At 38.4% G+C, this 57,671-nt stretch carries 52 protein-coding genes, 5 pseudogenes, 1 riboswitch and 1 other annotated feature (1 of these 59 cut by a window edge); of the genes and pseudogenes, 19 read left to right on the top strand and 38 right to left on the bottom strand.

What is annotated here, in order from left to right:
• Both NE257_RS08835 and NE257_RS08830 read left to right on the top strand, forming a co-directional pair.
• Positions 1-192: the 3' portion of a hypothetical protein gene (locus tag NE257_RS08835; protein WP_040366104.1), read on the top strand. The gene continues 78 nt to the left of window position 1, outside the view; the window shows 192 of its 270 coding nt (coding positions 79-270); its start codon lies beyond the left edge, outside the window; its stop codon occupies positions 190-192.
• Positions 193-229: 37 nt separating this feature from the next.
• Complete coding sequence (locus NE257_RS08830; RefSeq protein ID WP_251886240.1) at positions 230-1,054, top strand: NUDIX domain-containing protein; 825 nt, start codon at positions 230-232, stop codon at positions 1,052-1,054.
• 137 nt (positions 1,055-1,191) lie between these two features.
• Here NE257_RS08830 and NE257_RS08825 read toward each other — a convergent pair whose 3' ends face one another.
• Genes NE257_RS08825 through opp3b form a run of 5 tightly spaced genes read right to left on the bottom strand, consistent with a single transcriptional unit; the run spans position 1,192 to position 6,213 of the window.
• Positions 1,192-2,199, bottom strand: coding sequence for a transposase (locus tag NE257_RS08825; protein WP_251852099.1), 1,008 nt, complete (start codon positions 2,197-2,199; stop codon positions 1,192-1,194).
• Positions 2,200-2,211: 12 nt separating this feature from the next.
• Positions 2,212-3,168 carry an ABC transporter ATP-binding protein gene (locus NE257_RS08820; protein ID WP_251869306.1) on the bottom strand — a complete coding sequence of 319 codons (957 nt, stop codon included), beginning with the start codon at positions 3,166-3,168 and terminating at the stop codon, positions 2,212-2,214.
• Between the two features lie 12 nt (positions 3,169-3,180).
• Positions 3,181-4,221 (bottom strand): ABC transporter ATP-binding protein, encoded by a 1,041-nt coding sequence (locus tag NE257_RS08815; protein ID WP_251886239.1) that lies wholly within the window; start codon positions 4,219-4,221, stop codon positions 3,181-3,183.
• A 4-nt stretch (positions 4,222-4,225) separates the two neighbouring features.
• On the bottom strand, positions 4,226-5,272 hold the full coding sequence (opp3C, locus tag NE257_RS08810) for an oligopeptide ABC transporter permease (protein ID WP_251869305.1): 1,047 nt from the start codon (positions 5,270-5,272) through the stop codon (positions 4,226-4,228).
• The gene (opp3b, locus tag NE257_RS08805) at positions 5,272-6,213 is read right to left on the bottom strand and encodes an oligopeptide ABC transporter permease (RefSeq protein WP_007207482.1); all 942 of its coding nucleotides are present in this window, start codon (positions 6,211-6,213) and stop codon (positions 5,272-5,274) included. The genes opp3C and opp3b overlap by 1 nt, the downstream gene beginning before the upstream one ends.
• Positions 6,214-6,299: 86 nt before the next feature.
• On the opposite strand from opp3b, the gene NE257_RS08800 reads away from it, so the two are divergent.
• Entirely contained in the window at positions 6,300-6,635 is a 336-nt protein-coding gene (locus NE257_RS08800; protein WP_251886238.1) for a DUF3899 domain-containing protein, read from the top strand.
• Positions 6,636-6,699: 64 nt separating this feature from the next.
• On the opposite strand, the gene NE257_RS08795 is transcribed toward NE257_RS08800, so the two are convergent.
• From NE257_RS08795 to NE257_RS08770, 6 genes and pseudogenes are all read right to left on the bottom strand, one after another.
• Positions 6,700-8,349: a peptide ABC transporter substrate-binding protein gene (locus NE257_RS08795; RefSeq protein ID WP_251886237.1), complete on the bottom strand. Its 1,650-nt coding sequence runs from the start codon at positions 8,347-8,349 to the stop codon at positions 6,700-6,702.
• Between the two features lie 91 nt (positions 8,350-8,440).
• Positions 8,441-10,106 (bottom strand): annotated as a pseudogene (locus NE257_RS08790) (peptide ABC transporter substrate-binding protein).
• A 451-nt stretch (positions 10,107-10,557) separates the two neighbouring features.
• Positions 10,558-11,637: a dual-specificity RNA methyltransferase RlmN gene (gene rlmN / locus NE257_RS08785; protein WP_251869302.1), complete on the bottom strand. Its 1,080-nt coding sequence runs from the start codon at positions 11,635-11,637 to the stop codon at positions 10,558-10,560.
• Positions 11,638-11,702: 65 nt separating this feature from the next.
• Complete coding sequence (locus NE257_RS08780) at positions 11,703-13,514, bottom strand: FtsX-like permease family protein (RefSeq protein ID WP_251886236.1); 1,812 nt, start codon at positions 13,512-13,514, stop codon at positions 11,703-11,705.
• Positions 13,504-14,253 carry an ABC transporter ATP-binding protein gene (locus NE257_RS08775; protein ID WP_251886235.1) on the bottom strand — a complete coding sequence of 250 codons (750 nt, stop codon included), beginning with the start codon at positions 14,251-14,253 and terminating at the stop codon, positions 13,504-13,506. The genes NE257_RS08780 and NE257_RS08775 overlap by 11 nt, the downstream gene beginning before the upstream one ends.
• A 106-nt stretch (positions 14,254-14,359) precedes the next feature.
• Positions 14,360-16,795, bottom strand: coding sequence for a DNA translocase FtsK (locus NE257_RS08770; RefSeq protein WP_251869299.1), 2,436 nt, complete (start codon positions 16,793-16,795; stop codon positions 14,360-14,362).
• A 158-nt stretch (positions 16,796-16,953) separates the two neighbouring features.
• On the opposite strand from NE257_RS08770, the gene NE257_RS08765 reads away from it, so the two are divergent.
• Both NE257_RS08765 and NE257_RS08760 read left to right on the top strand, forming a co-directional pair.
• Positions 16,954-17,898, top strand: coding sequence for an L-lactate dehydrogenase (locus NE257_RS08765; RefSeq protein ID WP_251869298.1), 945 nt, complete (start codon positions 16,954-16,956; stop codon positions 17,896-17,898).
• A 23-nt stretch (positions 17,899-17,921) separates the two neighbouring features.
• Positions 17,922-18,398, top strand: a complete 477-nt coding sequence (locus tag NE257_RS08760; RefSeq protein WP_251886234.1) for an NUDIX hydrolase — start codon at positions 17,922-17,924, stop codon at positions 18,396-18,398.
• Between the two features lie 262 nt (positions 18,399-18,660).
• Here NE257_RS08760 and NE257_RS08755 read toward each other — a convergent pair whose 3' ends face one another.
• Genes NE257_RS08755 through NE257_RS08745 form a run of 3 tightly spaced genes read right to left on the bottom strand, consistent with a single transcriptional unit; the run spans position 18,661 to position 20,766 of the window.
• Positions 18,661-19,464, bottom strand: a complete 804-nt coding sequence (locus tag NE257_RS08755) for an amino acid ABC transporter substrate-binding protein (protein WP_251886233.1) — start codon at positions 19,462-19,464, stop codon at positions 18,661-18,663.
• Between the two features lie 15 nt (positions 19,465-19,479).
• Positions 19,480-20,112: an amino acid ABC transporter ATP-binding protein gene (locus NE257_RS08750; RefSeq protein WP_251869296.1), complete on the bottom strand. Its 633-nt coding sequence runs from the start codon at positions 20,110-20,112 to the stop codon at positions 19,480-19,482.
• Positions 20,113-20,124: 12 nt separating this feature from the next.
• A complete protein-coding gene (locus tag NE257_RS08745) occupies positions 20,125-20,766 on the bottom strand; it encodes an amino acid ABC transporter permease (protein ID WP_007207494.1) in 642 nt (213 codons plus the stop codon).
• Between the two features lie 195 nt (positions 20,767-20,961).
• Positions 20,962-21,194, bottom strand: a binding site (T-box leader).
• Positions 21,195-21,333: 139 nt separating this feature from the next.
• Here NE257_RS08745 and NE257_RS08740 point away from each other — a divergent pair.
• Both NE257_RS08740 and NE257_RS08735 read left to right on the top strand, forming a co-directional pair.
• A complete protein-coding gene (locus NE257_RS08740; protein ID WP_251886232.1) occupies positions 21,334-22,215 on the top strand; it encodes a helix-turn-helix domain-containing protein in 882 nt (293 codons plus the stop codon).
• Between the two features lie 109 nt (positions 22,216-22,324).
• A complete protein-coding gene (locus NE257_RS08735) occupies positions 22,325-23,434 on the top strand; it encodes an ABC transporter ATP-binding protein (RefSeq protein WP_251886231.1) in 1,110 nt (369 codons plus the stop codon).
• A 682-nt stretch (positions 23,435-24,116) separates the two neighbouring features.
• On the opposite strand, the gene NE257_RS08730 is transcribed toward NE257_RS08735, so the two are convergent.
• From NE257_RS08730 to nrdI, 12 genes are all read right to left on the bottom strand, one after another.
• Positions 24,117-24,197 carry a CAT RNA binding domain-containing protein gene (locus NE257_RS08730; RefSeq protein ID WP_081457055.1) on the bottom strand — a complete coding sequence of 27 codons (81 nt, stop codon included), beginning with the start codon at positions 24,195-24,197 and terminating at the stop codon, positions 24,117-24,119.
• Between the two features lie 318 nt (positions 24,198-24,515).
• Entirely contained in the window at positions 24,516-25,331 is an 816-nt protein-coding gene (locus NE257_RS08725; protein ID WP_251886230.1) for a transporter substrate-binding domain-containing protein, read from the bottom strand.
• An 11-nt stretch (positions 25,332-25,342) separates the two neighbouring features.
• Complete coding sequence (locus tag NE257_RS08720; protein WP_251886229.1) at positions 25,343-26,368, bottom strand: succinylglutamate desuccinylase/aspartoacylase domain-containing protein; 1,026 nt, start codon at positions 26,366-26,368, stop codon at positions 25,343-25,345.
• Positions 26,369-26,764: 396 nt separating this feature from the next.
• Positions 26,765-28,846 carry a DNA topoisomerase 3 gene (locus NE257_RS08715; protein ID WP_251886228.1) on the bottom strand — a complete coding sequence of 694 codons (2,082 nt, stop codon included), beginning with the start codon at positions 28,844-28,846 and terminating at the stop codon, positions 26,765-26,767.
• The gene (locus NE257_RS08710) at positions 28,794-29,156 is read right to left on the bottom strand and encodes a DUF1033 family protein (RefSeq protein WP_251886227.1); all 363 of its coding nucleotides are present in this window, start codon (positions 29,154-29,156) and stop codon (positions 28,794-28,796) included. Before NE257_RS08710 ends, NE257_RS08715 begins: the two co-directional genes overlap by 53 nt.
• A gap of 239 nt (positions 29,157-29,395) precedes the next feature.
• Positions 29,396-30,517, bottom strand: coding sequence for a tRNA 2-thiouridine(34) synthase MnmA (mnmA, locus tag NE257_RS08705; RefSeq protein WP_040366125.1), 1,122 nt, complete (start codon positions 30,515-30,517; stop codon positions 29,396-29,398).
• Positions 30,518-30,843: 326 nt separating this feature from the next.
• Positions 30,844-31,194, bottom strand: a complete 351-nt coding sequence (locus NE257_RS08700) for an acyl-CoA dehydrogenase family protein (RefSeq protein WP_251886226.1) — start codon at positions 31,192-31,194, stop codon at positions 30,844-30,846.
• A 15-nt stretch (positions 31,195-31,209) separates the two neighbouring features.
• Positions 31,210-31,422: an acyl-CoA dehydrogenase family protein gene (locus tag NE257_RS08695; RefSeq protein WP_251886225.1), complete on the bottom strand. Its 213-nt coding sequence runs from the start codon at positions 31,420-31,422 to the stop codon at positions 31,210-31,212.
• 29 nt (positions 31,423-31,451) lie between these two features.
• Positions 31,452-32,402, bottom strand: a complete 951-nt coding sequence (gene nrdF / locus NE257_RS08690; RefSeq protein ID WP_251886224.1) for a class 1b ribonucleoside-diphosphate reductase subunit beta — start codon at positions 32,400-32,402, stop codon at positions 31,452-31,454.
• Between the two features lie 79 nt (positions 32,403-32,481).
• Positions 32,482-33,435, bottom strand: a complete 954-nt coding sequence (locus NE257_RS08685) for a ribonucleotide-diphosphate reductase subunit beta (protein WP_251886223.1) — start codon at positions 33,433-33,435, stop codon at positions 32,482-32,484.
• A gap of 9 nt (positions 33,436-33,444) precedes the next feature.
• Positions 33,445-35,601 (bottom strand): class 1b ribonucleoside-diphosphate reductase subunit alpha, encoded by a 2,157-nt coding sequence (nrdE, locus tag NE257_RS08680; RefSeq protein WP_251886222.1) that lies wholly within the window; start codon positions 35,599-35,601, stop codon positions 33,445-33,447.
• Between the two features lie 149 nt (positions 35,602-35,750).
• Positions 35,751-36,218, bottom strand: coding sequence for a class Ib ribonucleoside-diphosphate reductase assembly flavoprotein NrdI (gene nrdI, locus NE257_RS08675; protein ID WP_251886221.1), 468 nt, complete (start codon positions 36,216-36,218; stop codon positions 35,751-35,753).
• A gap of 138 nt (positions 36,219-36,356) precedes the next feature.
• Here nrdI and NE257_RS08670 point away from each other — a divergent pair, with 138 nt between their 5' ends.
• Positions 36,357-37,028 (top strand): Crp/Fnr family transcriptional regulator, encoded by a 672-nt coding sequence (locus tag NE257_RS08670; RefSeq protein WP_251886220.1) that lies wholly within the window; start codon positions 36,357-36,359, stop codon positions 37,026-37,028.
• Positions 37,029-37,061: 33 nt separating this feature from the next.
• Positions 37,062-37,328 (top strand): annotated as a pseudogene (locus NE257_RS08665) (hypothetical protein); the annotation flags it as partial.
• A 138-nt stretch (positions 37,329-37,466) separates the two neighbouring features.
• On the opposite strand, the gene NE257_RS08660 reads toward NE257_RS08665, so the two are convergent.
• Both NE257_RS08660 and NE257_RS08655 read right to left on the bottom strand, forming a co-directional pair.
• Positions 37,467-38,093 (bottom strand): HI_0552 family protein, encoded by a 627-nt coding sequence (locus tag NE257_RS08660; protein ID WP_251886219.1) that lies wholly within the window; start codon positions 38,091-38,093, stop codon positions 37,467-37,469.
• A gap of 167 nt (positions 38,094-38,260) precedes the next feature.
• Positions 38,261-38,545 (bottom strand): hypothetical protein, encoded by a 285-nt coding sequence (locus NE257_RS08655; protein ID WP_251886218.1) that lies wholly within the window; start codon positions 38,543-38,545, stop codon positions 38,261-38,263.
• A 279-nt stretch (positions 38,546-38,824) separates the two neighbouring features.
• Here NE257_RS08655 and NE257_RS08650 point away from each other — a divergent pair, with 279 nt between their 5' ends.
• Positions 38,825-39,145 carry a type II toxin-antitoxin system PemK/MazF family toxin gene (locus tag NE257_RS08650; RefSeq protein ID WP_251886460.1) on the top strand — a complete coding sequence of 107 codons (321 nt, stop codon included), beginning with the start codon at positions 38,825-38,827 and terminating at the stop codon, positions 39,143-39,145.
• A gap of 149 nt (positions 39,146-39,294) precedes the next feature.
• Here NE257_RS08650 and NE257_RS08645 read toward each other — a convergent pair whose 3' ends face one another.
• The 3 genes from NE257_RS08645 to NE257_RS08635 are packed head-to-tail and all read right to left on the bottom strand — an operon-like array spanning position 39,295 to position 42,289.
• Complete coding sequence (locus NE257_RS08645) at positions 39,295-40,065, bottom strand: DUF1295 domain-containing protein (RefSeq protein WP_251886217.1); 771 nt, start codon at positions 40,063-40,065, stop codon at positions 39,295-39,297.
• Positions 40,065-41,879, bottom strand: a complete 1,815-nt coding sequence (locus tag NE257_RS08640; protein WP_251886216.1) for a DegV family protein — start codon at positions 41,877-41,879, stop codon at positions 40,065-40,067. The genes NE257_RS08645 and NE257_RS08640 overlap by 1 nt, the downstream gene beginning before the upstream one ends.
• Positions 41,880-41,884: 5 nt before the next feature.
• Complete coding sequence (locus NE257_RS08635; protein WP_251886215.1) at positions 41,885-42,289, bottom strand: DUF2177 family protein; 405 nt, start codon at positions 42,287-42,289, stop codon at positions 41,885-41,887.
• Positions 42,290-42,499: 210 nt separating this feature from the next.
• Between NE257_RS08635 and NE257_RS08630 the strand changes: the two are divergent.
• Positions 42,500-43,625 (top strand): annotated as a pseudogene (locus tag NE257_RS08630) (IS3 family transposase).
• Between the two features lie 168 nt (positions 43,626-43,793).
• On the opposite strand, the gene NE257_RS08625 reads toward NE257_RS08630, so the two are convergent.
• The 4 genes from NE257_RS08625 to NE257_RS08610 form a co-directional block, all read right to left on the bottom strand.
• A complete protein-coding gene (locus NE257_RS08625; protein ID WP_251852081.1) occupies positions 43,794-44,141 on the bottom strand; it encodes a DUF1831 domain-containing protein in 348 nt (115 codons plus the stop codon).
• Positions 44,142-44,216: 75 nt separating this feature from the next.
• A complete protein-coding gene (locus tag NE257_RS08620) occupies positions 44,217-45,359 on the bottom strand; it encodes a cysteine desulfurase family protein (RefSeq protein WP_420871128.1) in 1,143 nt (380 codons plus the stop codon).
• Positions 45,360-45,444: 85 nt separating this feature from the next.
• A complete protein-coding gene (locus tag NE257_RS08615; RefSeq protein WP_251852079.1) occupies positions 45,445-46,404 on the bottom strand; it encodes a ribose-phosphate diphosphokinase in 960 nt (319 codons plus the stop codon).
• Between the two features lie 47 nt (positions 46,405-46,451).
• Entirely contained in the window at positions 46,452-47,024 is a 573-nt protein-coding gene (locus NE257_RS08610; protein ID WP_052607470.1) for a hypothetical protein, read from the bottom strand.
• 83 nt (positions 47,025-47,107) lie between these two features.
• On the opposite strand from NE257_RS08610, the gene NE257_RS08605 reads away from it, so the two are divergent.
• On the top strand, positions 47,108-49,012 hold the full coding sequence (locus tag NE257_RS08605; RefSeq protein ID WP_251886213.1) for a M13 family metallopeptidase: 1,905 nt from the start codon (positions 47,108-47,110) through the stop codon (positions 49,010-49,012).
• A 263-nt stretch (positions 49,013-49,275) separates the two neighbouring features.
• Here the strand turns inward: NE257_RS08605 and NE257_RS08600 are convergent, their stop codons facing one another.
• The 3 genes from NE257_RS08600 to NE257_RS08590 are packed head-to-tail and all read right to left on the bottom strand — an operon-like array spanning position 49,276 to position 50,858.
• Complete coding sequence (locus NE257_RS08600; RefSeq protein ID WP_251886212.1) at positions 49,276-49,974, bottom strand: 5'-methylthioadenosine/adenosylhomocysteine nucleosidase; 699 nt, start codon at positions 49,972-49,974, stop codon at positions 49,276-49,278.
• 19 nt (positions 49,975-49,993) lie between these two features.
• Positions 49,994-50,290, bottom strand: coding sequence for a cell wall synthase accessory phosphoprotein MacP (gene macP, locus NE257_RS08595; RefSeq protein ID WP_251886211.1), 297 nt, complete (start codon positions 50,288-50,290; stop codon positions 49,994-49,996).
• A gap of 4 nt (positions 50,291-50,294) precedes the next feature.
• Complete coding sequence (locus tag NE257_RS08590; RefSeq protein WP_251886210.1) at positions 50,295-50,858, bottom strand: NUDIX hydrolase; 564 nt, start codon at positions 50,856-50,858, stop codon at positions 50,295-50,297.
• 197 nt (positions 50,859-51,055) lie between these two features.
• On the opposite strand from NE257_RS08590, the gene NE257_RS08585 reads away from it, so the two are divergent.
• From NE257_RS08585 to hemH, 7 genes and pseudogenes are all read left to right on the top strand, one after another.
• Positions 51,056-51,694 carry a 5-bromo-4-chloroindolyl phosphate hydrolysis family protein gene (locus NE257_RS08585; RefSeq protein ID WP_251886209.1) on the top strand — a complete coding sequence of 213 codons (639 nt, stop codon included), beginning with the start codon at positions 51,056-51,058 and terminating at the stop codon, positions 51,692-51,694.
• A gap of 88 nt (positions 51,695-51,782) precedes the next feature.
• On the top strand, positions 51,783-52,982 hold the full coding sequence (locus tag NE257_RS08580) for a toxic anion resistance protein (RefSeq protein WP_251869986.1): 1,200 nt from the start codon (positions 51,783-51,785) through the stop codon (positions 52,980-52,982).
• 157 nt (positions 52,983-53,139) lie between these two features.
• A pseudogene (locus NE257_RS08575) lies at positions 53,140-53,808 on the top strand (IS30 family transposase); the annotation flags it as partial.
• A gap of 36 nt (positions 53,809-53,844) precedes the next feature.
• A pseudogene (locus NE257_RS08570) lies at positions 53,845-54,087 on the top strand (transposase); the annotation flags it as partial.
• A gap of 249 nt (positions 54,088-54,336) precedes the next feature.
• Positions 54,337-55,086, top strand: coding sequence for a hydrogen peroxide-dependent heme synthase (hemQ, locus tag NE257_RS08565; RefSeq protein ID WP_251886208.1), 750 nt, complete (start codon positions 54,337-54,339; stop codon positions 55,084-55,086).
• A gap of 19 nt (positions 55,087-55,105) precedes the next feature.
• Positions 55,106-56,443 (top strand): MFS transporter, encoded by a 1,338-nt coding sequence (locus NE257_RS08560; RefSeq protein ID WP_251886207.1) that lies wholly within the window; start codon positions 55,106-55,108, stop codon positions 56,441-56,443.
• A 5-nt stretch (positions 56,444-56,448) separates the two neighbouring features.
• Entirely contained in the window at positions 56,449-57,354 is a 906-nt protein-coding gene (hemH, locus tag NE257_RS08555; RefSeq protein WP_021214662.1) for a ferrochelatase, read from the top strand.
• A 61-nt stretch (positions 57,355-57,415) separates the two neighbouring features.
• Positions 57,416-57,551, top strand: a riboswitch (FMN riboswitch).
• The last annotated feature ends 120 nt before the right edge of the window (positions 57,552-57,671 follow it).

The raw sequence follows: 57,671 nt of genomic DNA, 5'->3' as shown, positions 1-57,671 counted from the left end.
CAACGCATTTATGCCTACATGAATACCGCCAATCACTTAAATACTTTTTTAGTCTCCTCCATCTTGATTCGAGGACTCTTGCTGATTGCGATTGTACTAGCGGGCTTCACATGCATCCGTTACTTTAAAAACTATCTTCCTATTTACCTAGGATTATTTCTTATTAACTTTTTACTCTTTTTCTTTCTTTAAACAACATACTCATTATGACAAGAAGGTAGGGATCGTTATGGCCACGTTTTCCAATCAAGAAGACGAAAAAGAATATTATGAACACCGAGCCAGTGAAGCAGAATTTCTTGACTGGTATCGTAGACAAGAAAAACCCAACTATGAAAAACCCTCGTTGACCGTCGACATGGTCTTGATGTGCTATAGCAAAGTACAAGACAAGCTGAAAATTCTATTAATCAAACGCAAAGGCCACCCTTTCAAAAATTCATGGGCTCTACCGGGTGGGTTTGTCCAGCCAGATGAGTCGACAGGGGAAAGTGTGCTACGCGAGACCGAAGAAGAAACGGGTGTCAAAATCTCAAAACAAAATATTGAACAACTTCATACATTTAGTACGCCGCATCGCGATCCTCGTGGTTGGGTCGTGACCGTGAGTTACTTGGCCTTTATTGGTGAAGAGCCTCTCATTGCTGGCGATGATGCAGAAGATGTACGCTGGTTTTCTTTGGAGAGAAAGGCCAATCATATTCATTTGGAATGTGATCAGACGGCCATTGTGTTAGACTTATCGACTGGTCAATCATTAGGAAAAGATCAACTGGCATTCGACCATAGTGCCATCATTTTAAAAGCTTTCAATCGTATTGCCAATAAAATGGAACATGAACCGCAAGTTCTACAAGTATTAGGCGATTCGTTTACTATCAAGGAAGCGCGCCAAGTATTCGCCAAATTTTTGGGTATTGATTTTCGCTTAATCGATCATTCCAATTTTAAAAAATCATTGCTCCACTTTTTTGATGAGATTGGCGAACGTCCCACTGGAATCGGACGACCATCCAAAGTCTATCGCCTGAAAGAAGACTTCTTCCATGAATAACAAGCAAAGAGAGAGGACCAAGATCCTCTCTCTTTTTTTGGTTTTTCATAATTAGTGAGCGATTGTTCCTAGAAACAAAAAGTTGCCTTTTTTCTATACCCTAGGCGATCCCTGGAGCCCCTTCCAGTTCTTTGACATTAAAGGCCGAGTCGTTGCTTTCCTAGTTCTTCAATCATCTGTCCCGAATTTTCTGTATTCGCTGGCTTTTCTATCGCCAGATATTTTTTGCCATACCATTGTGTTTTATACGTTAGTTTTTGCATGAACAGATACCAATCACTAGAGGTAAATAGACTCGTCTCCTCACTATCGGCGGTACTTGGTTGCTTTTCGACAAAAATATAATCGAACTCTTTGACTAATGAAAATGTCAGCTGGTCAATAAAGTCCTTTTTTCTACAGGCTTTTTCCTGAATTAACTTGTGCACTTTTTGCTTTTGCTTTTGATAATTTTTGGCGTCTTTTAGCTTCACTTTATGCTTCTTCGCAATTTTAGCGCGTAAAAAGAGTTTTCTTTTTGCTTTTATCAACCTGTCTTCCTGCATTTGTTCTTCGATCGTTTCTAAGTGATCGAGCGGCTTAGATACATGGAGCAAATGTTTCGGACAATAAGAAATACCGATAGCTTTTTTGGTTTTCGGTAAAGAAGTGACTTCTTCTAAACACAGCAAAGACACATAAAATTCTTCATTGTTTTTTGCTGAAATCGTGGCTGAACGAATCAACCCCTTAATCTCACGATGCTGATGCACTTGAATCAAACTTTTCAACTTAGGAAGTTTTAGTTTTTCATCAACAAAATAAATCGTATGTTTTTGATTATTTGTTGTATAGGATTGCCACGTGCTTTTCTTGTTTTTTAATTTAGGATAGCTCGCTCTTCCTTGAAAAAAATTTGCGTACGCTCGCTCTAAGTTGCGCTGTGCATTAGCCAAAGCCAGACTATCTGTCTTCTTTAAAAAAGGATAGTCTTTTTTTAATGCTGCGGGGGTTAATTTCATACTTTCTTCCGAATTCGCTGTGTTTTTTCTCGCCATTAATAGTTGATTATATGTAAATCTAACACAGCCAAAGGTTTGCCTAAAAAATGTCAATTGTTCTTCGTCTGGATAAATCCGAAAACGATAACCTTTTAACACTTTCATGAATCAACCCCCTTACCCTATTGCGATGCTTCTTTCTTCTTTCTTTTTTCTCAATTTTTCTTGATACATTGGCACTTCATCTGGTGTTGCGTAAATAAAGTGTCCCGGTGCGATTTCTTGCATACTTCTCGCCACATCTGTCTGAGCAACTTCCACATACTTAATGCGTTTGCGCGTACGTTCACTCTCCGGATCTGGTAATGGAATAGCCGATAATAAGCTTTCCGTGTAAGGATGCACTCCATAATGATAAATTTCATCACTTGTACCAACTTCAAGCAATTTCCCTAAATGCATCACACCGATACGATCACTAATATGTTTGACCATCGATAAATCATGTGCGATAAAGAAATAGGTCAGATTGTGCTTTTCTTGTAAGTCTTGTAAAAGATTGACCACTTGCGCTTGAATGGACACATCCAAGGCAGAAATCGGTTCATCACAAATAATAAACTTAGGATCCACAGCTAACGCTCGTGCAATGCCGATCCGTTGACGCTGTCCACCGGAAAACTCATGAGGATAACGCGTCCCATGCGACGGATTCAAGCCAACTGTCTTTAACAGCTCATCGACACGTGCATTGCGCTCTTTGTCATTTTTTGCTAAATGATTAATATCAATTCCTTCAGCGATGATGTCGCGGACCTTCATGCGTGGGTTTAAAGAAGCGTATGGATCTTGGAAGATCATTTGAACTTCTCTACGAAAATCTTTTAATTCTTTTTTACCTTTTAATTTCATGACATCTTTGCCATCAAAGGTGATTGTGCCATCAGTCGGTGTATTCAGACGAATAATCGAGCGACCTGTCGTGGATTTTCCACTTCCTGATTCGCCAACCAATCCAAATGTTTCCCCTTCATATATATGAAACGTCATATCATCGACAGCTTTCACTTCATCTTTACGCCCAACGTTAAAATATTGCTTTAAGTTCTTCACATCTAATAAGACTTTGCTCACGATATCCCCTCCTTACTCGCCAAAAGCATTTTCTTTAAATTTTTTCCAGCGAATTTGAATTTCTTCTGGTGGTATCACTTCTGGTGCTTGAGGTGCCAGCAGCCACGTAGCTGCCTTGTGCGTAGGAGACACATTGAAATATGGTGGTTCCTTTTCCGTATCGATTTTCATCGCGTATTCATTACGTGGATAAAACGCATCGCCAGTTGGTGGTTTTAATAAATCTGGCGGAGAACCTGGAATCGCATATAATCGTTTGCCAGTACTTTCTAATGTCGGCATTGATCCGAGTAAGCCCCATGTATACGGATGTTGCGGATTATAAAAAATTTCTCTAGCCGTACCAATTTCAACGATTTTCCCACCGTACATGACAGCGACACGGTCTGCCACATTAGCTACCACGCCTAAGTCATGAGTGATGAAAATAATCGATGAGTTCATTTTTTGTTGGATATCTTTTAACAATTCAATAATTTGCGCTTGGATGGTTACATCGAGTGCTGTGGTCGGCTCATCAGCGATTAATACTTGTGGGTAACAAATCAATGCAATCGCAATAACAATCCGCTGTCTTTGCCCACCTGAAAATTGGTGAGGATAATTTTTCAAACGTTTTTCAGCATTGGGAATCCCTACTAAATTCAGTAATTCTAACGCTTGCTTTAAGGCTTCTTTTTTGGAAATTTTCGTATGTTTCACTAACGACTCAGCCACTTGTCTACCGATAGGCATCGTTGGATCCAACGATGTCATTGGATCTTGGAAAATCATCGAGATATCTTTGCCTCGAATTTTTTGCATTTCTTTTTCACTTTTCTTTACGATATCCGAACCGTTAAAAAGAATTTCGCCATTTTCGATATTCGCATTACTCGCTAACAAACCCATAATACTTCTCGTCGTTACCGATTTGCCACTTCCAGATTCACCCACAATTGCTAATGTTTCACCTTGATACAAATCAAAACTCACATTTCGAATAGCTTGAACTTTTCCGGCGAAAGTATCGAAAGAAATTTCTAAATTTTTCACTTCAATTATCTTATTCATTCAATCACTCTTTCATCTTCGGATCAAACGCATCGCGTAATCCATCTGCTAGTAAGTTAAATCCAATCATTATGACTGATAGCGTCACTGCTGGTACCCATAGTTGGTAAGGTAAAAATAGGAATGTCTTGTATCCATCACTTAATAATGTCCCTAACGAAGCAACTGGCGGACGAAGACCTAGCCCGATAAAACTTAGGAAAGCTTCGAAGAAAATAGCAGACGGAATACTAAACATCATTTGAATAATAATGACACTCGAAATATTTGGCAAAATGTGCTTGAATGCAATTTTTGATCTCGTTTCACCTAATGTTGTCGCAGCCAACACAAACTCTTGATCTTTGAGCTTCATCGTCTGCGCCCTGACAATTCTGGCCATTGGTATCCAGTTTGTAATCGCCATAGCGGCCACGATTGACGGAATACCTGGTTCGAATACCACTAACATCAAAATCATCACGACCAAATTGGGAATCCCAGAGATGATTTCTAAGAAACGTTGCATAATATTATCGACACGGCCACCTAAAAGACCTGAAATCAAGCCATAAGTCACCCCGAAAATAATATCTAATAATGCAGCTATAAAGGCAATTAATAATGATACTCGCGTACCCATAAATAAACGACTTAATAAGTCACGGCCTAAACTATCTGTTCCTAAAAAGAAATATGTTCCATCAGGTACTTTGGCTTGCGCATACTTATCAACTAAATTCCCACCAACTTCAGCGTAACCATTTAAGCCAGCAATATTGATCCCTGGAATTTTAGGTGGTAAGTTGGTGTATTTCACATTTTGTGCAGTCGGATTATGCGGCGAAACAAAAATCGTCACGATTGAAATCGCAATAATAATTGCCAACAATATAATCGAAAGTACAGCAGCTTTATTTTTCTTTAGACGTCGCCATGAATCCTGCATAAACGTCAATGACGGCATAGCGATTTCTTCACGTTTTTCCGTCGTACTTTTTTCTAATGGTTCAAAAGAAGAGATTGGAATCGCTGCTACTTCTTTTTCATTCGATTGTGCTGAATTAGTCATTAACCACGACTCCCTTCTGATACACGAATTCTAGGATCGACAATCCCATATAAAATATCGACAATTAAAATAACGACAACCAACATAGCCGAATACAACATCGTTACTGCCATAATTGTTGGGTAGTCATTGGTCATAATTGATTTTACAAATTGTTCCCCAATCCCAGGAATAGCGAAAATATTTTCAACAACCAATGAACCTGTCATCAGACCAACAGCAAGAGGTCCTAATAATGTTAATAATGGAATAAGACTATTGCGAAGACCATGATGGAAGACAATCCCCCATCGGCTTAAGCCCTTCGCACGAGCAAGCTCTACATAATCACTATGCAGCACTTCGACCATTTCCGTCCGAATAAAGCGGGCAGCATCAGCTAATGGCGACATAGCTAGGGCAATTGTAGGTAAAATCGTATAAGCGAATGTTTCCCATTTAGCGATTGGTAAAATGTGTAGCTTCATGGCAAAGACATATTGAAGCAATACGGCGAAGACGAAGTTCGGGATTGAGCGGCCAAGAATGGCTACTAATGTCGCAGTGGTATCAATCCACGTATTTTGCTTCATCGCTGAAATTGCACCTAAAATAATTCCGCCTAAAGTACCGACAATAATCGCTTGAATCCCTAACTGTAAGGATGGTCCAATCCGAGCACTAAGTAAGTTCGCTACAGGTTGATTTTTAAACTGGAATGAAATACCTAAATCAAAATGCAGCAAGTTGTTTAGATACAAACCATATTGCACCAGCATCGGCTTATCTAAGCCCATTTGTTTGTTTAATAAAGCAATTTGTTCTGCACTTAATTTTTCAGCATTAGTATAAGGTGTTCCTGGTAATAATTTCATTAAGAAAAAAGTAATGGTCGCAATGATCCACAAGGTCACCAGCATAAAAAAGATTCTTTTTAAGATATATTTAACAAAACTATTCACTTAATTTCCTCCTAAGTGTTTTGACTTATAAACAATAATTTTGTAAAGTTATTTTATTATTTATGTATGATTGAAAGGAGTTCCGTATGCACCTTCGTAAAAGTACACTCTTCATTAGTATTGGCAGTTTGGTAATTAGTTTTTTGTGGTCTATTTTCTTTTCCACGTTAACTTTGGTTCGCGTGTCCGATATACTATTTCTCTTTACTCTCTTCTTTTTGGTAATTGGTTGTTTTTTATGGGTTTGTTCTTCTGGATTATTTGATTTCTTTCAGTACTCATGGAAAAAGACCTTTCGTAAAACAAAAGAAGATTATCCTATCCTATCAGATATTGGCCGTACAAGCTATCGTTTTTGGCTAGAGCCGGCATTCATTCTTTTCTGCTTAAGCCTCATCTTTTTGGGATTGTCTTACTTATAAAAAACTGCGGTACGCCCAATTGGCATGCGACACGAAACGCCAATTGGACGTCCGCATTTTTTACTTATTCTTCAATATAAGCCCATTTGTAATCGTATTGAGCTCCTGCACTGTGTACAACAACATCTTTTACTTTGGTTGCTCGTAAATGTGCTTCAGCTTTTTGGAAGACCGGCGTTACACCTTGATCCGCCATAATTATTTTTTCTGCATCAAGTAAGTCAGCCCAACGTTTTTCAGGATTTGCTACATTGGTTGTTCCTGCCGCTTTATTTACCTTATCATATTCGGCATTGCTCCATTGTCCGCGGTTGTAAGAATTGCCAGTGACAAAGAGATCTGTAAAACTACTTGCATCAGCATAGTCAGCTCCCCAACCACCCATGACAACTTCAAAATCACCTGATGTTGAACGATCTAGACGAACTGAGAATGGTACAGGCGTCACGGTTACCTTAGTCCCCTCTAAGTTTTCTTGAATGGCATTTTGAATGTACTCAACTACTTTTTTCGTTGAATCATCATCTGAAGCGATGATATCAAATGTCAATGAGCTGATTCCTAGTTCACTTTTAGCCTCTGCCCAAAGTTTTTTCGCCTTGTCAGCATCATAACTTACCTGTTTTCCAGATGCTTTGGTAAATTCAGTGCCATCAGGTCCAAATGTCAAGTTCTTTGGAATCAAACCTGTTGAAGCAATTGAACCATCACCTAAGACATTTTTCACTAGTGCATCTCGGTCAATTGAGTAGGAAATAGCTTGACGTAATTTGGTATTTCTAAATGGAGAATCTGCTTTTCGTTGGTTGTATTCTAAATAAGAAGTACGACCATCTTCTTGTGAGACAAAAGCCTTATCATTAGCCATTTGTTGTGCTAGTTCACCTGAAAGAATCACATCATCCGCTTGACCATCTTTGAATAGATTGAGAGAAGTTGATGATTCCTTTACAACACTGACATTGATTGTTTCCAGTTTTACATTCTTTTTATCCCAATATTCTTTGTTTTTCTTATAACTCCATTCAGTATCCGTACCTGGTCCATCAAACCCTTCAAGTGTAAATGGCCCATTGTAGATAGCATTCGCACTTGTCTTGGCATAATTATCGCCCTCTTTTTCCACTTCTTTTTGATTTTGTGGGAAGAATGAAGGGAAAGCCAATAGGTATTGGAAATACGGTGTTGGTTTTGTTAATTTAATTTCTAACTCATAGTCACCTTTTGCTTTGATTCCCAATTGATCAACTGGTTTTTCTCCGTTAGTGATTTCCGTTGCATTTTCAACAGATTCATATAAATAAGCGTATTCTGAAGCTGTTTTTGGATTGACTGTGCGTTGCCAACCATAAACATAATCTGCCGCCGTTACAGGATCGCCATTTGACCATTTGGCGTCTTCTCTTAGTTTTAGTGTGTAGGTTAGTCCATCGTCACTAACAGTAGCCAATTCTGCAGCACCGGCTGCCTGCGGTTTATTTTCACTGTCTAAACGATACAAGCCTTCGTACACATTGTTTAATGCACTGAAACTAATCGTATCTGTCGCCACTGATAAATCTGCTGTTGGCATTTCTTGTTGCACAACAACATTAAATTCTTGTTTTGTGGTTGAACTTGAAGATCCACTTTCTTTGGTAGACCCTCCCGTTGTACAACCCGCTAAAACAATTCCACATAAAGCCAACCAACCAATAATCTGTTTCTTTTTCATACTGTTCCTCCTTATTTTTGGCATAATATCATAATCAGATTCAACCTCATTCAGTAACCAACTGAATGAGATTGGTGTCAAACTACCTTAATTATTTAGCGATGTACGTCCATTTATAGTCGTATTGTGCACCCGCACCATGGGCAACCACGCCCTTCACTTTCGTATTACGTAAGTGTGCTTCGGCTTTTTGATACAATGGAACAATGCCTTGTGTCTCCATTAAAACTTTTTCAGCTTTAACCAAATCATCCCAACGTTTTTCTGGGTCATTAACATCGGTTGTACTAGCTGCTTTGATTGTTGTATCATACTCTGAGTTGCTCCATTGCCCACGGTTATAAGAATTGCCTGTCACAAATAAATCTAAGAAGCTACTTGCATCGGCATAGTCGGCACCCCAACCACCCATTACAACATCAAAGTCACCAGAGTTTGAACGATCCAAGCGGACAGAAAACGGTACGGGACTCAATGTTACTGTCACGCCATCTAAGGCTTCTTGAATAGCACTTTGTAAGTACTCAGTAATTTTTTTCGATGAATCAGTATCTGAAGACAATATGTCAAAGCTTAAAGAAGTAATTTCCAATTCTTTCTTCGCTTTTTCCCAATATTCTTTTGCTTGTTTTTTACTGTATGAAAGTTCTGTTCCGGCTGCTTTTGTAAAGTCTTCCTTATCAGAAGGACTAAATGTCAAGTTAGAAGGTACTAGACCAGTCGAAGCAATTGAACCATCACCTAGAATTGAATTTACTAATGCGTCACGATCAATTGCATAAGAGATTGCTTTTCTTAAGTTCTCATTCTTGAATGGTGAGTCCGCATCTCGTTGGTTCATTTCTAGGTAAGAAGTAGTCGCTTCTGGTTGTGACACAAATGATTTGTCATTAGCCATTTGTTGTGCTAATTCTCCTGAAAGAATGACATCATCTGCTTCGCCATCTTGGAATAGATTCAATGAAGTAGAAGATTCTTTCACGACACTAACATCGATTTTAGACAATTTCACATTGTCTTTATCCCAATACGTATCGTTCTTAGTGTAGCTCCATTCAGTATCTGTACCTGGTCCGTCAAAATCAGTCAATGTAAATGGACCATTGTAGACAGCATTGTCACTTGTTTGTGCATAATTTGAACCATTTTCTTCTATCACTTTTTGATTTTGTGGGAAGAATGAAGGGAATGCTAATAAGTAGTCAAAATATGGTGTTGCTTTTGTTAATGTGATTTCTAATTCATAATCACTAACTGCTTTAATCCCTAATTGATCTACTGCTGTTTTTCCAGCTGTAATGTCATCTGCATTTTTCACTGTTGAAAATAGATAGGCATACTCTGAAGCTGTCTTAGGATCCACTGTACGTTGCCAACCATAAACATAATTAGCCGCCGTTACTGCATCTCCATTAGACCATTTTGCGTCTTCTCTTAATTTAATAGTATACGTTAAGCCATCATCGCTAACCGTAGCCTTCTCAGCAGCTCCTGCTGGCTCAGGGTTGTTGTCTTTATCTAAACGATAGAGTCCTTCATACACATTATTTAAGGCACTAAAACTAATCGTATCTGTCGCCAAAGATAAATCGGCACTTGGCATTTCTTGTTGCACAACGACTTTAAATGTCTGATCTTTTGCTTCTCCTCCTGAACTACTTGATGTTGCTGTTGATGAAGAACCACCTGTTGTAGAACAACCTGCTAGAGCAAGCCCAAAAGATTGTTACCAAACCATATGCCCATTTCATTTTCATGCACAAATCTCTCCCTTATTCATTTTTCAGAAATTGAGTATTGTCTGAATTAAATTAAATTTTAATTAGTAATTATTAAAAAAGCAAGAAAAATTTAATAATTTCTTCATTTTTTCTTCATATACTTAAAAAATGTGCAAAAATGCCGTAATTTTTTTATTTTTTTTGTATTCACGGTTAAAAAACTCTGATTATTTGTTTTGTATATTATTCAACAATCTGTATGTATGCTATAGATACACAAAAAGAGCAAAAATCCAGAAGTTGCTTCTCAAACTCTTGGATTTTTTGCTCTTTTTGCTCGGATCTGAACGCTTTTGTTCTAACCTCTATCAACGGTATACCAAATGCAGATCCTCGGCATTGCAACATAAATTCTCAAAAATTTGTGGTACAATTTTTGGAATTTCAGATCTCATTGCTCGGGTCTGAACGCTTTTGTTCTAACCTCTTATTTTGCTACTTGTTTCATTTGCTTGCTTCGTAATTGACCACATGCTGCATCGATATCGGTTCCATACTCTTTCCGAATGACACAATTGATACCATTTTTCTTTAAGACATCATAAAATTTCATGACATCATTTCTTGAGCTACGTGCGTATTGATCATGTTCACTTACTGGGTTATAAGGAATTAGATTAACGTAAGTGAGCTTTTTCTTATCTTTTAACAAGTCAGCCAGTTGCTGAGCGTGCTCCACTCGGTCATTTACATGACTTAACATAATGTACTCGAAAGTAATTCGTCGATTGGTCTTCTCTAAGTAATAATCGACCGCATCCATCAGCTTTTCGATTGGGAATGTCCGATTGATCCGCATAATGGACGTACGTACATCATTATTTGGTGCGTGCAACGAAATAGCTAGATTGACCTGTAAGCCATTTTCAGCGAACTCTCTGATTTTAGGAACGAGGCCACTGGTCGATACCGTGATATGGCGTGCACCAATCGCAAGACCTTTCGCATCATTCACGATTGTTAAAAAGTTCATGACATTTTGATAATTGTCAAATGGTTCACCAATGCCCATCACGACAATGTGGGACACCCGATTTCCTTCATTCTTATCATCTAAATAATGTTGGACTAACATTATTTGCGCCACGATTTCTCCTGCTGTTAAATCACGTTGCTTTTTCAAAATACCACTGGCACAAAATGTGCAGCCAATGTTACAGCCTACTTGAGTTGTCACGCAGACGGATAGACCATATTCTTGGGTCATCATCACCGTTTCAATCATATGATTATCTGGCAACTGAAATAAATACTTCACAGTCCCATCTTGTGCTTCTTGTACAACGACTTGATGCAAAGGATTAATAATAAAAGTTTCGTCTAGCTTTTCAATAAACCCTTTTGACAAGTTGGTCATCTGTGTAAAGGACTGCACACGTTTTTGATAGAGCCATTCCCATAGTTGCGTCGCCCGAAACTTTTTTTCTCCTTGTTCTAAGACCCAGTCAGTCAATTCATTCAATGGTAATTCATAAATAGAAGCTTTCACTTTTTTTCCTCTTTTCACTTTTGTCGTTGCTTACTATACGTGAAAAGTTTTTTAAGTGCAAGTTTTCACGAGAATTTTTTCTCTTATTTATCCGCCATGCCAATCGCGTTTGCAATCGAACGGAAATACAATCGACTAGCGAGTATATAGTAAAAGACATGTACGCAGACAAAAACAGCTAGAACCTCAATGGCCGCTGCTTGCATCGTCAATGAGAACAAATGATACATTGCAAGTAAGGCCACAATACTATGTGCAAGTGCCACGACTAATGGAATAAAGAACAAAATTCCTACTTGTCGATACACCATTTTCTTTAATTCTTTGCGTGAAAGACCTAAGCGATAGATCATGCGGTATTTTTGTGTATCATTGGCTAGATCACTATACAGGCGGAAATATAAAAAGCTTCCCGTTGAAACAATGAATACTAGACTAACAAAAATTCCTACGAACAAAGTAGGGGCATAGCCTTTGAGAGTTGCATCTTTATTGTATGCAATAGCAGAAATAATCGGTGTGTCCGCTAGCTGTTTTCCGGCAGCTATTTTTTGACTTTCCGTGGCATCTTTGGTCAGCCAAATTGTCGAGCTATTTGCCGTACCAGTCAACTGAACCTCATCGCTTACGACAAACGTCCCTTGATATACAGGAACAATCGCAGTACTTTTTTCCGATGTGACGCTCAGCGTTTGCTGTCCTATAGTCACTTGTTTCACAGAAGCCACAGTCGATTTTGAGCCAGCTGCTTGTAATTGAATTGCCTCATTGGTTTTAGGTGAAAGGGTCTCTTTCCCTAATAATTTCGCCACTTTGTTGTAATCAGAAGCGTGGATGGTCGTTTGTTGTTCATCAGCATAATCCGTATAGGAAATCTTCTCAGCCGTGATGTGTAGGCTAGACAATGTTTGATCGACCTTTTGAATATAGGGCTGCTCAGTAGGCGCTTGAAAGTCATATGGAATATAATTCATGACCCCCAAGAATATCGCTTGCACGCCATACAATGTCCCTACTGCGACAAATGCTACAGTCGATACAATCGTGATTAAGAAAAACGAACGTGCATTGTCCTTCATGCGAAAAGCTAAGTCAGAGAAAACAACCAAATTGCGTTTTTTCCAAAAGAACGATAAATGTTTTTTCAATCCTTCGATAATTTGGACACTTAATTGTGAAAATAGCATAAACGTGCCAATAACTACCACAACTAAGACTGGTAGAAAGGCCATAATGACGGTCATTCCTTGAGACAGTAACGCAATCGTATAGCCGATTGCAAGTAAGAGAAAGGCGATGACACTTTTGACTTTAGAAAAAGTAATGGTTCCTTTGCCTTGTTCATCGGCCTTTAATAATTGTTGAATCGTTTGTTTTGGTAATTGAAATTGAGCCACACCTGAACTTACTAAAAACAGTAGGCTAAACGAAACAATTGTAAGAACAATCGCTTCTACAGGAAAATACGCGGCAAAATTCACACCAATTAGTTGTTTGGCTGCGAACAATATTAGCTGCGAAAAGCCCACACCTAATAAACTACCAAAAATAATTGACCAAAAGCCAATGACCAATGTCTCTAGACTAATCATCCGGCGCAACTGCTTCATACTCATTCCTTGAATCAACAACAGTCCAAATTCTTTTTTACGAGATTGTAAAAAGATACTTAGCGAATAAATGACAAAGAAAAATGAAAAACCAAAGATTAAAACAGCTGAACCGAGCATGCCTACTTTCAGATTTTGGCTCACACCCGATTGCAAAATTGGATGGAAGGCCATCGTACTGAATGTAAAGAAGACCATCACACTGACCAATGTACTTAGAAAATAAGCCAAGTATAGCGGCTTATTACGCATCGTATTGCGATAAACAAATTGTCTAAAATTCATTGTTTACGCCCTCCAATTTGGCAAGTTGCTGCATGATTTCTTGATAAAATGCTTCTTGTGTCGAAGTTTGATGAATATCATTAATTAACTTGCCATCTTTGATGAAAAGAATACGGCGACAATAGCTAGCCGAAAGCGGATCATGGGTTACCATTAGTAACGTCGCTTTTTCTTCTTGGTTTAATTGATGAAACAGACGCATCACATCTTTTGATGCTTTGGTATCCAGATTCCCTGTCGGCTCGTCTGCCAAAATCAATTGTGGATGATGAATCATCGCACGTGCTACCGCTACCCGCTGTGCTTGCCCACCTGAAATTTCAGATGTCCGTTTTTTTAAGAGTTGTTCTATGCCTAACTTCGGTGCGATTTCACGGACTTTTTGTTTCATGACACGGACGGATTCGCCCGACAATGTCAACGGTAGGACCATATTTTCTTCAACGGTCAAAGTCGGTAACAGATTAAATGCTTGAAACACAAAGCCTAGTTTTTCCCTTCGGAACTGAGCCACTTGTTCTGAATTTAGAGCATGGGGGTCTTCATCATTCAACAATACCTTTCCGGTCGTTGGATTGTCGATTGTTGCCAAAATATTTAATAACGTAGATTTTCCGCTACCAGAAGGGCCCATGATACCTACGAATTCACCGTCTTCAATCGTAAAATTAATCTCTTTTAATGCTTCATATTTCATTGCTTCGCCATACGTTTTACTGATATTTTTGACTGTTAACATAATAGACTCCTTTGTTTTTTCTTGTCCTCAGTATATAAAAAAGTTGGCTTACACCCCATTGAATAAGGTGAAAGCCAACGAACAAATTTGTCATTTCTTAGTAAAGTTATTCATCGTTCTCTTGAGGTGAGTAGCAATCGCCGTCTTGTTCCGTCTGCTCTAGTGATTCTAGATAGACTTTACGCGGTTTGCTTCCCTCTGATGGGCCAATGATACCATTGGCTTCTAATTCATCAATTAAGCGCGCAGCCCGGTTATATCCTATGCGAAATCTTCTTTGCAACAGTGAGACACTGGCTGTCTGCATCTCAACAACCAATTCCTTGGCCTGATCATACAGCTCATCTTGGGACTCTTCTGCTTGAGTCGTGGTGGCTTCCTCATCAGAAACCATCATTTTCTCTTCGTAGTTCGCGCCTTGCTGATTTGTGACAAAGGTGACGACTGCCTCTACATCATGGTCTGAAATAAATGCCCCTTGCACACGAATTGGCTTATTCTCTCCCATTGGTAAAAAGAGCATGTCTCCTCGACCCAATAATTTTTCCGCTCCGTTCGTATCAATAATTGTCCGTGAGTCGGTCCCACTAGAGACGGCAAAGGCCATCCGTGAAGGTACGTTTGCTTTGATAATCCCTGTGATAACATCCACACTTGGTCGTTGTGTCGCTAAAATCATGTGAATTCCCGCCGCACGAGCCATTTGCGCTAAACGAATGATGGCATCTTCTACTTCATTACTGGCCACCATCATCAAGTCAGCTAACTCATCGACAATGACAACAATAAATGGCAAAATTGGATGCTTCTCACCAGTTTGTTGATTGCGTTCTTCAATCATTTCATTGTAGCCAGTAATATTTCGGACACCTGTCGCTGCAAACTTCTCATACCGCTCTTCCATCTCTTTGACCACTTTTTGTAATGCTTGAGCTGCTTTTCGTGGATTGGTCACAACTGGCGTTAACAGATGGGGAATGCCATTATAGACATTTAATTCTACCATCTTAGGATCGACCATCATTAATTTTACTTGATGGGGCTTGGCTTGCATCAAAATACTGGTAATCATGCCGTTAATTGCGACTGATTTCCCACTCCCTGTCGAACCCGCGACCAATAAATGAGGCATCTTACTCAAGTCGGCCGTTTGGACTCTACCTGAAATATCGCGTCCTAAAGGAACTTCTAATAGATGATCCGGATGTGGCGTCTGAGCCTCGACGACTTCTCTAAATGACACAGTGCTAATTGCATCGTTTGGTACTTCAATCCCAATTAACGACTTACCTGGGATAGGGGCTTCCATCCGTACGTCTTTGGCTGCTAGTGCAAGTGCAATATCATCGGTTAAGCCGACAATTTTGCTCACTTTCACCCCAATGGCTGGCTGAATTTCAAATTTAGTGACAGAGGGACCTAAGCTGGCTTTGACCACTTTGGCATCGACACCAAAGCTTTCAAATGTTTTCTCTAGCACAGCAATATTTTTTTCGATTTTTTTGTACTCGCCACTTTGATCAGTCGGCTTACCTGGATCTAACAATGTGGATGGTGGCAACTCATAAGCTTCGTCTTCCAGATCTTGCGGGATATCAAATTCCAGTAGTTCTCCTTCATTTTCGTCTGTTTCAATTGTTTTTTTCTTCGGAGGCTGTGCATCTGCGACCCTTGGCTGCTCAAAATCGCGATCTTTGCTCTCTTGAAAACTATTTATCGGTACAAAGCTGAGTTGTTCAGTCTCCATAGGTACTTCGACTTTGGTTTGTTCTGCTAATTTTTCGCCTGGCGTTTTTGGACGTACGGCATTCTTTTGGCTTTCCTCTGCCTGAATTTCAGCTAAAATCGCCGCTTTCTTCATTGCTTGGTTTTCTTCTTTTTGGCGTTTTTTTGCTTGACGTTGCTCTTCCCTTGCCGTGCGTTTATCTGCATTCGCATCATAGCGTTGTTGCGCCAACTCTTTGATACGGCCAAAACGGTCCAGAAGATCTTGCAACGTATACGGACTAATGATTAATGCGCCGCCAATCATTAGCAATACACTAACAAAGTAACTGCCCGCCTGTGCTAGTAAAAAATACGTTCCAGCATACAAAACGGCACCAATCATTCCACCACCGACATTTTGTGCGACCCGCCCCGCCTTTAGATCGATCAACAAACTACTCCAAGTATTCGCGATAATCGCTGGATCATTTGACTCAAGGCGACCAAACAATAGCGCATGAAGGAAAATCAATACTCCTAAATAAAGCAATAAGCCCCCATAAAAGAAATGATTTGGGCGCCACTTCGCTGCTTGATTTTTAATCATCAACCACAAACCGACACCAATCATCCCCACACAAAGAAATAAATAGGTATTTCCCCCGACTAGGCGAAAGATATTTGCGACCAGTGTTCCTAAAAATCCTAATTTAAGAATGCCAAATAGACCAAATAAGCTCAAAAAGGCGCCTATTCCAATCCAAATCATTTTTTCTTGTTGTTGCTGTTGCTTTTTTGTCTTACGTTTTTTTGTTGCCCTCTTGTTTGCTGCCATGCTTCATTCTCCCTCATTTCATTCCTTTCTATTATACATAAAAAATAGCTGCAAAAAAAGTTCAGCCCCCGACAACATTTTTCCATCCATGATTGAAAAATGAAGAGGAGAGGTCTAGAATAAATGAAACAAACCAATAAAAAGGAGTGCTTTAGGTTATGACGAGAAAAATTGGGATTATCGGTATGGGCAACGTGGGCGCAGCTGCTGCACATTACATTGTTGCCGCTGGATTGACAGATGATTTGGTATTAATTGATTCAAATGAAAAGAAAGTTGCTGCAGATGCATTAGACTTTCAAGATGCGATGGCGAATTTACCGGTCCATACAACTATCGTCTTCAATGATTATGACGCATTAGCAGATGCCGATGTCATCATCTCTGCAATTGGCAACATCAAATTACAAGATAATCCAAACAACGATCGCTTTGCTGAATTGCCATTTACGAGTGTCGAAGCGACCAAAGTAGCGCAAAAATTAAAAGAAGTCGGCTTTGATGGCGTCTTGGTTGTCATTACCAATCCAGTAGACGTTATTACATCCATCTATCAGTCCGTGACCGGCTTACCAAAAGAACGCGTCATCGGCACGGGTACGTTGTTGGATTCCGCTCGCATGAAGCGTGCAGTCGGCAGACAACTAGCATTAGATCCACGCTCAGTCCAAGGGTACAACTTAGGTGAACACGGCAACTCTCAATTCACGGCTTGGTCTACTGTACGCGTGCTAGGTACTTCATTAACAAACTACTTAAAAGAAAATCAATTGACCTTAGACTTAGAGGAATTGGACCACGAGGCCAAGGTGGGCGGCCATACCGTTTTTGCAGGCAAAAAATACACGAACTATGGTGTAGCGACTGCCGGCGTGTCATTAGCTGTCGCTATCTTGAGTGACTCTCATGCCGAGCTGCCTGTCTCTAATTACAGAAAAGAGTATGGAACCTATCTCTCTTATCCTGCAGTGGTCGGACGTCAAGGCATTATCCAACAAGTCCAATTGGATTTAACAGAAGAAGAATTAACTAAACTTCAAACTTCTGCAACTTATATTAAAGAGAAATACCAAGAAGCATTGGATGCTCATTCTGCAAACTAATCTATTGTGAAAAGAGGGTGCACGTGAAATTCAAAAAGCACTTTGGTGTCTATGGTACTTGTATCAAAGATCGTAAGTTATTATGTATTCAAAAAAATGCCGGTCCTTATCGCGGACGATACAATCTTCCGGGAGGTAGCCAAGAAATTGGTGAAGGCTTGACTGAAACGCTCGTACGGGAAGTACTTGAGGAAACTGGCTACCGTGTCATATCTTATGCTAATCCACGTGTGTATGATGTCTTTGTAAAAGAAGAGACGGAGTTATTTACCGTTCATCACCTCATGGCCCTCTATACGATTGAACTTGATAGTAACCAAAAACAGCTACCAACTGTCGTAAGTGATGGCCTCAATGACTCTGATGCAGCCGTCTGGGTCGATTTTTCACGACTCACTTTAAAAAACGCATCGCCTCTTGTTTTGAAAGTCAAAGAAGAGTTTCTAGGCCAGGCGACGATGGATAAAACAACGTATCCGAACTGGCACGTCATTCATTAGCTGAACTATAAGATTATGGGCTGCCATTTTCCAAATGACGAGACAAAAGTACCTACACGTAAAAAGACCAAGAAATCCATTTGAGAAACAACTTCTGGATTTCCTGGTCTTTTGTGGATCTATTCGCTTTTTTCTCAGCCTCTTTAAACGGTGGTCAAAAAGCAGATCTCTCGACAATAACTCGTAAATTTCTAAAAATTTAAAAGCATTTTTTAAATTCCCGAATTATTGCTCGGATCTATTCGCTTTTTTCTCAGCCTCTTTATTTTGAGGTAGCCTCATCGCCAAACCATTTTTCGACGATTTCATCATACTTACCATTTTCTTTTAATGTTTTTAAACCTTCGTTAATTTTTTCAGCTAATTTGTCGTCCCCTTTTCGGACACCAACTGCAAAGCTTTCTTGTGTGTATGGTGTTTCAATAATATTGTAATCAGACAATGTCCCTGCTTGCTTCAAGTAATAGCCCGCATATACATTATCCACTAACAAGCCATCAATCCGTCCGTGCTCTAAATCAATAAACGCTTCATTAAAACTAGCATATAGTGTTGCATCTTCATCTTGAACAATATCTTTTAAGACATCAGCTTGCTTTGTAAAGACATTGTAGCCTGAAGACCCTTCTTGTGCCCCTAGAATTTTCCCTTTCATACCGTCAACAGTAGTGATTCCACTTGATTTTTTCGTTACTAGTACTTGGGTATTTTTCATGTAAGAGTCAGAGAAGGTCACTTTTTTCTTTCGTTCATCATTCATTGTGTACCCGTTCCAAATCATATCAATCGTACCATTGGCTAGCTCCGTTTCTTTCATTGACCAATCGATTGGTTGAAACTTCACTTTAGTATCTGTTAGTGCGAAGACAGCCTTAGCTAAATCCACATCAAAGCCGACGATAGTACCATCATCATCTTTAAAGCCCATTGGTACAAACGTGTCATCTAATCCGACCACGACTGTTTTTTTATCCGCTGCACTCTCCGTTGTTTTCTCTGAACTACCACATGCTGCTAAGCCAACCACGCTCGCAACTAACATAACCAAACTTGCCCATTTTTTCATTATAATATCCTCCTTTTATTTTGGTTCTACTTTTAATAGTTGATCTGCAATTGTTTCCGCGAAGGTCAAATCATGGGTGACTACGATTTGTGTTACACCCTGCGCTTTTAAATTTAAAATCAATTGTTCTACTTGTTGGCGTAAAGCTGGATCTAGTGCACTCGTTGGTTCATCATATGCTAAGACTTTGGGATCCATAGCCATGGCTCGTGCAATTGCTAGTCGTTGTTTTTGCCCACCAGATAGCTGATAAGGATACTGATTCAGTAAACTCTCAATATCAAGCTGACCGGCTAGTCTTTTCGCTTTCTCTTCAGCGACTTGGACCGATTCTTTTAATACCATTTTTGGTGCTAACGTAATATTTTCCAGCACACTCAAATGAGGAAAAAGCTGAAAATCTTGGAACACGACACCGACAACTTGTTCTTGCTCTTTTGTATTGGTCGGGTCAAATGCTTTGCCATCCAGTAAAAACGTGCCACTATCGACTGTCTCTAATCCTGCTAACGTCCGTAATAGCGTCGTCTTTCCTCCGCCAGAAGGACCGACGATTGCTAGGATGGTACCATCAGGGATGGTTAAATCTAAATTTTGGATGACTTTTTTTTCTCCAAATGCCTTGTTGATATTTTTTAATTCTAACATTCCCTATTCCTCCTACCGATAATAATCCAGACGATTTTCTAATTGACGTAAGACCACTGTACAAATCCCAGTCATCGCTAAGTAGACAATCGCGACGCCTAATAGCGGTACTAGTGTGGTGTCACGTTCCATCGCTATCTTCCCTAAACGCATCACATCTGATAATCCTAAAATATAAATCAAAGACGTATCTTTGACTAAGTTAATAACTTCATTTCCGACTGAAGGCAAGGTAATTTTCGTCACTTGCGGAATAATGATTTTACGTATTGTTTGAATGGGGTTTAAACGCAACACTTGTGCTGCTTCGTATTGCCCTTGAGGAATCGATTGAATCCCACCACGGAAAATTTCTGCAAAATACGCTGCATAGTTCAGTACAAAAGCAAAAAGCGCTGCATCAAATCGCTCGAAAACAATATTGATTAATGGCAAGCCATAAAAGACAAAAATTAATTGCAATAGTAATGGTGTTCCGCGCATCAACCAAATATAGACTTGCATCACCCATCGCAATGGTGCAAATTTACTTGATAAGAAAAAGGCAAAAATAATTCCTAAAGGGACCGATCCGATAATTGTTAGTAGAAATAATTTCAATGTGACGCCAATTCCACTCATTAGTTGTGGAAACAAAGATAAAAAGTAAGCCATTGTTCTCTCCTCCAAAAAAATATCATTAAAGACAATCGATAGTTGATCGATTCATAAAAAAAACCTCTGGCCAAAAGCCAGAGGACGTATCTACGTGGTGCCACCTCAGTTTTGCTACTTTTTTGCAAAAGTAACCTCATGAATCATCTGAATGACACAAAACCGTAGCAATAAAAAAAGCCCTTAGTCAAACGACTAAAGGGCGTAATTACGCGGTTCCACCTTTTTTTGTTTTTGTCTTGCAACAAAAACCTCAATGAGTCATATTCATTCAAATGACTGCAGCTGTAACGGGCCTCCCGAATTCTCTTACTTCATTCAGAGAATCAACTCCAAGATGTGTTTCAACTTGTGTCACTATCTCTTCTCACCAACCAGAGACTCTCTAAAGTAGCAACAAATTTACTTGTTCTTGTCATTGTCTTTCTTTTATTGTCCTTACTTTACATGGTAGCAATAAAATTGTCAACCTTTTTTTCTTATCATTTTCTCATTTTTAATGTTCGACTTAGGCTTGCCATTCGATTGATTTCAATTACAATGGTAATAGAATGAGGAGGTATCTGGATGGACTTTAACGAACTACTTTCAATTTACCCAAACGCATCCTTGCATGCTCTACCGGCAAGTGAACCAATGCTGTTTTCTTTTCCTGCTAAGACGGGCTATATATGGATTCCTAAAGCGCAACTTTCAGTAACGGAAATGCATCTTCTACAGCACCTTGCAGAAGAAAGATCGCTGATCCATGAAGGTGATACGCATCCTTGGTATCGTCTGTTATTGTTACAAAAACCAATTGCCATAACTGAAGGAAACTATCGCATCATTCAAATTGCTTGGAATCAAACGCAACAACTTGATTCCACATCTTGGCTAGAAGAAATTCGTATAATGATGCCTCAATTGGTCGACGCATTCTTTGTAACAGATCAATATGCTATCTTAATCGAAAAGCAAGACGCTCATTCTTTTTCAACGAATGAATTAGCTGGCCTGTTTTTAGCTCTAGATGGAGACTTTGATAGCTATAGTCGCATCTATGTCGGGTATTTTCATCCTTCAACCGTTACCTTCTACAAAATTTTTGCCGAAGAAGAAGCAATCTTTTCGTTCTTTCAATCTACGCGTAGACAAGAAGCTGCCAGTGATTTAGCGATGCTCCTTGTTTCGTACTGTACCAAACAAGCCCTCGCCTCAAGCTACTTATTGCATGCTTTAGCGGCGCATTGGTTTTCTGATAGTGACTTGCCTCTTATCTTAACGACGTTGTGGGACAATCAAGGAAATATCAGCTCGACGGCTAAAGAATTATTTATGCATCGCAATACCTTGCAATACAAGCTTGATAAATTCCAGCAAACAAGCTTACTGAACTTAAAAGAAACCAATCAACTATTTCTTTGTCAGCTCCTTGTAGAAAATTTTATTGATTCGGTTGTTTCTTGACAGGTTGCACAAGCAAGCTGTCTTTTTTTGTGCACGTTTCCATTGTTTGTATAAAACGTTTTCATTATAGTAAATGTATAAGATAAGTTCAAAGAAAGAAGGAATTGTAATGGTAGAAATGGCTTTAAAGCACGTGTATAAAAAATATGATAACGCTGAGAACTATTCAGTTACAGACTTTAACTTAAATATTGCTGATCGTGAATTCATCGTCTTTGTCGGACCTTCTGGCTGTGGGAAATCGACTACACTTCGGATGATTGCTGGTTTAGAAGATATCTCAGAAGGTGAATTATACATTGGCGATAAAGTCATGAATGATGTAGCACCGAAAGATCGCGACATCGCCATGGTTTTCCAAAACTACGCGTTGTACCCACATATGTCTGTCTATGACAATATGGCATTTGGTTTAAAACTACGTAAATACGACAAAGCTGATATTAAATCACGGGTTGAAAATGCAGCGGAAATTTTAGGCTTGACTGAATATCTTGACCGCAAGCCAGCAGCATTATCTGGTGGACAACGTCAACGGGTGGCACTTGGTCGAGCAATCGTTCGTGATGCCAAAGTTTTCTTAATGGATGAACCATTATCAAACTTAGATGCAAAATTACGGGTAGCGATGCGTGCGGAAATTGCAAAATTGCACCGTCGTCTAGCTACTACTACAATTTATGTTACCCATGACCAAACAGAAGCGATGACCATGGCTGACCGAATCGTTATCATGAAAGACGGTATCATCCAACAAATTGGTTCACCAAAAGAAGTATACAACACACCGAATAACGTCTTTGTAGCTGGCTTTATCGGATCACCTGCGATGAACTTCTTCAATGTTGTCCTAAACAACGGCGTGATTTCAGATGGACTTGGCTTAAGCTTACGCATTCCTGAAGGTCGTAACAAAGTCCTAGTAGAAAAAGGCTACGAAGGAAAAGAAATTATCTTTGGTATCCGTCCTGAAGACATTCACAGTGAAGAAGTCGTTCTTCAGACCTCACCAGAAGCTACTGTTAAAGCAGAAGTTGTCGTATCTGAATTATTAGGAGCTGAAACAATGCTTTACACACGTGTAGGAAATACCGAATTCATTTCGAAAGTGGATGCTCGTGATTTCCATAATCCTGGTGAAACGATTGAATTAGCTTTCAACATCAATAAAGCACACTTCTTTGACAAACAAACAGAAGAAGTAATTACCTTACATTAATTTTGTTAGTTCTTGGGAAGTGAAGAGTTTGCCCCTTTTCACTTCTCAACTACTTATATATTTTTCCTTATTTGTACCCCCTAATGAAAACCACCAAAAACTTGCCCGTTTTTGGTGGTTTTTTCTTACATAAAAGACCAACAAACGAACAGTTCCCTTTCAGTTTTATCACATCTATTGAAATGGGATAAGGGAGTTGCTATACTTCCGTTCGAAAGGATGTGTCTGAAGTGAATTGCTTAAGACAAACACGACATTATTATTATCATTTTCTATTTCTTATCGCTGCCTTAGTGCTGTATTTAGTATTGCTAGCAGCCCACAATACGACACCAGCCATGGAATCTATGTTTTGGATGATATGCTATGGCTTTAACACAATTTTTGTACTAAAATATTGTTTTACATTTTCCTTTTCCAGTCTTCGCTTAGCTTTCCTCACATTTTCTTGGGTGATTTACGGATCCTTAAGTGATTGGCTAGCAGATGGTATTTACATGCAAATCATGTTACCCTTGATGATCTTAGCAATTGCAAGCCTATGTCTTGAATCACAAGTACCACAAACATAACGAAAGAACCAGCATATTAGATATGCTGGTTCTTTCGTTTCCCTACTAAATCTTCTCATCGTTTTGGTCGAATCAATGGTATCGCCAGCTTTCTTTTGCAATGCTAGTCCTCAGCCCATATAAATAATTTCTTCTCCTTTTTCATTAGTTGAAAAAACGACATTATTATTTAACACTTTCCCAATAATCATGATAACTGCTTTCTCTTATCTAATGAAAATAAAAAAAAACCTAGAATCATCTCCTACACTACTTCAATGGAATAATCCCGGTTTTGCCTGTCGAACACTAACAATCCTGATATCTGAATACACAATAGCATATCCTTATTTATAGCGTAAGCCTTTTCAGAATATTTTTGTATTGGGTATTTCAACTGTTCTTTTTTATCAAAAAATACTCTAGGCAAGGAAGATTTCTTAAGATATGATAGCTCTTCCTGCCGTAGAGTATGTTTCCTTTTACTATTTATTTCTTATTCGAAGATACATACTAAATAATTATAACTATTATTCTAGAGTTGAAATATCTTCTTTAAAATACTTATCAGACAATTTAGTTAATGTACCATCCTTCTCCAGTTCCTTTAAAATTGTATCAAATTTATTCTTTAATGCTGTTCCTTCATCAGTTTTAGCAAATGGATAAGCAAACTGTGCTTTAAAAATACTTATACCTGACATCTTTAAATCTAAACCAGATTGTTCTATTTTCTCTTCACCACTAATTTTGTCATTTAAATATGCATCCACTCTACCGTAAGCTAAGTCATTTGGAATTCCGCTTGTATCTTCATATGTTACTACTTCTATTTCATCGTCAGGATTATTTTCACGAATATAATCCTCATAAAATGACCCTAATGCTACCGCAACTTTTTTCCCTTTTAAATCTGACAGCGATTGATAATTGTTGTCGCTAGTTTCCATTAATTCAATATCTGGATATGCATATGGTTCTGTAAACTCATATGTAAGTTTTCTCTTATCTGTAATTGCTACATGTTCTGCCACTACATCTGTTCTTCCAGATTCTAGTTGTGCCATCTGACTTGTAAAATCTGTGGTCGTCCATTTTACCACGTATCCTAATTTTTCTGCAATCGCTTCTGTTACTTCTACATCATAGCCAGTCAGCTTTCCTTTATCATCCTTATAATTCCAAGGATAGTGTAGACCTGATGTAGTCGCCTTTAACACTTTGGTACTGGAAGTAGTTTCATTAGTACTGCTAATACTAGAGTCACTTTTATTACTAGAACACCCGACCAAAAATATTATGACTCCTATAAAAATCCCGCTTAATATATAGCCTTTTTTCATCATTGACCCTTACCTCACTCTTCCCCAAGAAAAAATAATCTATCACCTGTTTCAACAACCGCATTTCTCCTACTTATGATAATATGAATATTCTTCTCTGCAAAATATTGTTTCACTTCTCCATTAATACTTGTAATCTCTGCAATTAGTTCACCTTTATTTACTACTTGTCCTGCATGTACAGTGTATGTTAACAATCCAGCTACATCAGAGTACAAATAATATCGACGATTAATTATACGATTGGAAAATGGGTGACTATTTTGTGATGTGTTGATAATTGACAATTCATTTAAAATTCTTATAAAACCATCATAGGAAAATCTTACATCATCCGAATCCAATATACCTCCTTGTCCCAGTTCAACCATAAATGATATTTTTTTATTTAATTGAGCTTGAACGTCTAAGAATCCGGATGTATTCCCTGGAATTTCATTTAAATTTTTGGAAAAATCCAAAGAACAATGATATTCTCCACCAAACACATAAGCCAAATGTCGTGCCTTTTGATAATACTCTTCTAATTCATCATTAATTTTTTTTACAACAGTATATGGTTTCCCTTCATAAAGACTACCCACGGTATGACAGTCAATTATTACTGAAGCTGGTTCGCCAAATGTTTCAAATAACTCAAAGGAAATTCTTTGCGAAATTGTTCCCTTAGCATTTCCTGGAAATTGTTGGTCCAAATCTAGAAGATCTCTAGGAGTATTTTTTTGTCTTCCATTAAACGCCAAAACATTAGAAATAGGAGTTATTATAATGGTTCCTGATATTTTTTTTGGATCTACGTTTTTTAAAAGTTTTAACAGCGCGTATGGTCCATTTAACTCATCTCCATGTACTGCACCATTAAGCCATACTGTTGGTCCATTTTCTATACCTTTAATAATATGATAAATAATTGCAATATCAGAACCATCTGCTCTTTGACCAATCACAAGTTTATCTTGTGTTATCTCCCCTTTAGGAAAGTTCGATATATTTAATTTAATAATAATCACCTCTTCTTCTAATTTCAAAAATTTTACCATTTGTACTCTTTCATTAATAATAAAAATAAACTATCGCGAACGAGATTTTTTTTCTAAATCGAGTTCATTTGCAGTGTTACTTTAAATTAATTTGTTCTAAATTAATTATCACTGATGCTTTTCATTACAACTTTTAATATATGATATACCCGTTTTGCACCTCTTAACTGAAAGCTATCGCCACCTTATCCATACATTCAAGTGGCTGCACGAGCATCAATATATCTAAAAAATGATCGCACTTACCGTATTAACGGAAAAAAAACTTCAACAATTAATTGCTGAAGGAATCAAAAAATAAAATTCGTTAAAGCGATGCTAATGCGCAAAAAATCATCTTAAAAAACCACCAAAAAGAATCTTTTGGCGGTTTTTTTACTGTGCATATTAGTCCATTTATTCTTCAGACTGGCCCAGTGCGGCTTTTAGTGCTGCAGCAAGTGGACTTTCGACTTCTTCATCGGCTTGACTATATTTTTTTACAAGCTGACGTTCTTCATGCTTGGTCATTTTTTTCTTCCGTTCTTTTGTTCCAAGCATTTTTTCTGTAGTGCCATCATATTTACAACGGAAAAAGGCACCATTTTTCCCATCAATGATTTCCATTTTGCGATGGCATTGAGGGCAGCGATGATTAGACACTTTAGGATCTTTGCGACGGCGATAGCTACACGAGTTGTTGGTACAGACGTAGACTTTGCCATCGCGGGTATTCTTTTCACGCAACAATTCGCCACATTCGGGACATTTTTTTTGCGTTAGCGCAAAGTCTTGGTACGTCGCTTCACTTTGCTTGATTTCTTTCACCAAGTCACGCGTATCTTGCTCGATTTGTGTCACAAACGTTTGGAACGGATACGTCCCTGCTGCGATTGCTTCAAGCTCTTCTTCCCATTTTTGTGTCAAAATCGGCGTAACCAAATCAGGATTGACTAAGGTTAGCAGTTGCTTGCCTTTAGGCGTGACGGCCAAGCTATTGCCCGAACGCTCCATTAGCTCACTTTTAATTAGTTTTTCAATAATTTCGGCCCGTGTCGCTGGTGTGCCAAGGTGGAATTTTTCCATTTTCCCTAGTAACGTTCCTTCAGTCAATGGTTTTGGCGGTGTGGTTAGACCTTTTTTTAGTTGGAAGTTTGGTGCGATGCTTTGGTTCATTGACCAACTTTCCGTAGTTGGTACTTCCGTTGTCGCTGGCTTCCAGCCACTTTGAATGACTTGCTTTTGTTGGAAAGTAAACTGAGCAGCGCCAAATGAGACCACTGTCGTTTGTTGCTTCGTGATATGCGGTTGCGCAAATAACCCTAAGAAGCGTTGCACAATTAATTGATAAATTTTTTGCTCGTCATTACTCAATTTTTCGTAGCGTGCCCGTTCCTCTGTCGGCACCAATCCATGATGATCCGTCACTTTGCCATCATTAAAGACGTTGGTCTGAATAACGTTTGCTCCATTTTTGATATACAATTTTACTTCAGGTGAAAACGTCGCGACAGCTGCTAAGCGCTCATTCATCGTCTGTTTTAAATCATTTGGTAAATACTTGCTATCAGTCCGTGGGTAGCTGACGATTTTGTGTATTTCATACAAGCTCTGTACCAGACTCAATGTTTTTTTTGCTGAATACCCAAAGCGTGCATTGGCTTCTTGTTGCAATTCCGTTAAGTCATAAGGCAATGGGGCAGCTTGTTTTTGTGTTTTTTCATTGATACTTGTGACTTTCCCTGGCTGGGATTGCAGCTGTTTCATCATATCTTGTGCTTGGCTAGCTTCTTGCCATTCATAAGGATTTTTTTGCGCCATTGTTGCTCGTGATTTTCCTACTGCAAGTTCGATTTGATAATAGGTTTGCGCTCTGAATGTTTCAATGGACTGCTCTTGTTTTCTGACTAGTGCCAAGGTCGGGGTCTGTACTCGTCCAGCACTTAGATTATCTTTGTATTTCACCGTTAGTGCCCGCGTCACATTCAACCCAACCAACCAGTCCGCTTGTGCTCGTGCAAGGGCAGACTGATACAAATGATTGTATTCTTGAGCCGGCTTTAATTTTTGAAATCCTTCTTTGATGGCTTTGTCCGTCTGTGAAGAAATCCAAAGTCGTTTGATTGGTTTATCAAAGCGAATCCACTCAATAATCCAACGAGCGACTAATTCTCCTTCACGTCCAGCATCCGTGGCAATAATTAGTTCTTTGACATCTTTGCGTTGGGCCAGTTGTTTAATGGCTTTCAGGTGATGACCAGTCTTGGGTAGTGGTTGGATACCAATTTTTTTGGGAATCATCGGCAGTGTTTCCAATTGCCATGTCTGCCATTCCTTATTGAGGTCTTCAGGCATTTTTAAGCCCAATAAATGACCAAGGGCCCACGTCACAATGACAGTTGGGCCTTCGTAATAGTTCTTTTGTTTTTGCGTCGCGCCCAGTACTCTAGAGAGATCTTTGGCAACGCTTGGTTTTTCGGCTAGAATTAGTTGCTTCATATAGTTCCTTCCTGCTTTCTACAGTGACAGGTTGATAATCTTTTAAAAGGGCCAATCCTTTGTATTGCTGCAAATCATCGTCGCATTCTTCACACCAGCGTTCTTCGCCTTCATTCCAAAAAGCACTCAAATAATTAGGGCGTGCATAGATGTGTGTGTAATGTTCTCTTAATTTCGCCCATTGTTTTTGATAACAGGCTTCAGCTTCCTCTAGTGAACGAAATGCGTATTCTTTATCAATATCGTTGCGCCACTCTTCAAAAAACCACCATGGCTCATTGTCACCATACATTGTGATTACCTGATACATGTTTTTCCATCCTCGCTTATCTTTCAAGTCTTTACATTTCGTTTCTACTATTAGTTATAGTATTGACTTTTAGTAGAACTTTCAAGAAGTTAGCTTGTGAAGGTCCATGCATTTTTTATTTTTTCCTTTTCTACTATAGCACATCTTCCAAAATTTAAGCCGCTGATCAAAGAAAATCCGCAAAAAAAGAAGGAAAAGGGCTACTCATTTGCCCCTTTCCTGTAGCTCTTTTTGTAAGTTTAGACGTACTGTAACACTTTGTTTTCTTGGAACGCCCGATCGATTAAGCCACCACCTAAGCACTCCATGCCATCATAAAAAACGACGGCTTGGCCTGGCGTAATTGCTCGGACTGGTTCGTCAAAATAGACTTCTGCTCGATTGTCTGCTAACAGACGGACCGTGACCGGTACATCTTGTTGGCGATAACGGAACTTAGCAGTACATTTGAATTCTTCTGGTTGACCGCTTTGATTGGTGAAATGAATGTCACTGGCATCCAAATGATCCGCGTATAAAGCCGGATGATGAAATCCTTGCCCGACGTATAGCGTATTCGTTGCCAAATCTTTTCCCACGACAAACCAAGGCTCTTGCGTCTTACCACCGCCACCGATACCTAATCCTTGACGTTGACCAATCGTATAATACATCAAGCCATCATGTTGCCCTTTGACCTCACCATCTAGCGTAACCATATTGCCTTTTTGCGCAGGTAAATAGTGGCTCAAAAATTGTTTAAAGTTTTTTTCGCCAATAAAGCAAACACCTGTTGAATCTTTTTTCTTCGCAGTAGCAAGATTCGCTCTTTGTGCTATGGCGCGTACTTCACTTTTTTCCATGCCACCAAGCGGAAACATTGTTTTTGCTAGTTGTTCTTGTGACAATTGACTTAAGAAATATGTTTGGTCTTTATTGTTATCAACCCCACGCAACATATGCGTCAAACCATCTTCATCGCGAACCACTTGGGCATAATGACCAGTAGCCACATAGTCTGCTCCTAAATCTAGCGCATAATCAAGAAAGGCTTTAAATTTAATTTCTTTGTTACACATGACGTCTGGATTTGGTGTGCGGCCGGCACGATATTCCGCTAAGAAATATTCAAATACTCGATCCCAATATTCTTTTTCAAAGTTTACCGAATAATAAGGTATGCCGATTTGATCGGCAACTTTGGCTACATCTTTGTAATCCTCGGTCGCTGTACAAACACCATTTTCATCCGTATCATCCCAATTTTTCATGAAGATTCCAATGACATCATATCCTTGTTCTTTTAAGAGAAGTGCTGTTACCGATGAATCGACTCCGCCGCTCATCCCAACAACGACTCTTGTGTTGCTGTTGTCTTTCATTTCTATCACCATCATTTCAATTGATTCTGAAACATCTACGATTTGAAGGTCGCAACTTTTCAGTCCAAGCTATTATACTAGAGATTGCTATTTTTTTCATGTCTTTGTGTTTCATTTTTTTTGCTACAAAAAGAATCGCTGTTGTCTACCCTGTTTGACATAGGCAAATAATATAGATTAATGCCGTTAATATACCTTTGTGAGATTCGCTACTTCAATCAATTTCTTTATCCTTGGAATGGCAATACTTATTTTGATAAATTTTATAAGGTGCATAGTTTGTCCATCTGTTATTTAGGGGATGCGGATGTTTTTCTGAACCTTTTTTAACAAATAAATCCTTGTTTCTTTCGATACTGAAGAGGACTTAGTCCTCCTAAAGATAACTTGAGTTGTTGCAGAAGCTCCTTCAACGTGAATCGATTTCGTTGAGCATCAATCAATATCGTTTTACTTCCATTTAGAACCCAATGTTCTTTTTCCAATGTGGCTGCTGTTCGAATTGTATGGATATTAGTTACGACTGAGGGTTCAGTTGACGAAAAGCCAAATTTACATTCATTCGCTTGAGGTAAATATTTCTCTTTTAAGTCAGAAAAGGCGTACTTCATTAATTGATCTACCGTTTTATAATGACCTTCTAAAATACATCCAACTGAGGCACTTCTTTTAGACAATTCATATATAACTTTTTACGCTACATCAGTGTTAGCACCCACCCCTCCATATTCTTCTAGGACTGTAAGCGACAGTAAACCGAGATTAACCATTTTATCAAAAAGCCCGTTTGGAAGGTCTCCTGTCCGATCAATAGAAGACCAATAAGGAGCAATCTCTACATCAGAAAATTTTTCTACAGTCTCTAATATTAATTCTTCGTTTAGATCAGTAATATTTTTTAACATATGTTCTCCCACTCTAATCTCTTAACCTCTTAGAATTCATAGTCATCTTCGGACATTTCCTCTGCTTCACCCATTAAATAACCTGCTCCTACTTGAGAAAAGAAATCATGGTTAGCAGTTTCAATGGAAATTCCATTCATAACAATTGGATTTACATCATTTACTAGAGCATCTTCAAAGTAAATACCAAATCCCATATTTTGAAGAGATTTATTCGCATTATATTTGACAAATGTCTTAATATCTTCTACCAATCCAATCTCAGAATACACTTCTTCAGTATATGCAAATTCATTTTTAAGGAGTTCATTTAAAAATGTGTACATCCAGTTTGTAAACTCTTCTTTTTCTTCCGATGTTAATTCTTCAAAATCTTGTCGGAATTTATATCCAAGATAAGTTCCGTGAACTGATTCATCACGAATAACCAGCTTAATAAGCTCGGCTAGATTTGCTAATTTATTTTGACCACGATACCATAATGGAATAAAAAAATTACTGTAATATAAAACTCCTTCTAAAAAAACACTAGCTACTTTGACCTGCATAGGGGTTCCATTTTGATAGACTTCATTAATTTTTTTAGCTTTAAACTGCATTCTCGGATCATTATTCATCCAGTTATAAATATCCTCAATCTCTTTAAAGGTATTAAGGGAAATCAAAATCGTCCCATAAGTTTTAGCATGAATGGATTCCATAAAAGTGAAGTCACTCAGTACAGCTTTTTCTTTTTGAGTTCTAGCATTTTTCTTTAGTGCATATAAGCCTTCTTCTGATTGTAATGTATCTAGTAAAGCGAGTCCTCCTACCGCTTTTTTTACCACCTTTTTTTCCATATCAGAAAGGTTCTTCCAATCCAATAAGTCATTAGAAACAGGCACTCTTGTGTCTAACCAAAACTGAGCAGTTGCTTTATCCCAAACATATTCATCGAGTTCATCTTCAACAAGTTGCCAATTCATTGTTTTGTGTAACATAGTCGTTCCTTTCATTACTTTATTTTTTATTGTTACAAGTTAATTAAACATCACTATTTAAAATCAACGATATATCTATCTAAAAATCATAATCAGACTCATTCATTGATTCTTCTGTATTCACAGTATTCTTATCGCTACGGTTAGACAAATCATGTTTTCGTAACTCATTCAAATACTTATTTATAGTTACTAATTTTTTCTCGTCAATTTGATAAGCTTTATTAAGCCCTATCCCAGTAAGAATATGATTTGCTTCTTGCTTTACTAAATTAATCGCCACCCTTTTACTGCTTTCTAAGTTATAAAAATCATTAATTAAACGAATCGCCAATTCTACAAAATAATCAACGATAGAAACTCCCCAGTTTTTAAACTCCTCAGCCTGTTCAAGGCTAGCTTCCTTTAACAAAAGTCTAATTTTATGATTGAGATAGTAACAATGTAACGATTCGTTTCTAACAATCATTCCCACCATACTGCCAAGGTTAACGAAACCTTTTTCAATCCATAATTCGAAAAGATATGACAGATAAGCATAGTTTAAAAGTCCTTCTACACATACTGCCATAAAACGCTTTTTCATTGGGTTAGTTCCTTGATAGATAGTATCGATTTTTTCTAGATATTTTCTCACAAGGGGATCATTATCAATCCAATCAAGCTTTTCCTGAAGAGTAATCTCCTTATTAAAGACACGTAGAATTCGATTATAAGCTTTTGTATTAACCATTTCTGTGAACTGAAGATTATTCAAAATAGCAACTTCTTGTTGTGTCCGTTCACTGTTCCGAATAACCTCCACTGATTCAATAGATTGATAGGTGGAAAGATTCGCTAAAAGAAGCAATAAGCGATTAAGCTGCTCTCTCTCTTGTAAGCTTAATTTCTCCCATTTTTCTCGATCATCTTCAATTGGAATACGTGTATCTAACCAAAAAAGAGAAGTTGCCCTTTCCCATACAGCGTTATCCAACTCATCTTCAATGACGTTCCAGTTAATTGCTTTATAATATAAATAATTATTTGACATATTATCCCCTCAAATCATACAAGATTCACAATTATTGACACTGCTAAACTCATCGTCCTCAGTGTAAGTTCGTACATAGTAAAGTGATTTAATCCCTTTTGTCCAAGCGTAATTACGAAGACGGTTTAAATCACGAGTCGTTAATTGGGAATTCCCAGGACTTTTCCATTCATAAACTCCTTCTGGTAAAACTGACCGCATAAAGAGTGTTAAACTCATCCCCTGATCAATGTGTTGTTGCGCCTTTGCGTAAACATCAATAATTTTTCGTTGATCCATGTTATAGGCTGTTTTGTAATAACGAAGCGTTTCATTTGAGAGATATGGAGCAGGATAGAAGATGGATCCCACTTTCTTCTCCTGACGATTTTCTATCAGCTGAGTAATCGGGTGAAGTGACGCACTTGTTTCATTAATATATGAAATAGAGCCGTTTGGGGCAACAGCCAATCTGTTACGATGATAAAGACCATCACGCATAATATCTTCTTTTAGTTGTTGCCAATCACTAACAGTAGGTAATGAAATTTGCTTGAAAACTTCACTTACATTATCAAATTGAAATTTGAAGTCTTTCTCCAAATATTTATCGAAGTAAGTCCCATCAGCATAACGAGAAGATTCGAAATCATGAAAGGCTTCTGATTTCTCTACAGCAATTTGATGACTTGCTTTTAAAGTGTAATAATTCATAGCTAAAAAGAACGCATCCACAAATTCTAACGCCTCTTCAGACTCATAATCAAGGCCATTCAATGCTAAAACCGTATGCAGTCCCATTGCACCCAACCCAATCGTATGGTATAAGGCATTTCCTTTTGAAACCGTGGGTACTTCTTTAATATTAACTTGATCTGTAACGGTTGTAAGAGCTCGTACTGCGTATTCAATAGACTTTCCAAACTCACTTGACTTCATAAGATTTACCATATTCATAGAACCAAGATTACAAGAAATATCCGTACCCACTTGTTTATAACTTAAATCCTCATTTAACTTAGATGGTTCCTGAGGTTGAAGAATCTCTGAGCAAAGATTACTCATAATTATTTTTCCCTTTACTGGATTCGTACGATTAGCAGTGTCAATATTTACAATATACGGGTAACCCGATTCTTGTTGTAATCGTGAAATTTCCTGTTCCAATTCACGAGCATTGATTACGGTCTTTTCAATGGCATCATTCACCACCATATTGTCATACTCTTTCGTTAAATCAACATAAGAGAAGGGAACACCATACACGCGTTCAACATGATAAGGATTAAAGAGATACATCGGCTGATTCGATTTCAATAACTCATAGTATTTATCCGGTACTATCAGACCTAGTGATAAGGTTTTCACACGAATCTTTTCATCCGCATTCTCCTTCTTTGTTGACAGAAAATTAAGAATATCTTGATGAAAAACATTAAGATAGACAACGCCAGCTCCGTTACGTTGGCCAAGTTGGTTACTATAAGAAAAAGAATCTTCTAGCAACTTCATAACTGGCAGAACCCCTGAAGAAGCATTTGCAATTTCTTTAATAGGAGCGCCCATTGCGCGTAGATTAGAGAGATTAACCCCTACACCTCCTCCAATTCTAGAAAGTTGTAGTGCCGAATTAAGATTTCGTCCGATAGATAACATGGAATCATCAACATCGATAAGAAAACACGAAACCATTTCTCCCCGCCTCTTTTTTCCTGCATTTAAAAAGGTTGGTGTTGCTGGTTGATAACGTTGTGAAATCAACTCTTCCAGTAGTTTAAAAGCTAGATCTTTATCACCATTTCCAAGGTAAAGTGCGTTAAAAACAACACGATCTTCAAAATCTTCCAGATAAAATTTTAAATCATTCGTTTTCATTGCATATTGATTATAAAATTTATAGGCGGCCATAAAGCTCTTAAATTTAAAACCATAGTTGTAGGCAAAGTCAAAGAGTTCTTTTACAAACACCCTACTATCATCACCATATAAATCTAGTAAACTTTCTTCAATATAATTATGTGTAATTAGAAACTCGAGTTTTTCCTCTAAACTATCAAAAGTCATCAGCTTTTCTTTGATTTCAGTATTTAAATACTCTTCTAAAGCTTCTTTGTCGTAGTGAAGCGGAATCTGTCCATCCACTGGGACATTTAACATGTTATTAAGAACAAAATAATCTTGTGTCATTTTTTATTTTCCTTATATTAACGGGTGGTTCCCACTAACATAATTCCTTTCTTTAAATTCTTTTGGAAATTATCCTTTTTATTTTTAATACTTATAACAAAAAATGGACTATCTTTTTTGTCATGCTGGGGTTGTTATAAATAATTGAATCAAACCGAGACTTCTGTTAGTCGCCTATCTATTTTTTCTGCAATACGTTTTATATCTGTTTCTGTTCCTTTTAATTCAAATTCATCTAAGACTGGAAATCCAAACTCTTTTGCATACTGATAAGCCGTTAGACAAAATTGTTTATTGAAGTTTCGATTACCACTACCAACGATCCCTAGACAATATTCGCGATTCTTACTATAAGCAATCATTTGACGTAAAGGGGTTGTTAAAATTTCAGTATCTCCAGTATCGATACCATTCCCTCCTTCTAAATAGCTTGGTAGAAACGCAAAATAGTGTTTCTTAATTTCGAATGCAATAGATTTTTTATCTTTAATAAGATCTTTTACATTAATGTATCTCAACCTTTTTTGATACTCTTGTTGAAAGTAGTGATCTAAATCCTTGAGGAAACTTGTTGTATTTCCACTAAGACTAATGTAGTACACCTGGATAGTTTGCATTTAAGTCACCTCTTTTATATAATACCTACATATAGTGTTTAGAACGGCTAAAGGCACTATATGTAGTATATATTATGTAAAATCTCTCTTTTTAAAAATGACAATGATCAAGTTTTTAAAATTTTAAAGGAAAAGAATATGAATAAATCAAGTTGTCTCTATAAAGTCCCACTGTTTAACCCCCTTACAATGAATGAAAGGGATAATATACAATGTCTTTTGCACCATAAAACATTTCAGAAAGGGGAACTGATTTTCTCCCCAGGTGATCAAGAACAATTATCTATCATTTCTTCAGGAGCTATGAAGATTTATAGAATTAGTAAAACTGGTAAGGAACAACTTATACGTATAGTGAAAGAAGGAGGATACGATGGAGAGAATTATCTGTTTGGGTTAACAAATGACTCACTATATGGGGAGGCCATTACGAAAACGAAAGTCTGTATTCTCTATAAAACAGAGTTTAATAAGCTTATTGAGCTCTACCCTCAACTCAGCTGTAGATTACTTCAATTAAATGCCCATAAAACAGTAGCAGTGGAAGAACAGCTAGAGTTGTTGGCACTTGATCGAATTGAGAATCGCCTAGCTCTATACATCAGTCGACTATCTACCTTACCTACAATTATTGAAGATGAAATTGTTACTCTTCCTCTATCTATGAAAGAGCTAGCCAATTACTTAGCCACTAGCCCTGAAACTATCTCTCGTAAATTTAAGAACTTTCAAGAAAGAGGACTTATTATTCGAAAAGGAAAAAAAGTGACGCTTCTAAACGCTTTCTGGAGCGAATTTCATTTTTTATAAGCCGCTAGCTATGAAACAAAATTTAGTTATCCCCCCCATGGAACAGCTAAATTTACCGAAAATGAATCTACTCTTCACATTGAAATTAAAATCTTTGATACACCACCAAATATTGAACACTGGGCACATTTTCATGGTTTTTAAAATGGTAAAAATGCCACAACTCCAACTAAAGATCAAGATACGAATCATGACGGCTTTATCGATCTTATAGAAACAGAACCTGTTTCTGGAACAACCATGGTTCCATTTGATGATTCTCCTGAAAAAATGGTCATTCCACATGATGGCTACTCCATAATAATCTGTTTAAAACAAAAGTATTAATTATAAATGATCAAAATAAAAACACTTCTCCTAGAATTTTTTACTCGAGAGAAGTGTTCTTTTATGAATAAATAATTTTTCAATTAGAAATTCCATTTATGGAAATGAAGTTCATTTTTTTGTAACTTCGTAATACGGTAAGAGATTGTTGAATACTTTTGTAAGTTCGTTTAATAGATTTTCATCTGATTGTTGAGCAGTTATTGGAATATCCTGTTTGACTAAAACTTTCCGAACTCGGCCAATCTTTACTTGTTCTGCTAACAACTGTCGATTTTTTTCTGTACCGCTTATTCTATAGTTATTACCATTTTCTTGTACAAAATAATATAGTGGAGTAGAAATCGGTTGATTTAAAACTTTATTCTGTTTGTCTAGACTAAGTTCTGATCTTTTTCTTTCAACAATACTAACTTCAACAGAAATTCCAAATTGTTCAGAGGTCCCATAAAGACGAATGGCCATTGCAACATCATCTTGATGATCAGAAGGTAGACGATAGTAGCACCAAAAGTGAGGACGACAAATCTGAGCCTGATTCATCCATTGACTCACTCGTTCTGCTTGAAAAGGAGCTATCCTTTTGGCTAACTCCTGGCTAATAACCATAAACTCATGTCTAGCCGCCTGAGCTACATTTCGCAAATCATTCATAAAAAAGGCCCATTCCTTTGCTTTCTCGGGTTTCACATATTTTTTCCCTTTATAAGTAAGATAAGTTTGTACTTCTTTGAACATATTATACTCCATTTCTCTATCTTTCCCTCTCAACCTATAGCAGATTCACTTTTTTATTTTAATTCTCGGTTCCACATCTTTTAAACTCACTTTTATATCAGGAATAATTTTACCATTATCATCTACTAAGAATCCATTATGTAAAACATGAAAATAATCCTCAATAATTAGCTGCTTAATGTTTTTTGAATTGATTTATAGGAAGTTTCCTCTTTTACTAGTGTTAAGTCGTAATTCCTTAGATAATTAATCAAACGCTCGCTAGCTTCCTTTTCTGTGGGTATATCTAATCTATAATTTGATTGACTCTTTGCATTCGGATAACTTTTTTTAATAATAAATGATTTTGTCTCTACCCTATCTTCTGATCCTATAGAATCCAAAAGTTTGCTTTTTAACTGATTTATTTTCTTAGTAAATTCACTCTCTGTGATCCTTTTTTCATATTGCACTTGCTGAATTTCTTTTTGAGAAATGGTTCATTACTTCCTTGCTCTTTTGGATAATTGTTTCTATTTCTAAAACCAATGATTCTATGTCCATGTAATAAGGCTCCATGATTTTACAATCTTACATAGTGACTGACTCTTGTTTCCTATTTACGTTTAGCAAGCATCAAATTTGTTCTTGTAATGACTGACTTTCCTTTTTTACTGATTGAAGTTGGATTTGCTGAATAATATTCATACCTAGGCTGTACAATGAGAAATGCAAGCCTATAGTTAGATTGGATCCCCAAAAAAGGCGATATTGTCTGGATTGATTTTGATCCTTCCGCTGAAAATGAAATTCAAAAAAGGCGTCCGAAATTAGTGGTATCTAGATACGATTTTAATCGAAAAACAATGTTTGCATTGATTTGTCCAATTACTTCTAATATAAAAAATCTACCTACACGCTATTCATTACCCGAGGAATTAGATACAACTGGGCAAGTGCTTATTTCTCAATTGAAATCTCTGGACTTCAAAGAAAGAAAACTTAAAAAGATTGAAAATTTACCATTACAAGACATGGCAAAAATTGATCAGATTATCGGGTATATATTTTAATTACAGATTTAAGGTTCTATCTATTTATGATTCAGTGGATAAAAATTAAATACAACCTGTCAAAGTTTTACCAACAGTATAAAAAAGGTTCCATAGAATTAGAAAAGAGGCTGTGCCACCCCCATTGGGTGGCACAGCCTCTTTTCCTTTTACATTCCCTTTTTCCCAATAATAGGAAAGAACTTCGGTGTTTGATCCGCATAAGCGCGATAGCCGGGCTTTTCTTTATTCTTCTTCTCTAATAGCGGGACACCTGAAACAAATAAAAGCAGCAAGGTAATCGCGATTGGCCCAATCATTCCCCAAATATTTCGCGGTTCATTTAAGCTGATCAAAAAGATTCCCCACCAGCTCAAGGCTTCGCCAAAATAATTAGGATGTCTGGTCAGCGACCATAAACCTGTTGTCAATAGCTCGCCCTTCTTAGACGTTCGCTTAAACACCGTCAGCTGATAATCACCGATGGTTTCAAAGGCAAAGCCGCTCAGCCATACGATGACCCCTAGCCAGTTCCACCAATAAAAGGCCTTTTCCGTGCCGGTTGTGACAAAGAAAATCGGCAAGGCCACGACACACAGGAGAATCCCCTGCAGAACAAAAACATTCAAATAGGCTTTTAGCTTGGCAAACTGCTTGCCCCAGCGTTTACGCATATTGACGTAGCGATAGTCCTCAGGCTTGCCGATATTCCGTTTCGCTAAATGGAAAAACAATCGCAGCCCCCAAATTGTTACGAGAATCAAAACAGCGGTTGCCGCCAGCGTTTTTTCCGGCATTAAGAGATAGCCTGTCACTGCAACAATCACAAAGCCAATTCCCCAGGCCATGTCCACAATCGAATTATTGTGCAGCGCCTGCGCGAGAAAAAACAGCGCAGTGAAATAAATGAACAGAATCATTATTATTGTCCAAACGATCATTATTTTTCATCTCCTCCCAATTCATAAGCAACTGCGACACTGCCTTCTCCCGCACTCATAGCAATCACCGTTGAACTATCCGTGATATAGCTTGGCGGAAAAGCAAGCAGCTCGCAAAGCTTTTTGCTCCATAGCTTGGCTTTGGCTTCGTTATTGACATGAATGATCGCATACCGTTTGATTTTGTGCTTTTGATTGACCTTCATCATCTCACGCAGAATTTTTTTCTCGTTCCCCTTGCGGCTAAAAGCAAAATTACTCAATTTTCCCTCGCCATATTCATCAAGACTGACGATAGGTTTCAAATTGACCTGCTTAGCGAGCTTGCCGACAGCCTGCGGAATCCGTCCTGAGTCAATCATCGGATCTAACTCATCCACACTCACCAGAATTTTCAATTGCTCGCGTTTTTCTGCTGCTCGCGACACCACTTCTGCAAACGGTATTCCCGCTTGAATCCACTCATTCGCGTTCATAACGAGTAAGCCCTGAGCGGCAGAATTTTGTCTGGAATCAATGACTTCGATCGGAATCGCATAGCTGCGCTTTGCCGCCTCTTTGACTGTATAATAGGTTCCGCTTAATTTACCAGCGACAGTGATGACTAAGATCGCTTCATAACGGGTTTCTAAAAAGGAAAACAAATTTTCAACCGTTTTCAACGCCGGCTGCGAGCTCGTCGCACGTCCCACTGTCCCTTTAGCTAGATCAAAAAGCTGCTTCGTTTGCAGAGTGAGCTTATCGAGATAGCTAGTCGCCCCTAACAAAATATTCATCGGCAGAACATGAATCTGATTTTCCAGTAAATACTCCGCCGGAAGATCCGCAATGGAATCAGTCACTAAAGCAATCGGTGCTTTCCGCTGCTGGTTGACATGATACTGCAGCAGCATGTCGTCGGCCTTTTGCTGGATGGGATCACCGACACTGCTCAAATAGTCCAGAACCTCCGCCGGCTGATTGGTGTGAATGTGAATGCGCGCCTTGCCGCGGTTCACGGCAACAATCAGTGAATTGCCGTACACGTTCAGCTTCTGGTGCAATTCACTCTTAGACAGCGCCACTTGATCAAGGAATACTTCGGTACAATAGCGATACCTCGGCTCTGAGGTATGACTATGCTCATGCGGTGATTGCTCAATTATTATCCGATCTGTTGGTTCATTTACAAAATGAAGGGCCGGCTGTTTGGTCAAAAAAGCTTCCGTAAAGCCTTCGATGAATAAATAAAAGCCCTTGGCACCCGCATCGACGACTTGATTCTTTTTCAGGATCTTCAATTGATTGGTCGTGTTCTCTAATGCCTGCTTGGCTTTGGACAAGGCGTTTGGCAGCAAGCTTTCCAGACTGAATACTTGCTCACTGTCATCCAGCGCCTCCGCCCATGAACGAATCACAGTGATGATCGTCCCTTCTACCGGCTGTTCAATTGCCTGATAGGCTTCACCGATCGCTGATTTAACGCTTACCACAAAGCTTTGAACGGAGCTTTTTTCCTCCAGCTTTAGCAGATGATTGTAGATACCGTTAAAATACTGGGCAAAAATAATTCCTGAATTTCCTCGTGCACCTACTAATGAAGCCTCAGCTACCTTTTCAAACACTTCAACGACCGAGCTGCTTTCTTCCTTCGTCTCTTCCAAAATAGTTTGCATCAAAGAAGCCAAATTACTTCCCGTATCTCCATCTGATACCGGAAAAACATTGATCTGATTTAATACTTGCTTATGATTGATTAATTGAATCGCTCCTTGCTGGAAGGCAAAGAGCAGTTCCTTTGGATCAATCGCCTGATTTGATTGACTCATTTCCATGATGTTTACCTCCAATGAAAGTGCTGCGCAACGAACACCGTGAATCCAGAAACCGCCGCGGTCACGAAGGTTCCCCAAATCAAATCAATGATCGTGATCATAGCAGGCCAATTGTTTAAGGTCGCCATATTCGTTAAGTCGTAGGTTCCATAGCATAAAAGACCTAGAAAGCCTCCCGCTGCGATAGCATAAAATAGACTACCCTTTTCTAACGCTGGATTGACGATAAAAAAAAGAATACCGATCAAGTAGATCCCATAAAAAATCACTGCCGGCACAATTTTTGTCTGTCCCATCAAATGTCCTAAATTCTCCTGATACATCCGCCGAGCAAATACTAGCAACCATAATAAATCTAGAACCAAAAAGGATGCCGCCGATACCCCAAATAATTTCAATAAATTGACCATTCTGTTCCCTCCTCATAGTTGAATCTTTTTAAGAATGCTGGTTTCCAATGATTAATCTCATGGTACCATTCTAGGAATAAAGGTGGAAAACATATGCCTGATCACTTGATAAAATTTACCAAAACACCTTTTGGTGTTAGTATCAAATCTTAGACAACTTTTCGTAGAGACAGAAATAAATTAAACTGATCTACGAGAGGATGAACTTTTATGACCCGATACGATGAAGAATTCAAACAAATGATTGTTGAACTAAATAAAACTGGACATTCCGTCCAACGCTTAGCAAAAAATATGGCTTATCTGAAGCAACGATTTATAAATGGAAGAATCTATATTTGCCAAATCAGTCCACAGGACTGACTGGAAAAGAAGTGGTGGAACTGAAAAAAGAAAACGCCCGTTTAAAAGAGGAACTTGAAATCTTAAAAAAAGCCGCAGCCATATTCTCTCGAAAAACCTAAATTCACTTATTCAATTTATTGAATAATGGAGTAAAACCTATACGGTTTCTTTGTTATGCCGGTTATTAGAAATTCCTAGAAGTGTCTACTATTTTTATAGAAATAAGCCATTAACAGCTACTGAGATAAGAAATAATGAATTGAAGAAAAGAATTTCAACAATCTTTTTTGATAATAAACAGCGCTACGGTGCAACGAAAATCTATCACGTATTGCTTAAAGAAAACATTTCGGTGTCTCTTAAGCACGTACAAAAATTAATGAAACAATTGAATTTGAGGTCAATTATTATCAAGAAGTACAGACCTCAAAGCTCCTCCAAACCGATTAAATCAAAACAGAATATTTTAAACCAAGATTTTCCTACAAAAAATATCTGTGAAAAATGGGTAGCAGATATTACGTATATATCTACAGAACAAAAAGGCTGGTGTTACTTGTCTTCAATTATGGATTTACACACGAAAAAGATTATCAGCTATACATTTTCTAAACGAATGACTGTGGAATGTGCCCTTCAAACGTTGAATAAGGCAAAGATGCATTATCACATTCCAGAAGGAATGATTCTTCACACGGATTTAGGCAGTCAATATACAGCAATCGAAGTGGAAAAATGACTTGAAAACAACAAAATAAGGCATTCCTATAGTCGCAAAGGAACACCCTATGATAATGCGGGGATTGAATCCTTCCATGCGTCATTGAAAAAAGAAGAAGTATACACGACGACTTACTCAGACTTCGAAGAAGCGAATCGATCCTTATTTAGCTAGATTGAAGGATTTTATAATCGTAATCGAATCCATAGTTCGATTCATTACTTAACTCCACAGGAGTTTGAAGATTTAGAAACAGAGAAAATGGCTTAACAGTCTCTACTAAAATGTGTCCAAGATTTTGACTCAAATCCAGTTTTCTATAAAAAGAGAGCCGTTACCGTTTTGGGTAACTGCTCTCTATTGGTGGTGTTTTCTTTCAGCACTCTTACTGTCAACCTCGGCATGTCCGCCAATGATAACAACAGCCGCTTTGTCTTGTTACTTTGTTACTTCTTCAAACAAGCCACGGTCGATAAATCCATCCATTAAGAATGTAAATTTCTCGCGCAACATTTCATGCTTTGGATCTTTAAATAAATTGACAGCTTTTAATCCATTGGCTGTCGTTACAGACATTTTAAACGTCTTGATGTCTTTGGCTACCGTTATTTTTAGTTGGAATCCTTCTTTGCTTTGTGGTGTTGCTTGTAGCGGACGAATCAATTGGAAATTTCCACCATTGGTTTCTGTAAAGCCGTTGTCACGTAGCGTGTAACGTTTCGCCGTGCTAGCTAGCTGATAGTACTGTGGCGAGCCGAGTACCGTTGTTTTTGTTTCGAAAGCCATTGTTTCACCTCATTTTTTATTCTCTATTTATTATATAAAGAAATCAAAGCCTTGACTATCTTTATTGTTGAGAAACTATTTTTTTTGCAAGCGTTTGACTGTTGCACTTAATTTGTACGCAAATGTTTCTACTTCCTCTTGGGTGTTCCCTAGGCCAAAGCTAATACGAATGGACTCACGAATATAGGGTGAATCTTCTCCATACATTGCCGTCAAGACATGCGATGGTTCGACATTTCCAGCCGTACAAGCTGAACCAGTCGAGATAGCAAAACCAGCTAAATCCATATGCATCAATATCATTTGATTGTCGATATTTGGCAAGGCAATATTTAAAATATGGGGCATCTTGGCTTGTTCATTGCCATTTAAGTGATACGCAATTTCTTGTTCCGCTAAAATGCGTGTAACAGTATCGGTAAAGCATTGATACTTTTGTGCTTGTACCGCTTGTTTTTTTTCTGAATGCAATGCTACGGCTGCTGCCATCCCGCAAATACTAATGAGGTTTTCAGTTCCTGCACGGCGCTTCTCTTCTTGTTCCCCTCCATGTAAAAATGAAGGCAGCGATAGACCATCGCGTTTGAAGAAGAAGCCCGTTCCTTTTGGTCCATTGATTTTATGTGCAGAGATGCTTAACATATCAATTCCTAATTCATGTGGACGAATCGAGACTTTGCCATAAGCTTGCACCGCATCGGTATGGAAATATGCTGGATGATCTTTCAAAATAGCGCCAATTTCTTTGATTGGCAAGAGATTTCCTGTTTCGTTATTGGCAAACATAATCGAAACCAAAATCGTGTCTTCCCGTAAGGCTGCTTTGAATTCATCTAGAGAAATCATGCCTGACTCATCGACTGATAGGTAGGTAACCTCAAAGCCTTGCTGCTCTAAAAATGCCGCAGTTTGCAAAATTGCAGGGTGCTCAATTTGCGTCGTAATGATATGACGTCCTTGATTTTTTCGAGCGAAGGCAGTACTAATCAAAGCCGTATTGTCTCCTTCTGTTCCACCACCATTAAAAATAATTTCATGGGGTTTAACGGCCAAGCTTTCGGCAATGACTTGGCGAGCGTCCGTTAGTTTTTTATTGGCTGCCCGTCCGTAGCGATGGACACTCGATGGATTACCAAAAATCTCTGGCATTAACTTGGTCATTGTTTCCACAACTTGCGGATGGATGGGTGTGGTGGCCGCATGGTCAAAATAAGTCATCCTTTTTCCTCTTTTCATTCTTTTATTTATTAAGTAAAAATAGCCCCTATCATGGCAATGATAGGAGCTACCGTCTGCATACACCTTATTTTTGCAAGCGGAAGAGCGGGCTCATTGGTGTATTGTCATGAATTCTTTTCAGTGCTTCACCGATTAACTCTGAGCACGTAATATAGGTTGTTTGGCGTGGATGGAGATTGTCATCAGTCAGACAAGAATCCGTCACACAAATATCTTCAATCGGAGCTGCTTCTAATACATCCTTTGCTTGGCTATTAAACAAAGCATGTGATGCACAGGCGTGGACAGATTTGGCACCTGCTGCTAGTAATAATTCAGCCGCCTTTGCAAACGTCTCACCCGTATTTAAAATATCATCGACCATGATACAGTTTTTCCCTTGGACATCGCCAATCACGTAGCCTTCTTCTTCAGGTGTTTCTCCTTGATCGACGATAGCTAGTGTCGTTTCTAAATATTCGGCTAAGCTTCTTGAACGTTGGATACCGCTGTTTTTCGGCGAAACAACCACGTAATCATCGCCATTCATGCCTTTATCTAAGTAATAGCGTGCAAATAATGGAATGGTAAATAAATTATCTACTGGAACATCAAAGAAACCTTGCACTTGAACGGTATGCAAATCTAGCGTTAAGACTCTTGTCACACCCGCTTCGACCAACATATTGGCAATCAATTTTGCTGTAATGGGTTCATGTGGCTTGGACGTACGGTCTTGACGTGCATAAGCATAGTACGGCAACACAACATTGATTGTTTTGGCACTTGCTCGACGCATTGCATCAATCATAATCAAAAGTTCCATGTAATAATCATTGACGGGCTTGTTTGTTGACTGAATCAAGTAAGTATGGACGCCGCGAACACTTTCCTCAATACTAATTGCAATCTCTCCATCACTAAATTGTTTGATGGAACATTTCCCTAGCTCACAGCCAAATACGTCAGCAATTTTTTCGGCCAGTGGCACATTGCCATTCAGGCTAAAGATTTTCAAGGGTTCTTCTGAATAATTGTCGTTCATAGTTTCCTCCGATGTCGTTGTTTGCTTTATTTTAACATATTTTCATACTAATTTTCATTCGTTTGCTTTATTTCTCCAATTTCTTTAAATGAAACGGTACTCATCAACCACTTGGCAGGTACGACCGCTCGATAATTCCCCCAATTGTCATGGACTTTCACCCAGCGTTTGCCGTTTTGATCTTCACCATATGCATAAGCGACGACCCAATGATTGCCATATGTGCTACCTAGTTTTTTATTTAAACCAACGATGAGTGGCAAGCCTTGATCAATGCGCTTGACTGTCCGCTCCCAACCACCGATTGGCGTGAGTCGTGCCCAGTAAGGCTGATCCATATAGCGACAAAAGCGTGAAATTCCCCAGCTGACTTGCAGTGGTATCGTAGCTAATCCTAATGGCTGAATAAATAAGCGTAAATAGTGCACCAAATTTTCACCATCTGCCGAATCCATTTGCCGGACAAATCTCGGTAAATGAAATGGTGGCTCATAGTCTTGTAAGTATGCCAAAAAAACGGCCGCCGCATAGGAACCACATAGCTGTCCATCCGTGTTGATCCATTTTTCATATCGTTTAAATCGCTCTTGCGCTATACCGTGCCAGTGTATCGTATCCATCCGCCAGTCCTCCAATCGTCCTCTACTTGTCAGAATACTATCCTTGTACGATAATAGTAGCATAAGAAAGTGAGGAATTACGTATGAACTTAAATCTAAAAGAAGATTTTTATCATTATGTCAACGGTGAATGGATTGAATCGGCCGTTATTCCAGCAGACAAACCCTCTACCGGTGGATTTCAAGATTTAGTATCAGAAATTGAAAAGCTCTTAATGAAGACATTTGCTGAATGGGCAGCCAATCCTGAGACTGTTACTGATGCACATTTACAACACGCAGTTACGTATTATCAATTGGCTACTGATTTTGCTGAGCGAGACCAACTAGCAGGGGAACCTGTCGCGCCACTCTTGGCACGAATCAAAGCAATCGATAGCTTCCAAGAGTTAAATGAGCAACTAGGAGATTGGATTCTTGATGGCTTCCCGTTACCATTTGACTTTGGTGTTATGGCGGATATGAAGCACACTACTACACATGCAGTGTATTTATCACCGACTTCGTTAATTTTGCCAGATAAAACGTACTATGCCGAAGACAATGAACAAGCTGATACGATGTTACAAAAGTTTTTTGAAACATCTAGCTTGCTTCTCCAAAAACTCGGTCACACACGCCCTGAAGCTGAAACTTTAGTCGAGCAAGCGATGGCATTTGACCGTTCATTGGTGCCATTTGTCAAAAGTGCAGAAGAAAATGCTGATTACAGTCTAATGTACAACCCTCGTTCGTATGAAGAAGTCATCGCATACTCTGATACAATTGATTTAGACAAAGCATTTGCGGCAGTCTTACCAACAAAACCTGAACAAATCATTGTTACAGAACCAGCCTATTTTGAATCCTTTAAAGAATTTGTCACCCAAGAGCAATTCCCTTTACTAAAAAGCTGGCTGTATGTAATGACAAGCTTACAATATACTGACTATCTAAGTGACGATATTCGCGTCCTTGGTGGTGAATATGGTCGCTTCTTATCTGGTATTCAAGCAGCCAAAGAGCCAGTCAAAGCAGCTTATACCCTGGCATTTAATCAATTCAGCGCGCCAATCGGTGTTTACTATGGTCAAAAATACTTTGGGCCAAAAGCCAAACAAAATGTCGAACATATGGTACAAACGATGGTGGATGTCTATAAAAATCGCTTAGAAACTAATACGTGGTTAAGTGAAGCTACCCGCAAACAAGCCATAGTAAAACTAAATAAAATCGGCATTCATGTAGGCTATCCGGAAAGCATTCCAGCTGTTTACGATCAATACCAAACTATAGCCAAAGAAGATGGTGGCTCATTCTTTAGTAATGCCTTACACTTTAAACGTTTGGCCCGTGAAGACAACTTCAACAAACTAACAAAACCCGTTGACCGCAAAGAATGGGGCATGTCGGCAGCTACGGTCAATGCTTACTACAGCGGTCTGATGAATATTATCGTCTTCCCTGCTGCTATTTTACAAGCACCGTTTTATAGCTTGACGCAATCAAGCAGTGCAAACTATGGCGGAATCGGTGCAGTGATTGCTCATGAAATTTCTCACGCCTTTGATAACAATGGGGCAAAATTTGATGAAAACGGCAATTTGCATAACTGGTGGACCGCAGAAGATTTGGCCCAATTCCAATTACTTGCTCAAGCCATGATTGATGAATTTGACGGCATTGAGTTTGCTGGTGCCAAAGTAAATGGCAAATTAACCGTATCTGAAAATATCGCAGATGCTGGTGGGTTGAGCTGTGCACTGGAAGCAGCCAAAACTGAGCCAGACGTACAACTTGCAGACTTCTTCACCAACTGGGCAAAAATTTGGCGCACCAAAGCGACCACGCAATACCAACAATTATTGCTAAATGTGGACGTACATGGTCCGGCCAAACTACGCGCAAACATTCAACTACAAAACTTGGATGATTTTTATACCACGTTTGATATTCAACCTGGCGATGCCATGTATCGTGAGCCTGAAAATCGCGTGCATATCTGGTAAAAGCCAAATAAACGAACACAGCTACTAAATCCAATAAGCAAATCAGAATTACTAAAAAAGCCATAAAATCCAAAATTGGATTTTATGGCTTTTTGTTTGTCTGCCTTTATTGCTCGGAACTAGGCGCTTTTGTCACAACCTTGATAAACGGTGTTCAAAAGCAGTTCTCTCGGCAATTAAGCATCCATGCTCAAAAATTTGAGCTGCAATTTTTGCATCTCTGCCTTTATTGCTCGGAACTGAGCGCTCTTGTCACAACCTTTTTATTTAGCTTGCATTTGAATGTATTGTAAAACCATTTGAGCAGATTGTTTGCCTACTTCGTCAATAAATTCGTCAAAGCTTTGGGTCGCTTGATGATCAGCTGTATCACTCATCGCACGAATAACGACAAATGGCACACCAAATTGAAAGGCAGTTTGCGCAATCGCTGCGCCTTCCATTTCACAGGCAAGAGCGTCTGGAAAATGATGCAAGATTGTTTTGATTTTTTCTTCGCTATCAATAAATGCATCGCCGGTCACGATGAGCCCTTTTTTGCTGCTTAGCTTAGTCGCTGTCGCTGCCGCTGCAAAGTCCTCTACTAACGTCGCATCTGCTTCAAAATACAAGGGCATACCTGCTGGCAACTGCCCATATTCATAGCCAAATCCAGTGACATCAACATCGTGGTACGCCACTTTAGTCGACAATACGATGTCACCTACTGATAGACCAGCTCCGATACCACCCGCTGAGCCAGTATTGATTAAAACATCCACCGCATATTTTTGAATTAATAAGCTAGCCGTAATCGATGCTGCGACTTTGCCGATACCTGATTCCACAACAATGACTTCTTGGTGGTCAATTGTTCCTGCATAAAATTTTGCGCCTGCTTGTTCCCAGGCTTGCTCATTCTCTAGTGCTTCACGTAGTACCTTAACTTCTTGTGCCATCGCACCAATAATTCCTATTTTCATCGTTTCCTCCAAATATCATTTACAAAAAGATAATAGCCAAATATACCAAAACAATTAAGACCACCACGAAGGCAATCGCCTTCCCTAAAAAGGAATTCATGCAACGCGACTTTTGATTTTCACCTGAGCGGGTCTTTTTCATTGGTTGCTTTTTTTTGTATTCTTTCCGATAGAAGCGATCGATTTCTTTTTCTCGTCGCTGATGTTCTTTTTCGCTTGCTTTGAGTTGCTCTTTTTGCTGCTCCTTAAGCAAGCGCTCCTCGTCTTGACGCATTTGTCGTAACTGAGATCGAGTAAGCAAAGGTTTTTGAGTCATCTACTTACCTACCTTTCAACATGCGCAGTTCCCAGTATGTTACGGCATAAATCGTCTTCGCATCGCAAATTGTTCCTTTTGCAATTTCATTTTTTGCCTCTGCTAACGTGAGTGCTACAACTGATAAAAACTCATCATCATCTGCCGCAAGAGGATGTTTTGCTTTGTGCAATTGCTCTGCCCAATAGATTGTTAGAAATTCATTGGAGAACCCAGGTGTCGAATACATGCCCACGACTTCTTCCCAGTGATCAGCTTGAAAGTCCGTCTCCTCTTCAAGCTCACGCTTAGCCGTATGTTCAGGGGTCTGTTCTTCACCAGGATCAATTTTGCCTGCTGGAATTTCTAACGTCATTTTTTCTAATGGTTTACGAAATTGCCAAACAAATACCATTCTTTCTTGGTCATCGACAGCCATGATTGCGACTGCACCATGATGAAAAACTAATTCTCTGGTGGCCATTTTGCCATTGGGTAAGCTGACGTCATCCACTACAAAATCAATAATGTTGCCGTGGAATAGTTCATTACGTTTCATTGTTTTTTCTTCAAAGTTTTTGCTGTCCATTTCTTCCACCTCATTTGTAAAATAGCAAGTTCTGATTTAATTGTCTATTCTTTTCTAGTGTATCATAGAAAATTATGATTTTTGTAAATTATTCAAATCCATCTCAAGTCGGATACTCAAGTGATTCTTATCGTGTTAAAATACAAATAGAACGAACAAGTTTCCATTTTTGTTCAAACAATTCAGGAGGAACGGAAATGAAAAAGAACCTAATGTTTGGTATCTTCTTATTGATTATTGGCTTCCTATGCTTGACGATGCTGGCAGAAAAAAGTTTTTGGCTGATTGCCTTGTTTTTACTTGGCATCTATCTTGTCTATCGCGGCATCGCCAGTGGCAAGAGTGTAAAACAAAAGGCTCCCGCACTGTCAAAAGATCGTGAACGTTACTATCGTGAGACTGGTATGAACGCTCGTGAAATTGAGATGTTTCGCGAAACCATGAATCAAACCAAAGCTGATATCGATCAGCTACAACAAAACTTCCAAGCAAATGCCAAGTTAAAGGCGATTGATTTGCGTCACAATACCGTCAAAGCAGCCAAAGCGCTATTTAAAGAATTGGTGAAAGAACCACAAAAATTACATTACGCTAGCCACTTTCTTTACACTCATTTGCCAAACTTAGTTGATTTGACAAATAAATATATCGAAATTAGCGCTCATGAAATCAAATCAAAAGAAACCTATGATAAAATGGAAGAAAGCATTCTAGTCATTGACCAGATGGCTGCCTTGATTGCAAAAGATTATCAAAATTTCGTTTCAGACGACTTTGAAGATATCGACGTTGAGCTTTCATTAGCAAAACAAAGTATCAAAGAAGAAGCGAAATAGCAGACTTCTCTTTTATCAGTGATTTTGCAAAGAATCTAGCTGATGCTAGATTTTTTTGCTCATGTAAGACTATATAGGAGGTATTTCCATGACAGATGAGCCAAACAAAACGACATTCGAAACAGATTCTTTAAATGATTTATTAGCGAACCCTTTTGAAACACCCGTCGATGCGCTAACTTCTAGCCAACAAGCAGATATTGATGTCTTGAAAAAACAAGAAACTGCCCCACGTTTAATCGATCAATTGCCTTTAGAGCGCCAGCAACAAGCCAAAGAATTGGCCGATAAAATCGATGTAAACAATCAGCAAGCAGTCATTACTTATGGCGCCAATGCCCAAACCAAATTAAGTGAATTCTCACAGTCGATGCTAAATCATGTTCAAGCAGCAGACATTGGTCCAGTCGGTGATTCTTTAACAGAGTTGATGTATCGCTTGCAAGAAGCCAATCCTGATGAATTACGCGCCGGCGAAGGAAATTTCTTCCAACGCATGTTTGGCAAAGTAAAACAGTCCATCTATGAAACAACGGCTAAGTATCAAAAAATCGGCGCTCAAATCGATAAAGTCGCTGTCAAATTAACCAAAGAAAAAGATGGCCTCTTGCAAGACAATCTGATGTTGGAACAATTGTATCAAAAAAACAAAGACTATTTCGATGCCTTGAACGTCTATATTGCCGCAGGTGAATTAAAGGTTGAAGAAATGCAACAAACAGTCATTCCCGAAGCCTTAGCAAAAGCACAACAAACTGGCGACCAAATGGATGCTCAAATCGTTAATGACTACACACAATTTCTAGATCGCTTAGACAAACGAACACATGACTTGCGCTTAGCTAGACAGATCACCATCCAGCAAGCACCTCAGATCCGCTTGATTCAAAATACCAACCAAGCGCTCGCTGAAAAAATCCAAGCATCTGTTGCAACTGCGATTCCTTTGTGGAAGAACCAAGTTGTGATTGCTTTGACCTTATTGCGCCAAAAAGATGCTGTCACAGCACAACGACAAGTGTCTGAGACGACCAATGATCTCTTACGCAAAAATTCTGAGATGTTAAAAATTTCCGCCATTGAAACAGCGAAAGAAAATGAACGCGGCATCGTGGATATCGAAACCTTGCAACAAACGCAAAATGACTTGATTGAAACCATTCAAGAAACCTTACGCATTCAACGAGAAGGAAAAGAAAAACGCCAACATGCCGAACTTGAACTTGGTGTGATGGAAAACGATCTAAAAGAAAAATTATTAGAATTAACGAGTCAACGTATCGACTAAACCTTTCAAAAACCTGAGATACAGCCGCAAAAAGCCAGAACATCCCGAAGTTATTCCTCAAACTTTCGGGTATTCTGGCTATTTGTTTACAGTTAATTGTCTTACCGTTTTCTTAACAGCACTTCTCTCAATTTCTTAGAAGAGGTTACTTTTTCCAGAGTTTCCTATTGTTTGTTCGGTACGTACACTATATCGGATGTTTAAAGATAAAACCTTTGACCCTCACGATTTACCAATGAAAGGGAAAAGAAAACCAAACGGACATAAAGAAAAAAGAGGAAAACAAGCTTTTCGCCGTTCGATTCAGGATAGAACAACTGATTATATACAGTTCAATCATGAGTTTGGTCACCTAGAAGGTGACACCATTGTCGGTGGAAAACATAAAAGTGCGGTTATCACGTTAGTTGAGCGATTATCTAAAGTGATCATCACCTTGAAACCCGCTGGTAGGCAAGCTATAGATATTGAGAATAGACTGAATCAATGGTTTCAATCTCTACCGAAACACTTGTTTAAATCCATCACATTTGATTGTGGAAAAGAGTTCTCGAATTGGAAAAAGATTAGTAATACCAATGATATTTCGATTTATTTCGCTGATCCAGGAACACCTTCTCAACGAGGACTAAATGAACATTCGAATGGCTTATTACGTAAAGATGGCTTATATAAAGCTATGGATTTTAATGAGGTATCCGAAACCTTTATCCAATCGGTGGCATCAAAACGAAATCATATTCTTAGAAAATCATTACACTATCGCACACCATTGGAAGTATTTTTGAGTTACGTAGGTAAAGATGATTTGTCTAGCTTAATTTGACAAACGAAATTCTCTACTAAGAAATAGCTGTGAAAAGTGGGTAGTCAATATACCTCCTTAGAATATGAAGAATGGTTAGCAGCAAATAAAATAAGACATTCCTATAGTCGTAAAGGAACGCCTTATGATAATGCAAGGATTGAACTATTTCATGCTTCATTAAAGAAAGAAGAAATTTACATCACAAGCTATTTAGATTTTGAAGCAGCAAATCAATCCTTATTTAGTTATATTGAGGGATTTTATAACCGTAATCGGATTCATAGTTCGATTAACTAGTTAACACCACATGAATTTGAAATACAAGAAAAAATTAGCATGGCTTAACTGTCTCTACAAAACTGTGTCTAAGATACTGACCTAGATTCAAACTTGCTGGAATTCACAAATAAAAATAGAGTCTTTGTGAAAAAATAAATTTTTTTCAATAAGTCATGGTGTCGAGCTACTTTTTGTTATATGATGTGTGTGGTTTAAAATGAAAAAAATCTATTGAATTTTCAGACAATAAAGAAAGGAAGGAAAGAAATGATTGTTGAAGCAGTAGAAACATTAGATGGATGGTATTCACTTCATCTCACGTATCAAATGGATTGGGCAGCTTGGAATCAAGTAGCACAACCAAAAAAACAAGCGGTTGTAGCGGAATTAATCGCATTGTTGACTGAATGGGAGGAAATTGAACAAGCCAAAAAAGGGAGTCATTATGTCTGGAATGTGACTGGTCATAAAGGCGATATTGGTTTTTTTGTTTTACGTCCGGAATTAAAAGATGTAAATGCTGAAGAAAATCGTTGGCATCAGCTAGCATTATTTGATTACTTAACACCGTTACATAGCTATGTATCAGTGATTGAGCTGGGAACATATAGTGGGAAACCGACAACAGAAAAAGCCATGGAGAGAACGACGCAACATCTTTATCCAAAATTACCAAAGGATGACGAATATATTTGCTTTTATCCTATGAATAAAGTTCGTTCGGGTGATATTAATTGGTATACCTTGCCTTATGAAAAACGGCGAGAATTAATGAAAGAACACGGTATGATTGGTCGTAAATATGCGGGGAAAATTCATCAATTTATTACCGGATCGATTGGGTTAGATGATCATGAATGGGGAGTAACCTTATTTGCAAATGATCCATTAGAGTTTAAAAAAATTATTTATGAAATGCGTTTTTCTGAAGCAAGTAGTGTTTATTCGGATTTTCCTTATTTTATCGTGGGCGTATCATTAAATAGCCAAGAAAAAATAATAAATTATTTCAATTAAGAATAGAGGAGTCTTTATAGTGGATGTACCAGTAAGTCAGTCGAAAAACAGAATCAATTTATTATTACTGATTAGTTTATTTATTACGCAACTTGATTCAGGTATCATGAGTACGAATTTGTCTTCTATTTCACGTACCTTTGCGCTCAGTCCTCAAGAGAAAAGCTGGGTGGTAGCAGTTTATACCTTAGGTTTACTTTTTGCGACGCCCATTATGGGGAGTTTTATTGATCGGTTTGGATACCGTACTGTTTTTTTAATGGAATTAGGCTTTTATTTTGTAGGAGTTGTGGGGATTGCGACTAGTTCATCATTCACGGCATTATTAGTAGCACGTATTATTCAATCATTTGGCAGTAGCTCTATTTTGACACTCGTATTATCTCGAGTATTTATGATACATACACATAAAGTTAGTGGCAAAGTAGGAAATGTTGGAGCTTTAGTCGCATTGGCTACGATTGTGGCCCCAATTATCAGTGTTGTCAGTTTGGCTAAAACACAGGATTGGCGCGCTATTTATCTTGTATTAGCGGCAATGATTTTCCTTGTTTTCCTTGTGGCATGGGTCATGATACCAAAAGAAATTTTATCGAGCACGGAAACATTTGACGTAAAGGGCAACACCCTCTTTGTCTTGGCCTTAGTTGCGTTTAATTTATTGTTAAGCCGATTATTTATTAGTGGTAATTTAGTCGAATTACTTGCTTATGGAATTCTATTTTGTCTTACGATTGGTAGTTTTTTAGTGATTGAAGCACGCCGCGAAGCAAATCAAGAAAAAGTAGTATTTTCGCGTAAATTATGGACGATAGCGAAATATCGGATGAGTTTAATTGGAGGGATTGTAACGGGGGTAAGTATGTCTTTATTTGCGTTTTTCCCATCGATGATTGAAGCGACATTTCAATTAAACGCGCGTAAAGCGGGCTCATTTATGACGATTATGGCCATTGGAACATTAATCGGCTCAAAATTAGCAGGTTATTGGACTGGGAAAAAAAGTGCGTATCATGCCACTCGCGATAGTATGATTGCAGTGATTATCAGCTTAATTATCCTGTATTTCTCGGTTGCTTCCTTACCACTTTTTTTAATGGCACTATTTTTATTTGGTATTGCAATCGGGATGATTATGACCGTACCGTTACAGGTCTTAATTGTGGAAGCTTCACCGCAAGATCGGAATACTTCCTTAAGTCTTTTATCTGTTAGTAAAAAATTAGGGATGACAATAGGCATTACATTAATGAGTATATTTGCTCATTTCACACAAGCAACTGGTGTTCATTCAATGATTTTAGTCTTAATGGTGCTAACAATCGCTTTTGTGTGGACAATTCGACATAAGGAGTAGGGAAGATGGAAAAACAAGCTGTTTTATTAATGAGTTATGGTACACCAAATCGCACAGAAGAAATTTGGGATTATTATACCCATATTCGTCATGGAAAAGAACCTTCACAAGCATTATATGATGAATTAGTGGGGCGTTATGAAGAAATTGGTGGTGTTTCACCATTGGCGCATATTACAGAAGCCCAACGAGCAGCGATTGAAGAAAAATTAAATGAATCAGGAACTGGTGAGTATCAGGTTTTTAATGGATTACGCCATATTCATCCATTTATCGAAGAAACTTTAACAGAAATTTTAAATCAAGGTTTTACAAGCATTCATGGCTTAGTATTGGCACCTCATCGTTCAACATTCATCGATCAATATCATGAGCGAGTGGAAGCTAAATTGCAAACACATCCAGAGGTAACCTATCATCCACACTATCATTTTTGGCAAGCAACAGGTTTCTTAACTTTTTGGTCTGACCAAATTCAAGCAGCCTTGCATCCTACCCGCAAACAAAAATTTTTGTTTACAGCACATAGTTTACCCGAGCGTCTATTAGCAAACGGAGATCCGTATGTGGATGAAATTAAAGAGGCAGCACAAGCAATTGTGAATCAAGTGGAAGGAACTGTTGATTTTGCTAATGCTTGGCAAAGTGTCGGTCGAACAGCTGATAAATGGATTGGACCGAATGTGGAAGATGTAACAGAAGCATTAGTAACGCAAGAAAATTATGAAGAAATTATTTATTTACCTTTTGGTTTTGTAGCAGATAATTTAGAAACCTTATATGACAATGATATTGAGTGTAAGGAGCAAGTTGAAGCTTTAGGCGGTCACTATAAACGGCTAGCAATGCCGAATGTTCACCCTGACTTTATTGCAGGTGTGGTGAGCGAATTGTTGTCATCCAATGAGTAGTAAGTGAAAAAGTTATCTTGACAGATTTTTTTAAAAGCGTTAAGATAATGACGAATTGAATAGTATTCTTCGGGGCAGGGTGTAATTCCCGACCGGCGGTGACAAGTTGTAACTTGAAGTCCGTGACCCGCATTCGTGCGGTGGAGCCATTGTGAATCTGGCACCGACAGTTAAAGTCTGGATGGGAGAAGAAAACCACAAAATTTCAAGGATGGAGTGTATCCAAAAAAATTGGAATTTTGCCGGTCTTGTTTGTGCATGCCTCGTGAATTTTTCACGGTTCTAAGTCAAATAGTGTTGTTTTAGTTAAATCACCC

This window comes from Enterococcus italicus (assembly GCF_023743875.1).
Classification (GTDB): domain Bacteria; phylum Bacillota; class Bacilli; order Lactobacillales; family Enterococcaceae; genus Enterococcus_G; species Enterococcus_G italicus.
This window is presented reverse-complemented; position numbering and strand designations above follow the sequence as displayed.

What these genes read in the sequence shown, in the direction of transcription:
- NE257_RS08830 (WP_251886240.1), top strand. Translation starts at nt 230, where the DNA reads ATGGCCACGTTTTCCAATCAAGAAGACGAAAAAGAATATTATGAACAC.
- NE257_RS08825 (WP_251852099.1), bottom strand. Translation starts at nt 2,199, where the DNA reads ATGAAAGTGTTAAAAGGTTATCGTTTTCGGATTTATCCAGACGAAGAA.
- NE257_RS08815 (WP_251886239.1), bottom strand. Translation starts at nt 4,221, where the DNA reads ATGAATAAGATAATTGAAGTGAAAAATTTAGAAATTTCTTTCGATACT.
- opp3C (WP_251869305.1), bottom strand. Translation starts at nt 5,272, where the DNA reads ATGACTAATTCAGCACAATCGAATGAAAAAGAAGTAGCAGCGATTCCA.
- NE257_RS08800 (WP_251886238.1), top strand. Translation starts at nt 6,300, where the DNA reads ATGCACCTTCGTAAAAGTACACTCTTCATTAGTATTGGCAGTTTGGTA.
- NE257_RS08795 (WP_251886237.1), bottom strand. Translation starts at nt 8,349, where the DNA reads ATGAAAAAGAAACAGATTATTGGTTGGTTGGCTTTATGTGGAATTGTT.
- NE257_RS08780 (WP_251886236.1), bottom strand. Translation starts at nt 13,514, where the DNA reads ATGAATTTTAGACAATTTGTTTATCGCAATACGATGCGTAATAAGCCG.
- NE257_RS08775 (WP_251886235.1), bottom strand. Translation starts at nt 14,253, where the DNA reads ATGTTAACAGTCAAAAATATCAGTAAAACGTATGGCGAAGCAATGAAA.
- NE257_RS08770 (WP_251869299.1), bottom strand. Translation starts at nt 16,795, where the DNA reads ATGGCAGCAAACAAGAGGGCAACAAAAAAACGTAAGACAAAAAAGCAA.
- NE257_RS08765 (WP_251869298.1), top strand. Translation starts at nt 16,954, where the DNA reads ATGACGAGAAAAATTGGGATTATCGGTATGGGCAACGTGGGCGCAGCT.
- NE257_RS08755 (WP_251886233.1), bottom strand. Translation starts at nt 19,464, where the DNA reads ATGAAAAAATGGGCAAGTTTGGTTATGTTAGTTGCGAGCGTGGTTGGC.
- NE257_RS08750 (WP_251869296.1), bottom strand. Translation starts at nt 20,112, where the DNA reads ATGTTAGAATTAAAAAATATCAACAAGGCATTTGGAGAAAAAAAAGTC.
- NE257_RS08745 (WP_007207494.1), bottom strand. Translation starts at nt 20,766, where the DNA reads ATGGCTTACTTTTTATCTTTGTTTCCACAACTAATGAGTGGAATTGGC.
- NE257_RS08740 (WP_251886232.1), top strand. Translation starts at nt 21,334, where the DNA reads ATGGACTTTAACGAACTACTTTCAATTTACCCAAACGCATCCTTGCAT.
- NE257_RS08735 (WP_251886231.1), top strand. Translation starts at nt 22,325, where the DNA reads ATGGTAGAAATGGCTTTAAAGCACGTGTATAAAAAATATGATAACGCT.
- NE257_RS08730 (WP_081457055.1), bottom strand. Translation starts at nt 24,197, where the DNA reads ATGATTATTGGGAAAGTGTTAAATAATAATGTCGTTTTTTCAACTAAT.
- NE257_RS08725 (WP_251886230.1), bottom strand. Translation starts at nt 25,331, where the DNA reads ATGATGAAAAAAGGCTATATATTAAGCGGGATTTTTATAGGAGTCATA.
- NE257_RS08720 (WP_251886229.1), bottom strand. Translation starts at nt 26,368, where the DNA reads ATGGTAAAATTTTTGAAATTAGAAGAAGAGGTGATTATTATTAAATTA.
- NE257_RS08715 (WP_251886228.1), bottom strand. Translation starts at nt 28,846, where the DNA reads ATGAAGCAACTAATTCTAGCCGAAAAACCAAGCGTTGCCAAAGATCTC.
- NE257_RS08710 (WP_251886227.1), bottom strand. Translation starts at nt 29,156, where the DNA reads ATGTATCAGGTAATCACAATGTATGGTGACAATGAGCCATGGTGGTTT.
- mnmA (WP_040366125.1), bottom strand. Translation starts at nt 30,517, where the DNA reads ATGAAAGACAACAGCAACACAAGAGTCGTTGTTGGGATGAGCGGCGGA.
- NE257_RS08695 (WP_251886225.1), bottom strand. Translation starts at nt 31,422, where the DNA reads ATGTTAAAAAATATTACTGATCTAAACGAAGAATTAATATTAGAGACT.
- nrdF (WP_251886224.1), bottom strand. Translation starts at nt 32,402, where the DNA reads ATGTTACACAAAACAATGAATTGGCAACTTGTTGAAGATGAACTCGAT.
- NE257_RS08685 (WP_251886223.1), bottom strand. Translation starts at nt 33,435, where the DNA reads ATGTCAAATAATTATTTATATTATAAAGCAATTAACTGGAACGTCATT.
- nrdE (WP_251886222.1), bottom strand. Translation starts at nt 35,601, where the DNA reads ATGACACAAGATTATTTTGTTCTTAATAACATGTTAAATGTCCCAGTG.
- nrdI (WP_251886221.1), bottom strand. Translation starts at nt 36,218, where the DNA reads ATGCAAACTATCCAGGTGTACTACATTAGTCTTAGTGGAAATACAACA.
- NE257_RS08670 (WP_251886220.1), top strand. Translation starts at nt 36,357, where the DNA reads ATGAATAAATCAAGTTGTCTCTATAAAGTCCCACTGTTTAACCCCCTT.
- NE257_RS08660 (WP_251886219.1), bottom strand. Translation starts at nt 38,093, where the DNA reads ATGTTCAAAGAAGTACAAACTTATCTTACTTATAAAGGGAAAAAATAT.
- NE257_RS08645 (WP_251886217.1), bottom strand. Translation starts at nt 40,065, where the DNA reads ATGATCGTTTGGACAATAATAATGATTCTGTTCATTTATTTCACTGCG.
- NE257_RS08640 (WP_251886216.1), bottom strand. Translation starts at nt 41,879, where the DNA reads ATGGAAATGAGTCAATCAAATCAGGCGATTGATCCAAAGGAACTGCTC.
- NE257_RS08635 (WP_251886215.1), bottom strand. Translation starts at nt 42,289, where the DNA reads ATGGTCAATTTATTGAAATTATTTGGGGTATCGGCGGCATCCTTTTTG.
- NE257_RS08625 (WP_251852081.1), bottom strand. Translation starts at nt 44,141, where the DNA reads ATGGCTTTCGAAACAAAAACAACGGTACTCGGCTCGCCACAGTACTAT.
- NE257_RS08620 (WP_420871128.1), bottom strand. Translation starts at nt 45,359, where the DNA reads ATGACTTATTTTGACCATGCGGCCACCACACCCATCCATCCGCAAGTT.
- NE257_RS08615 (WP_251852079.1), bottom strand. Translation starts at nt 46,404, where the DNA reads ATGAACGACAATTATTCAGAAGAACCCTTGAAAATCTTTAGCCTGAAT.
- NE257_RS08610 (WP_052607470.1), bottom strand. Translation starts at nt 47,024, where the DNA reads ATGGATACGATACACTGGCACGGTATAGCGCAAGAGCGATTTAAACGA.
- NE257_RS08605 (WP_251886213.1), top strand. Translation starts at nt 47,108, where the DNA reads ATGAACTTAAATCTAAAAGAAGATTTTTATCATTATGTCAACGGTGAA.
- NE257_RS08600 (WP_251886212.1), bottom strand. Translation starts at nt 49,974, where the DNA reads ATGAAAATAGGAATTATTGGTGCGATGGCACAAGAAGTTAAGGTACTA.
- macP (WP_251886211.1), bottom strand. Translation starts at nt 50,290, where the DNA reads ATGACTCAAAAACCTTTGCTTACTCGATCTCAGTTACGACAAATGCGT.
- NE257_RS08590 (WP_251886210.1), bottom strand. Translation starts at nt 50,858, where the DNA reads ATGGACAGCAAAAACTTTGAAGAAAAAACAATGAAACGTAATGAACTA.
- NE257_RS08585 (WP_251886209.1), top strand. Translation starts at nt 51,056, where the DNA reads ATGAAAAAGAACCTAATGTTTGGTATCTTCTTATTGATTATTGGCTTC.
- NE257_RS08580 (WP_251869986.1), top strand. Translation starts at nt 51,783, where the DNA reads ATGACAGATGAGCCAAACAAAACGACATTCGAAACAGATTCTTTAAAT.
- hemQ (WP_251886208.1), top strand. Translation starts at nt 54,337, where the DNA reads ATGATTGTTGAAGCAGTAGAAACATTAGATGGATGGTATTCACTTCAT.
- hemH (WP_021214662.1), top strand. Translation starts at nt 56,449, where the DNA reads ATGGAAAAACAAGCTGTTTTATTAATGAGTTATGGTACACCAAATCGC.